The 57671-nt window shown below is 67.2% G+C and carries 54 protein-coding genes and 1 tRNA gene (1 of these 55 running past the window's edge); 28 read left to right on the forward strand and 27 right to left on the reverse strand.

The genetic code is table 11. The annotated features are described in order from the left end of the window. Positions 1–424: 424 nt before the first annotated feature. The 17 genes from M5J20_RS02125 (at position 425) to M5J20_RS02205 (ending at position 16385) form a co-directional block, all read left to right on the forward strand. Positions 425–1645 carry a hypothetical protein gene (locus M5J20_RS02125; protein WP_253575900.1) on the forward strand — a complete coding sequence of 407 codons (1221 nt, stop codon included), beginning with the start codon at positions 425–427 and terminating at the stop codon, positions 1643–1645. A 10-nt stretch (positions 1646–1655) separates the two neighbouring features. Then, positions 1656–2639 (forward strand): HAD-IIA family hydrolase, encoded by a 984-nt coding sequence (locus tag M5J20_RS02130; RefSeq protein ID WP_253575902.1) that lies wholly within the window; start codon positions 1656–1658, stop codon positions 2637–2639. A 5-nt stretch (positions 2640–2644) separates the two neighbouring features. Continuing rightward, a complete protein-coding gene (locus tag M5J20_RS02135) occupies positions 2645–2815 on the forward strand; it encodes a hypothetical protein (protein WP_253575904.1) in 171 nt (56 codons plus the stop codon). Continuing rightward, entirely contained in the window at positions 2815–3639 is an 825-nt protein-coding gene (locus M5J20_RS02140) for a TlyA family RNA methyltransferase (RefSeq protein ID WP_253575906.1), read from the forward strand. The genes M5J20_RS02135 and M5J20_RS02140 overlap by 1 nt, the downstream gene beginning before the upstream one ends. Positions 3640–3644: 5 nt before the next feature. Next, the gene (locus tag M5J20_RS02145) at positions 3645–4568 is read left to right on the forward strand and encodes an NAD kinase (protein ID WP_253575908.1); all 924 of its coding nucleotides are present in this window, start codon (positions 3645–3647) and stop codon (positions 4566–4568) included. 13 nt (positions 4569–4581) lie between these two features. Beyond that, complete coding sequence (gene recN / locus M5J20_RS02150) at positions 4582–6312, forward strand: DNA repair protein RecN (RefSeq protein WP_253575910.1); 1731 nt, start codon at positions 4582–4584, stop codon at positions 6310–6312. A 55-nt stretch (positions 6313–6367) separates the two neighbouring features. Beyond that, positions 6368–7597, forward strand: coding sequence for a putative cytokinetic ring protein SteA (gene steA, locus M5J20_RS02155; RefSeq protein ID WP_253575913.1), 1230 nt, complete (start codon positions 6368–6370; stop codon positions 7595–7597). A 9-nt stretch (positions 7598–7606) separates the two neighbouring features. After that, positions 7607–8494: a copper transporter gene (locus M5J20_RS02160; protein WP_253575915.1), complete on the forward strand. Its 888-nt coding sequence runs from the start codon at positions 7607–7609 to the stop codon at positions 8492–8494. A 10-nt stretch (positions 8495–8504) separates the two neighbouring features. Further along, positions 8505–9173 (forward strand): NUDIX domain-containing protein, encoded by a 669-nt coding sequence (locus tag M5J20_RS02165; protein WP_253575917.1) that lies wholly within the window; start codon positions 8505–8507, stop codon positions 9171–9173. A gap of 3 nt (positions 9174–9176) precedes the next feature. Continuing rightward, positions 9177–10082, forward strand: coding sequence for a site-specific tyrosine recombinase XerD (xerD, locus tag M5J20_RS02170; RefSeq protein ID WP_253575919.1), 906 nt, complete (start codon positions 9177–9179; stop codon positions 10080–10082). A gap of 102 nt (positions 10083–10184) precedes the next feature. Next, the gene (locus tag M5J20_RS02175) at positions 10185–11069 is read left to right on the forward strand and encodes a ParA family protein (protein WP_253575921.1); all 885 of its coding nucleotides are present in this window, start codon (positions 10185–10187) and stop codon (positions 11067–11069) included. Further along, the gene (locus M5J20_RS02180; RefSeq protein ID WP_253575923.1) at positions 11066–11869 is read left to right on the forward strand and encodes a segregation and condensation protein A; all 804 of its coding nucleotides are present in this window, start codon (positions 11066–11068) and stop codon (positions 11867–11869) included. The genes M5J20_RS02175 and M5J20_RS02180 overlap by 4 nt, the downstream gene beginning before the upstream one ends. 20 nt (positions 11870–11889) lie before the next feature. Continuing rightward, a complete protein-coding gene (scpB, locus tag M5J20_RS02185; RefSeq protein ID WP_253575926.1) occupies positions 11890–12426 on the forward strand; it encodes an SMC-Scp complex subunit ScpB in 537 nt (178 codons plus the stop codon). Positions 12427–12487: 61 nt separating this feature from the next. Continuing rightward, on the forward strand, positions 12488–13381 hold the full coding sequence (locus M5J20_RS02190; RefSeq protein WP_253575928.1) for a pseudouridine synthase: 894 nt from the start codon (positions 12488–12490) through the stop codon (positions 13379–13381). Next, a complete protein-coding gene (gene cmk / locus M5J20_RS02195; RefSeq protein WP_253575930.1) occupies positions 13381–14097 on the forward strand; it encodes a (d)CMP kinase in 717 nt (238 codons plus the stop codon). The genes M5J20_RS02190 and cmk overlap by 1 nt, the downstream gene beginning before the upstream one ends. Next, positions 14094–15713, forward strand: a complete 1620-nt coding sequence (gene der, locus M5J20_RS02200; RefSeq protein WP_253575932.1) for a ribosome biogenesis GTPase Der — start codon at positions 14094–14096, stop codon at positions 15711–15713. Before cmk ends, der begins: the two co-directional genes overlap by 4 nt. Positions 15714–15716: 3 nt before the next feature. Continuing rightward, entirely contained in the window at positions 15717–16385 is a 669-nt protein-coding gene (locus M5J20_RS02205; RefSeq protein WP_253575934.1) for a CE1 family esterase, read from the forward strand. A gap of 20 nt (positions 16386–16405) precedes the next feature. On the opposite strand, the gene M5J20_RS02210 is transcribed toward M5J20_RS02205, so the two are convergent. Together M5J20_RS02210 and M5J20_RS11455 are read right to left on the reverse strand one after the other, a co-directional pair. Continuing rightward, on the reverse strand, positions 16406–17173 hold the full coding sequence (locus tag M5J20_RS02210) for a class I SAM-dependent methyltransferase (RefSeq protein ID WP_253575936.1): 768 nt from the start codon (positions 17171–17173) through the stop codon (positions 16406–16408). Further along, positions 17170–18429: a DUF418 domain-containing protein gene (locus tag M5J20_RS11455; protein ID WP_253575938.1), complete on the reverse strand. Its 1260-nt coding sequence runs from the start codon at positions 18427–18429 to the stop codon at positions 17170–17172. The genes M5J20_RS02210 and M5J20_RS11455 overlap by 4 nt, the downstream gene beginning before the upstream one ends. A gap of 78 nt (positions 18430–18507) precedes the next feature. On the opposite strand from M5J20_RS11455, the gene M5J20_RS02220 reads away from it, so the two are divergent. Next, positions 18508–19428, forward strand: coding sequence for a CE1 family esterase (locus tag M5J20_RS02220; protein ID WP_253575940.1), 921 nt, complete (start codon positions 18508–18510; stop codon positions 19426–19428). Positions 19429–20001: 573 nt separating this feature from the next. Further along, positions 20002–21177, forward strand: coding sequence for a zinc-dependent alcohol dehydrogenase (locus M5J20_RS02225; protein ID WP_253575942.1), 1176 nt, complete (start codon positions 20002–20004; stop codon positions 21175–21177). Positions 21178–21245: 68 nt separating this feature from the next. Here the strand turns inward: M5J20_RS02225 and M5J20_RS02230 are convergent. The 3 genes from M5J20_RS02230 to M5J20_RS02240 form a co-directional block, all read right to left on the reverse strand. Beyond that, positions 21246–21322: transfer RNA gene (locus tag M5J20_RS02230), tRNA-Pro, on the reverse strand. A gap of 185 nt (positions 21323–21507) precedes the next feature. Further along, on the reverse strand, positions 21508–21906 hold the full coding sequence (locus M5J20_RS02235) for a YchJ family protein (RefSeq protein WP_256478021.1): 399 nt from the start codon (positions 21904–21906) through the stop codon (positions 21508–21510). Continuing rightward, positions 21907–23178 (reverse strand): bifunctional alpha/beta hydrolase/OsmC family protein, encoded by a 1272-nt coding sequence (locus tag M5J20_RS02240; RefSeq protein ID WP_253575946.1) that lies wholly within the window; start codon positions 23176–23178, stop codon positions 21907–21909. It abuts the gene before it with no gap. A 70-nt stretch (positions 23179–23248) separates the two neighbouring features. On the opposite strand from M5J20_RS02240, the gene secA2 reads away from it, so the two are divergent. The 5 genes from secA2 to M5J20_RS02265 all read left to right on the forward strand — a co-directional run bounded on the left by secA2 (position 23249) and on the right by M5J20_RS02265 (position 28191). Then, entirely contained in the window at positions 23249–25540 is a 2292-nt protein-coding gene (gene secA2 / locus M5J20_RS02245) for an accessory Sec system translocase SecA2 (protein WP_253575948.1), read from the forward strand. A gap of 89 nt (positions 25541–25629) precedes the next feature. Next, positions 25630–26061, forward strand: coding sequence for an oxoglutarate dehydrogenase inhibitor Odhl (gene odhI / locus M5J20_RS02250; RefSeq protein ID WP_253575949.1), 432 nt, complete (start codon positions 25630–25632; stop codon positions 26059–26061). Between the two features lie 111 nt (positions 26062–26172). Then, positions 26173–26907 (forward strand): transcriptional regulator FtsR, encoded by a 735-nt coding sequence (gene ftsR, locus M5J20_RS02255; protein ID WP_253575951.1) that lies wholly within the window; start codon positions 26173–26175, stop codon positions 26905–26907. A gap of 26 nt (positions 26908–26933) precedes the next feature. After that, a complete protein-coding gene (locus M5J20_RS02260) occupies positions 26934–27500 on the forward strand; it encodes a bifunctional nuclease family protein (protein WP_253575953.1) in 567 nt (188 codons plus the stop codon). Between the two features lie 115 nt (positions 27501–27615). After that, positions 27616–28191, forward strand: coding sequence for a MerR family transcriptional regulator (locus tag M5J20_RS02265; RefSeq protein WP_437177608.1), 576 nt, complete (start codon positions 27616–27618; stop codon positions 28189–28191). A gap of 10 nt (positions 28192–28201) precedes the next feature. On the opposite strand, the gene M5J20_RS02270 is transcribed toward M5J20_RS02265, so the two are convergent. Genes M5J20_RS02270 through gnd form a run of 6 tightly spaced genes read right to left on the reverse strand, consistent with a single transcriptional unit; the run spans position 28202 to position 35807 of the window. Further along, on the reverse strand, positions 28202–29623 hold the full coding sequence (locus M5J20_RS02270) for a vWA domain-containing protein (RefSeq protein ID WP_253575955.1): 1422 nt from the start codon (positions 29621–29623) through the stop codon (positions 28202–28204). A gap of 11 nt (positions 29624–29634) precedes the next feature. Then, the gene (locus tag M5J20_RS02275; protein ID WP_253575957.1) at positions 29635–30495 is read right to left on the reverse strand and encodes a 3-methyladenine DNA glycosylase; all 861 of its coding nucleotides are present in this window, start codon (positions 30493–30495) and stop codon (positions 29635–29637) included. After that, positions 30496–31548, reverse strand: coding sequence for a hemolysin family protein (locus M5J20_RS02280; RefSeq protein ID WP_253575958.1), 1053 nt, complete (start codon positions 31546–31548; stop codon positions 30496–30498). Further along, the gene (locus M5J20_RS02285) at positions 31545–32957 is read right to left on the reverse strand and encodes a hemolysin family protein (protein ID WP_253575959.1); all 1413 of its coding nucleotides are present in this window, start codon (positions 32955–32957) and stop codon (positions 31545–31547) included. The genes M5J20_RS02280 and M5J20_RS02285 overlap by 4 nt, the downstream gene beginning before the upstream one ends. 21 nt (positions 32958–32978) lie before the next feature. Next, positions 32979–34301: a DEAD/DEAH box helicase gene (locus tag M5J20_RS02290; protein WP_253575960.1), complete on the reverse strand. Its 1323-nt coding sequence runs from the start codon at positions 34299–34301 to the stop codon at positions 32979–32981. A gap of 33 nt (positions 34302–34334) precedes the next feature. Then, positions 34335–35807, reverse strand: coding sequence for an NADP-dependent phosphogluconate dehydrogenase (gnd, locus tag M5J20_RS02295; protein WP_253575961.1), 1473 nt, complete (start codon positions 35805–35807; stop codon positions 34335–34337). A 59-nt stretch (positions 35808–35866) separates the two neighbouring features. Between gnd and M5J20_RS02300 the strand changes: the two genes are divergently transcribed. Next, positions 35867–36301, forward strand: coding sequence for a PaaI family thioesterase (locus M5J20_RS02300; protein ID WP_253575962.1), 435 nt, complete (start codon positions 35867–35869; stop codon positions 36299–36301). Here the strand turns inward: M5J20_RS02300 and M5J20_RS02305 are convergent. Both M5J20_RS02305 and M5J20_RS02310 read right to left on the reverse strand, forming a co-directional pair. Further along, positions 36298–37371, reverse strand: coding sequence for a magnesium and cobalt transport protein CorA (locus M5J20_RS02305; protein ID WP_253575963.1), 1074 nt, complete (start codon positions 37369–37371; stop codon positions 36298–36300). The two genes, M5J20_RS02300 and M5J20_RS02305, sit on opposite strands and share 4 nt — an antisense overlap. Before the next feature lie 99 nt (positions 37372–37470). Beyond that, a complete protein-coding gene (locus tag M5J20_RS02310; protein ID WP_253575965.1) occupies positions 37471–38844 on the reverse strand; it encodes an NAD(P)/FAD-dependent oxidoreductase in 1374 nt (457 codons plus the stop codon). A 140-nt stretch (positions 38845–38984) separates the two neighbouring features. On the opposite strand from M5J20_RS02310, the gene M5J20_RS02315 reads away from it, so the two are divergent. Next, positions 38985–40292, forward strand: a complete 1308-nt coding sequence (locus tag M5J20_RS02315) for an SAM-dependent methyltransferase (protein WP_253575967.1) — start codon at positions 38985–38987, stop codon at positions 40290–40292. On the opposite strand, the gene M5J20_RS02320 is transcribed toward M5J20_RS02315, so the two are convergent. The 3 genes from M5J20_RS02320 to M5J20_RS02330 all read right to left on the reverse strand — a co-directional run bounded on the left by M5J20_RS02320 (position 40289) and on the right by M5J20_RS02330 (position 44424). Then, on the reverse strand, positions 40289–43213 hold the full coding sequence (locus tag M5J20_RS02320; RefSeq protein WP_253575969.1) for an FAD-binding and (Fe-S)-binding domain-containing protein: 2925 nt from the start codon (positions 43211–43213) through the stop codon (positions 40289–40291). The two genes, M5J20_RS02315 and M5J20_RS02320, sit on opposite strands and share 4 nt — an antisense overlap. A gap of 151 nt (positions 43214–43364) precedes the next feature. Further along, entirely contained in the window at positions 43365–44096 is a 732-nt protein-coding gene (locus tag M5J20_RS02325) for a YceI family protein (RefSeq protein WP_253575971.1), read from the reverse strand. 4 nt (positions 44097–44100) lie between these two features. After that, positions 44101–44424, reverse strand: coding sequence for a hypothetical protein (locus M5J20_RS02330; protein ID WP_253575973.1), 324 nt, complete (start codon positions 44422–44424; stop codon positions 44101–44103). Between the two features lie 148 nt (positions 44425–44572). Between M5J20_RS02330 and M5J20_RS02335 the strand changes: the two genes are divergently transcribed. Beyond that, complete coding sequence (locus M5J20_RS02335; protein WP_253575975.1) at positions 44573–44953, forward strand: RNA polymerase-binding protein RbpA; 381 nt, start codon at positions 44573–44575, stop codon at positions 44951–44953. 37 nt (positions 44954–44990) lie between these two features. Here M5J20_RS02335 and M5J20_RS02340 read toward each other — a convergent pair whose 3' ends face one another. From M5J20_RS02340 to M5J20_RS02365, 6 genes are read right to left on the reverse strand one after another with little or no spacing between them, the layout of a single operon-like run. Continuing rightward, positions 44991–46010, reverse strand: a complete 1020-nt coding sequence (locus M5J20_RS02340; RefSeq protein WP_253575977.1) for a polyprenol monophosphomannose synthase — start codon at positions 46008–46010, stop codon at positions 44991–44993. A 12-nt stretch (positions 46011–46022) separates the two neighbouring features. Continuing rightward, on the reverse strand, positions 46023–47606 hold the full coding sequence (gene lnt, locus M5J20_RS02345; RefSeq protein ID WP_253575978.1) for an apolipoprotein N-acyltransferase: 1584 nt from the start codon (positions 47604–47606) through the stop codon (positions 46023–46025). Further along, positions 47603–48133, reverse strand: coding sequence for an FxsA family protein (locus M5J20_RS02350; RefSeq protein WP_253575980.1), 531 nt, complete (start codon positions 48131–48133; stop codon positions 47603–47605). Before M5J20_RS02350 ends, lnt begins: the two co-directional genes overlap by 4 nt. A gap of 10 nt (positions 48134–48143) precedes the next feature. Continuing rightward, positions 48144–49346: a lipase family protein gene (locus M5J20_RS02355; protein ID WP_253575982.1), complete on the reverse strand. Its 1203-nt coding sequence runs from the start codon at positions 49344–49346 to the stop codon at positions 48144–48146. Positions 49347–49357: 11 nt separating this feature from the next. Next, positions 49358–50098 carry an SDR family oxidoreductase gene (locus tag M5J20_RS02360; RefSeq protein ID WP_253575984.1) on the reverse strand — a complete coding sequence of 247 codons (741 nt, stop codon included), beginning with the start codon at positions 50096–50098 and terminating at the stop codon, positions 49358–49360. Beyond that, positions 50095–51210 carry a M24 family metallopeptidase gene (locus M5J20_RS02365; RefSeq protein ID WP_253575986.1) on the reverse strand — a complete coding sequence of 372 codons (1116 nt, stop codon included), beginning with the start codon at positions 51208–51210 and terminating at the stop codon, positions 50095–50097. The genes M5J20_RS02360 and M5J20_RS02365 overlap by 4 nt, the downstream gene beginning before the upstream one ends. 23 nt (positions 51211–51233) lie before the next feature. Between M5J20_RS02365 and M5J20_RS02370 the strand changes: the two genes are divergently transcribed. Beyond that, positions 51234–51809, forward strand: a complete 576-nt coding sequence (locus tag M5J20_RS02370; protein WP_253575988.1) for a trypsin-like serine peptidase — start codon at positions 51234–51236, stop codon at positions 51807–51809. Here M5J20_RS02370 and M5J20_RS02375 read toward each other — a convergent pair. From M5J20_RS02375 to M5J20_RS02395, 5 genes are all read right to left on the reverse strand, one after another. Then, positions 51806–54589 carry a DEAD/DEAH box helicase gene (locus M5J20_RS02375; protein ID WP_253575990.1) on the reverse strand — a complete coding sequence of 928 codons (2784 nt, stop codon included), beginning with the start codon at positions 54587–54589 and terminating at the stop codon, positions 51806–51808. The genes M5J20_RS02370 and M5J20_RS02375 overlap by 4 nt on opposite strands. Positions 54590–54603: 14 nt before the next feature. Then, a complete protein-coding gene (gene tatC, locus M5J20_RS02380) occupies positions 54604–55629 on the reverse strand; it encodes a twin-arginine translocase subunit TatC (RefSeq protein ID WP_253575992.1) in 1026 nt (341 codons plus the stop codon). 93 nt (positions 55630–55722) lie between these two features. Further along, complete coding sequence (gene tatA, locus M5J20_RS02385; protein ID WP_253575994.1) at positions 55723–56046, reverse strand: Sec-independent protein translocase subunit TatA; 324 nt, start codon at positions 56044–56046, stop codon at positions 55723–55725. 49 nt (positions 56047–56095) lie between these two features. After that, entirely contained in the window at positions 56096–57049 is a 954-nt protein-coding gene (locus tag M5J20_RS02390; protein WP_253575996.1) for a helix-turn-helix transcriptional regulator, read from the reverse strand. Further along, a protein-coding gene (locus tag M5J20_RS02395; protein ID WP_253575998.1) for a helix-turn-helix transcriptional regulator crosses the window boundary here: on the reverse strand, positions 57046–57671 show its 3' portion. Its footprint extends 286 nt past the window's final position; the window shows 626 of its 912 coding nt (coding positions 287–912); the start codon falls outside the window, past its right edge; its stop codon occupies positions 57046–57048. Before M5J20_RS02395 ends, M5J20_RS02390 begins: the two co-directional genes overlap by 4 nt.

Below are 57671 nucleotides of genomic sequence, written 5' to 3' on the forward strand. Positions count from 1 at the left end.
CGTACCTGCTGCGGCTCTAGACCCTTGCCGTAAAGCTCGACGGCACGCTCACGAACCGCCAACGGGTAATTCATCTGGAACTCCTCACCGATGGCCGAGGGTTCACAGGAAAGCTTCAGTCCCTAAACCCCGCCCCTGCAGACATGCGGTAAACCACTGCAGCCACCAACCACCCAAAAGACCCGCCAGCGGCCAACAACAGCGGCCACCGCGCACACCTAGGAGACCGACCCGAGCGCCCCAGAAAGATTCTGCAGAATCTTTCACACCACCACCCAAAACCCCAGGTCGCTACAATACTCCGCAACCTGCCGGAGACGAGCCACCCACTAACCGCAACCATCTCGGTTCAGGAGGTCACAGCGGGTGTGGGCTTGGAACGCTGCGTCCTTATAATGTTGTGAACTCGTACGAAAGGTCAGTGATGTCAGAGCAGGACAACCGCCCAGAGGATCAGGCTGCAGAAGAGCGCCAGGAACAAAGGACGGAGCGACGCGATCGCCAGGGTGGGGCCCGCGGTGCAGATCGTCAGCGATCTGGCGACCGCCGGGATTACCGGGACCGCCGAGATGACCGTGACTCTGGCGATGACCGGCGCGGCGGGTACCGCGGGAATCGAGATCACCGTGATTCGGGTGGCTACCGTGACCGCCGAGATAGGGGTGAGCGCGGCGAACGCGGCGGCGAAGGTCGTCGGTACAACGATCGGGATGACCGCCGTCGTGACGGTTACCACGAGGACCGCCGTGACCGCAGCGACCAACGTGGCGGTTACCGTGGCGACCGTGACCGCAACGACCGCCGCCGCGAAGATCACCGAGACCACCGCGCCAACCGCGGCGGCCGCCGGGGCAACAACGACAACAACCGCGGCGGCCGTTCCGAGCGCCCGTACGGCGACCGTCGCGACGACAACCGTGTTCGCCACGATCGCTCAAACCCGCGCCGCGAAGGTTTCCGCGAGGACCGCATGGCCCAGCGTCTGTCTGAGCCGGATCTGCACGACGATATCGACATCACGCTGCTTGACCCGTCGGTGCTTCAGGATCTGCGAGTGCTGTCGAAGGACAACGCAGACCGCGTAGCAAAGCACCTCGTGATGGCTGCTGAGCTCCTGGAAGACGACCCGCAGCTGGCGCTGCGACACGCACGAGCGGCAAAGAACCGTGCCGGCCGTGTTGGTGTCGTGCGCGAGACGAACGGTGTCGTCGCCTACCACGCGGGCGAGTGGCGCGAGGCGCTCTCCGAGCTGCGCGCTGCCCGCCGCATGACCGGCGGCCCGGGTCTCCTTGCGGTGATGGCCGATGCTGAGCGAGGTCTCGGTCGCCCGGAGAAGGCGCTGGAAATCGGTCGCGGACCGGAAGCTCGCGAGCTGAACGAGGAAGACCGCATCGAGCTCGCTATCGTGCTGGCGGGTGCCCGCCACGATCTGGGACAGCACGAATCTGCGCTGGCAACCCTGGATCGCCTGAACCCCTCGCTGGACTCTGAGGGGTACAGCCAGGCCCGCCTCTCCTACGCCTACGCAGATGCGCTCCTCGCACTGGATCGCAAGGACGAGGCGCGCACCTGGTTCGAGCACGCTGCGGAGCTGGACGAAGAAGAGATGACGGACGCTCGTGAGCGTCTCGCCGAGCTCGACTAGTGTCGTCGCTATGGCTTTGGTGGACAATCATGATGCCGTGCTCTTCGACCTGGACGGAACCGTCTGGGCGGGCGGCACTGCCCTCCCGCACGCTGTCGACGCGATCGACGCGCTGCAGGTGCCGGCGATGTACATCACAAATAATGCGTCGAGAAGCGCGGAAAGCGTCGCCGAGATGCTGCGCGCAATCGGGCTCGATGCGCGGCCGGAGCACGTACTCACTTCAGCCCACGCGGCGGTGTGGCTGGCGGCGAAGCACCTGGAGCCGGGCGACAACGTGTTCGTGCTCGGCACCCAGTCGTTCCGGGAGCTCGTGACTGACGCCGGTTACCGCATCGTCGATTCCGCCGACGAGGACCCGAAAGTGGTGCTCCATGGGCTCAACCCGGACACCGGTTGGCGTGATCTGTCGGAGGCGGCGCTGGCGATCCAGCGCGGCGCGGCGTATCTCGCGTCCAACCTCGACACAAGCCTGCCGAGTGAGCGCGGTTTCCTCGTGGGCAACGGCTCGATGGTTGCCGCGGTGAGCTCAGCGACGGGCGTCGTGCCGCAGTCGGCAGGCAAGCCGCAGCCCGCGATGTTCCTGCAGGCTGCGCAGTCCGTTGAGGCGCAACGTCCGCTCGCGGTCGGGGACCGCCTCGACACCGACATCGCTGGCGCCGTCGCCGCCGGCGTTCCCGCGCTGCACGTGCTGACCGGTGTCTCTGGTCCGCTGGCGCTGCTGGAGGCGCCGAAGGAGCTGCGTCCGACCTACGTCGCTGAGGACATGCGCGGTCTCGCCGCCGATCCCGAAGAGCTGCGCCCCAACCGCCAGGGCGGCTTCGGCGCCCGCGTGGACGGCAGGGACATCATCCTCAGCCACGGCACGCCGGGCGCGACGAGCATCCAGGCACTGCGCACGGTGCTGGAAGTCGCTTGGCTCATGCCGGAGCCCCCGGAGCTGGTCCGCCCGAACTCGGACGCCGCCGAGGCCGCGACCGACGGCTGGTGGTAGGCCAGGTGAGCGCACCGAAACCGGGGCCCCGCTTTCCGACGATCGACACCGGCGCACTCGTCGCACAATTCGATGCCGTGCTCGCTGAGCCAGCTTCATCGCTCGCGGAGGAGACCGAGCAGCTGACGCGCGCGCACGGGCTGCTCGCCGATGCGTTGCAAGGGAAGGAGCGTTAATGGCCCCAGGACGCAGGCGTCTCGACGCAGAGTTGGTCAGGCGCAAGATCGCCCGTTCACGCGAGCAGGCCCAGGCATGGATTAAGGATGGGCGCGTGGAGGTCGGCGGTTTCGTGGCCACGAAGCCGGCCACCATCGTTGAGCCGGGTGTCTCCATCAAGGTCAGCGCCTCCGAAGAGGACGAGTGGGCGTCACGCGGCGCGCACAAACTGCTCGGCGCGTTGGAGGTGTTTGAGGGGCGGGGACTGAGCGTCGGCAAGCGTCGTGCTTTGGATGCGGGAGCCTCGACGGGTGGGTTCACGGACGTGCTGCTGTCGCGGGGTGCGAGCGAGGTTGTCGCGGTGGACGTGGGCTACGGCCAGCTGGTGTGGCGCCTGCAGAACGATGAGCGTGTGGTGGTGCTAGATCGGACGAACATCCGCAATCTGACGCCGGAGCTCATGGGCGGTACGGCGGATCTGATGGTGGGCGACCTCTCGTTCATTTCCCTGAAGCTGGTGCTGCCCGCGATTGTCGCGTGCATGTCGGAAGGCGCCGATCTGCTGCCGATGGTGAAGCCGCAGTTCGAGGTGGGCAAGGACCGCCTGGGCAGCGGCGGGGTGGTGCGCTCGCCGGAACTGCGTGCGGAGGTGACGGCGGAGGTAGCCGAGTACGCGCAGACGCTCGGTTTGAGCCTGAAGGGGGTGACAGCCTCGCCGCTGCCGGGCCCGAGCGGAAACGTAGAATACTTCTTATGGCTGGTGAAGGACGGCGGTGCGTCCGCGCTTCACCCGGATGAGGTGGCGGAGCTTGTCGCCGCCGCCGTGGAGGAAGGACCGCAGTAACGCCGATGGACGCAACACAGCCCAGGGAGATCCTGCTCGTCCCGCACTTCTACCGCCCGGAAAACATCGCCGCCGCGGCGAAGGCCGCGCGCCTGCTGCAGGATGCCGGCATCCGCGTGCGGCTGCTGGAGCAGAGCACGCCCGGGGTGAAGAGCCCCATCGAGGATGAGCCGGTGCTCGCAGGCCTCGACCGGGTCGGTGCCGGCCCTGAGGCAGCTGCCGGCTGCGAGCTGGTGCTTGTGCTCGGCGGCGACGGCACGTTTTTGCGCGCCGCAAGCTACGCGCGGGCGCAGGATCTGCCGGTGCTGGGCATCAACATGGGCCACGTCGGCTTCCTGGCAGAGGGCGAGGCGGAGAGCTTGGAAAAGTCCGTCGGCCACGTGATCGACAAGAGCTACACGGTGGATGAGCGGATGACGCTGGATGTCGTCGTCCGCGACGCGGACGGTGTGGAGCTCGGCCGCGGGTGGGCGCTCAACGAGTGCAGCGTGGAGAACACCGACCGCACCCAAGTGCTGGATACCACGCTGGAGGTTGATTTCCGCCCGGTGTCCTCCTTCGGTTGCGACGGTGTGCTGATCTCCACGCCGACCGGCTCGACCGCTTATGCGTTCTCCGCCGGCGGCCCGGTCATGTGGCCGAATCTGGAGGCCATCCTGGTGGTGCCGAACAACGCGCACGCGCTGTTTGCGAAGCCGCTGGTGGTGTCCCCGCACTCCACCGTCGCCGTTGAGTTGGAGCCGACGACGGGTGCCGCGATGGCGATGATGGACGGCTTCCGTTCCATCGACATGCCCCCTGGCTCCCGCGTGGAGGTGACCCGCGGCGCGCGCGGCGTGAAGTGGGTGCGCCTGGATAAGCGCCCGTTCACGGACCGCCTGGTGCGCAAGTTCCAGCTGCCGGTCTCCGGCTGGCGCGGTCCACGGTAGGGTTGGCCGCACCATGCTTACTGAGATTGCGATCCGCAACCTCGGCGTGATTCCTTCCGCCTCGGCGGAATTTTCGCCGGGGTTGACTGTGCTCACAGGCGAAACCGGCGCCGGTAAAACCATGGTGGTTACCGGCTTGCGCTTGCTCACGGGCGGGCGTGCCGACGCCTCCCGCGTGCGCAGCGGTTCCTCGGAGGCCGTGGTTGAAGGTGCTTTCGCCATTGACGCCTTGCCTGACGACGCTCGCTTGAAGGTCACCGCCCTGGCCGAAGAAGCCGGCGCAGCGCCCGACGAGAACGGGGAGTACGTGGTCGCACGCTCCGTGAAGGCCACCGGCCGTTCCCGCGCCCACCTTGCCGGCCGCACGGTGCCCGCAGCCACGCTGGGCGAGTTCGCCTCCCACCTTTTGACCATCCACGGCCAGAACGACCAGTTGCGCCTCATATCGCCGGATGAGCAGCTTGCGGCGCTCGATCGCTTCGACCCCGCCATCGCCGCCGTCCTGGAGGAGTACCGCGAGGTCTACGGCCAATGGCGCGCGGCCGCCCGCGAACTCAAGGAGCGCACGACCAAGTCTCAGGAGCTTGCCCAGGAGGCGGACCGGCTGCAGTTCGCCATCGACGAGATTGACGCCGTGGCGCCCGAGGCAGGCGAAGACGAGGAGCTGGTGGCAACCATCAACCGGCTCCAGGACGTGGACGCGCTGCGAGAGGCGGCCACGGCGGCGCTGGCCGCAATCGACGGCGCGGAGGCAGCCGGCGGCTACGCCTCGGGCGACGATCAGGCGGCGTCCGCCCTCGTCGGCCAGGCCTCCGGTGCGCTGGCCAACGCAAGTGACGCGGCGCTGAAGGAGCTTGCTGATCGCCTCGCGGAGGTCTCCTCGGTACTCGGCGATGTCGCGGTAGAGCTCGGCAGCTACCTCGCGGACCTCCCGAGCGACCCGGATGAGCTCGACCGCCTGCTGCAGCGCCAGCAGGAGCTCAAGGCGTTGACCCGCAAGTACGCACCCGACGCGGCCGGCGTGATCGCTTGGCGGCAGAAGGCGGCGAAGCGGCTGAGCAAGATCGATACGTCGGAGGGCGCCGTCGAAAAGCTCACTGCCCGCGTCGCTGAGCTGGAGCGCGAGGTGGCGGCTCGCGCCAAGCACCTCAGCGCTGCCCGGGAGGCGGCGGCCTCGCAGTTGGGCGCGGCGGTGACCGAGGAGCTGCACGGCCTCGCGATGCCGAAGACCCAGCTCACCGTGACAGTTGAGCATGCCCAGTACGGGCCGACGGGCGCTGACGCGGTAGAGATTCGACTTGCCTCGAACGCGGCGATGGAGCCGAAGCCGCTGGCCACGAGTGCGTCTGGCGGCGAGCTCTCGCGCGTCATGCTCGCACTCGAGGTGATTCTCTCGGGCTCCGCGGGCGGCGCGACGCTGGTGTTCGACGAGGTCGATGCCGGCGTCGGTGGCCGCGCCGCGGTGGAGATCGGGCGCCGCCTCGCGCGGCTTGCTACGAACAACCAGGTCATCGTGGTCACGCACCTGCCGCAGGTCGCCGCGTACGCGGATGCGCACCTGCACGTGTCCAAGCATGTGGGAGACGAGGCGGTCAGCTCCGGTGTCGCGCAGCTCGCGGACGAGGAGCGCGTGGAGGAGCTCGCGCGCATGATGGCGGGCCTCGACGATTCGGACACCGGCCGCGCGCACGCAGCGGAGCTGCTGCAGCGCGCCCAGGGCGAGGTTGCGGTGATCCGCGGCTAGTACGTCCCCGCGCGCCTCAACGGTTCGGGGCAGGTCAGGGTGCACAATAGCGGGCATGACTGTCTCCCCACACAACGCTGCAGCGGCGCAGCCTGAGGGCACCAACCAGGTGGTCGAGCAGGCGCCGCAGCCCGTCACCGGCACGTTGCGCGACTGCACCCCGCAGGGCAAGGGACTTTCCCGCATCACCGCGGGCGACATCGCGATCGTCGACGCCCCGGACATGACGCGCCGCCTCGCCGAGCTGCTCATCGCCGCAAAGCCCGCCGCCGTGGTCAACCTTTCCCGCTTCACCACCGGCTCCGTGCCGAACTACGGCCCGCATTTGCTTCTCGACGCCGGTATTCCGCTCTTTGAGGGCGCCGGCAGCGAAATGCGCTCCGCGATCCGCGACGGCAAGAAGATCCGCGTCAGCGGCGGCGGCGAGATCACGGTGGGCAAGAAGGTCGCGGGACACGCTGCGGCTGTGTCTCGCGCAGATGTGGAGACGACGTTCGCCGAGGCGCAGCGCAGCCTGGTGGAAAACATGGAGGCCTACTTCGGCAACACCATCGAGTTCATCCACTCCGAAGCGCCCCTGCTCATCGACGGTGTCGGCGCGCCCGAGGTGGGCGACGCGATGCAGGACCGCAAGGTGCTCATCGTCTCCCCGGCACCGGACACCCGCGAGCGCCTCGACGGGCTGAAGAACTTCATCCGCGAGTTCACGCCGGTGATCATCGGCGTGGGCAAGGCCACCGACACGCTGGCTGCCGCGGGATACGAGCCCGACTTCATCGTGGCCGATCCGACCGACGTCGCCGCCGAGCACCTGCGCGGCGACGCCAAGGTGATCCTGCCTGCGGAGACCGACGGCTACGCGCCCGGCCTCGAGCGCATCCAGGACCTCGGCGTCGGCGCGATGACCTTCCCGGCCGCCACTGAGTCCGCGACGGATCTCGCGGTGCTGCTCGCGGTGTTCCACGACGCGGAGATGATCATCACCGTCGGCACGCCGGTGGAGCTGGACCGCATCTTCGCTGAGGCTGAGGACGCGGAGCCGGCTGCGCTGCTCACGCGGCTGAAGGCCGGCCGCAAGCTCGTGGATTCGACCGTGATCGAGCACCTTTACACCACGAACACCGGCGGCGGAGGCGTGGCGTGGGCCTGGGCAATCCTGGGCCTGCTCGTCGCCGCGGCGACCATCGTGATCATTGTCGGTCTCGGCGGCCCGGGCGCGTTCACGGATAACCTGGTGAACACTTGGGACGCGATCGCTTCCGCCGTCCAGGGCTGGATTTCCTAAGGGGGCACGATGGCAAACGCAGGACAAGCTTCCGGTCTCGTTGCCGCGGGCCTCGGCTGGGGCATCGCACTCGGCGTGGCGCTGGGCACCTTGCTCATCGCTCCGGCACTGCAGGGCTCGCTTGCCGACGCCGGTGTTTCCGCCGCCACTTCCGACACCGACGCGGAGGCTGCGGAGAACACGGCGCAGGACGCGGATGCGCAGAAGAAGATCGATGCGTCGAACATCCTCTTGGCGGACCAGGCGCAGGGCATCGTCGAGGGCGTGCTCGACGGCGTGGCCGTGACGCTGATCCGCACCGCCGCCGCATCTGACGCGGACGCCGCCGGCGTGCGCTGGATGTCCAACGCGGCGGGTGCCTCCAACGCCGGCGGTATCGGCCTGACCGAGAAGTTCTTCGACCGCGACGCCGCCGACGAGCTCTCCAGCATCATCGCCACCACGCTGCCCGCGGGCGCGCAGCTGTCGGTGGAGAACCGCTCGCCGGGCACCCATGCAGGTGAGTCCCTTGCTGCAGTTTTGGCGGCCGATCCCGAGACCGGTGAGGCGGTCGCACCCGCCGGGGACCGAGCCTTCGTCCTGGAGGCGCTGGAGGCAGCCGGGTTCATCGAGGCACGCGGCCCCATCGCGCCCGCAAGTGTGCTCTTCATTGTCACCGGTGAGGAGGCCACGGACGGGTACGAGGCCCAGGCGCTCACCGACCTTGTGGCGGCGCTGGGGGCGAACGCGCGGGTGGTGCTGGCGTCGGGAAGCGAAGGCCCTGAGATCGAAGGCGTGCACACCGTGCCCTTCGTGGGCACCGAGGCGGGGCGTATCGCCGCGATTCTGAAGGCCAGCGAGCTCGTCGGGGCGCAGGAGAACGCCGAGGAAGCGGAGGAGGCTCCGGCGGAGCAGTAGGGTGGTGCCCATGCACCACGAGTTCACCGTTGTCGATTCCGAACTGCTCCACGATGCCCCGATCCTCGCGCTGCGGCGCGACCGGCTCACGATGCCGGGCGGGGGCGAGGCGAACCGCGAGATCGTCGAGCACTTCGGGGCCGTGGCAGTTGTCGCGCTGGATTCGGACGGCCGCGTGGCCATGGTGGAGCAGTACCGCCACTCGGTGCGCCGCCGTCTGCTGGAGCTGCCGGCCGGCATTCTGGACATCCACGAGGAAGATGAGCTGACCACGGCGAAGCGCGAACTCGTCGAGGAGGCTGGGCTTGAGGCCCAGGAGTGGGGTGTGCTGGTGGATCTGGTGACCTCGCCGGGCTTCGCCGAGGAGGCGGTCCGCGTCTTCATCGCGCGCGGGCTTACCGAGGTTGAGCGCCCCGAGGCGGAGCACGAGGAGGCCGACATGGGCTTCTCATGGGTGCCGCTCGATGAGGCGCGTGCGGAGGTGATGCGCGGAGGGATCGTGAACTCCATCGCCGTCGCCGGCATTCTCGCGGCCGGCGAGGTGGAGGCGGGGCGTGCGGCGCCGCGCCCGACCAGTGATTCTTTCGACCTGCGTCCGACTTCGATGCCTGAGCGCCGTGCGGCCGAGGGAATTGTCCCCGACATGAAGCGCCTACCGGCCGTAGGCGCAGGAGAGTAAGCGGTGGATGCTGCGGCACTCGCCGCGAAGTGGCACGACCACTTGGTGGTGGAGCGGGGGTTGAGCGACAACACCGTCTCCAACTACGACCGCGACCTGAACCGTTACGTCACCTGGCTCGAAGCCGCCGGGCTCGCGGACCTCAATCAGGTGACGACGCAGCACCTGGAGGCGTACGTTGCGGATCTGCGGCGCGGGGTGGGCGGCGCTGCGCCGCTTGCGGCGTCGTCGGCGGCGCGGGCACTGGTGGTGGCGCGCGGGCTGCACAAGTTCGGGGTCGCAGAGGGCGTGCTGCCGGCGGACGTGGCGGCTGAGGTGTCCCCGCCGTCGTCAGGCGAGAAGCTCCCCGACACGCTGAGCATCACCGAGGTCGCGGCGCTTCTCGACGCCTGTTCCGAGGACAGCCCGGTGGGTTTACGCGACAAGGCGCTGTTGGAGACGCTGTACGCCACCGGGGCCCGCGTGAGCGAGGTGCTGGCGCTGGTGGTCGACGACGTGGCGGGCAACGAGGGGATCCTCGCGGTGACCGGCAAGGGCAACAAGCAGCGGCTGGTGCCGCTCGGTTCGCACGCGCATAAGGCGATCGACGCGTACCTCGTGCGGTCGCGCCCCGTACTGTCCCGGGGCAAGTCTCACGCCTTGTTTCTGAACGCGCGCGGAGGTGCGCTGTCGCGCCAGAGCGCGTGGACCGTGATTAAGCAAGCTGCCGAGCGCGCGGGGTTGGAGAAGGACATCTCCCCGCACACGCTGCGCCATTCGTTTGCAACGCACCTGCTGGAAGGCGGTGCGGACGTGCGCACCGTGCAGGAATTGCTGGGCCACGCCTCGGTGACCACGACGCAGATTTACACCCACGTGACCGCAGACAGCTTGCGCGAGGTGTGGGCAAGTGCCCATCCCCGCGCATGATGGCGCTTGGAACCCTGACGCGGAAAATTGCACCGTTGTAAGATGAGAGCGTCAAGTGTGTCGGCATGATTGTCGCGCACGAAGCAACAGGAAGGATGGGCGATGGCGGACAAACCGGCGAGCAACGCGTTGTTCGACGCTGAGGAGCAGAAAACGTTCCTCACCGGGCGGCCCCACCGCGAGTTCGCGGCCGCGAAGCCGCTCGACCGCCACGGCCCGGCCACCATCATCTCGATGGTGAACCAGAAGGGCGGCGTGGGTAAGACCACCTCGACCATCAACCTCGGGGCCTCGCTGGTGGAGCAGGGCCGCAGGGTGCTCCTGGTGGACCTGGACCCGCAGGGTGCGCTGTCCGCCGGCCTCGGCATTCCGCACGATGAGGACCAGGTCACGGTCTACGACCTGCTCTTCGACAACACCGCCAGCATCCACGCCGCAATCAAGCACTCCAACGTTCCCGGCCTGGACTTGGTGCCGGCGAACATCGATCTCTCGGCCGCCGAGATTCAGCTGGTCAACGAGGTGGGCCGCGAGCACACGCTGGCCCGGGCGCTGCGCCCGGTGCGCGGGGAGTACGACTACATCTTCATCGACTGCGGCCCGTCCCTCGGCCTGCTCACCGTCAACGCGCTCGCCGCATCCCATGGCGTGATCATCCCGATGGAGGGCGAGTACTACTCGCTGCGCGGCCTGGCGCTGCTCACCGACACCGTGGAGAAGGTGCGCGACCGCATTAACTTCGACCTGGACATCGTGGGCATTCTGGTGACCATGTTCGACCGCCGCACCACCCACGCCCGTGAGGTCATGGAGCGCGTGGTAGAGGTGTTCGGGGACCGCGTGTTCGACACGGTCATTACCCGCACCGTGCGTTTCCCGGAGACCTCGGTGGCAGGTGAGCCGATCACCACGTGGGCCCCGCATTCCCAGGGCGCCGAGCAGTACCGCAGCCTCGCGCTCGAGGTGATGGAACGAACCGAGCGGTGAGGTACGAGCAGCCGGAAATCACCGGCTTCACCCTCGTCCTGAACAACTTCGAGGGGCCCTTCGACCTGCTGCTGAACCTCATCAACTCGAAGAAGCTCGACGTCACCGAGGTCGCACTCGCGGAGGTCACGGACGAATTCATCGCCTACACCCGCGCACTCGGGGAGACCGCCGCGCTGGACGAGGTCACCGAGTTCCTGCTCATCGCCGCCACACTCCTGGACCTCAAGGCAGCCCGTCTCCTGCCGCGCGGGGAGGGCGGGGAGATCGAGGACCTCGAGCTGCTCGAATCCCGCGATCTGCTCTTCGCCCGCCTGCTGCAGTATCGCGCCTACCAGCGGGTTGCGGACGAGTTTTCCCGCTGGCAGCTCGGGGCGCGCCGCCGCTACCCGCGCGCCGTGTCGATGGAACCGCAGTTCGTGGAGCTCTTGCCGCCCGTGGCACTCGGCCACACGCCGGCGAGTTTCGCCGAGCTGGCCGCGAGCGTCTTCCGCCCCAAGCCGCCGGAGGAGGTGCGCACCGACCACGTCCACGACGTGCACGTATCGGTCCCCGAACAGGCTGGCCGCATCCTCGACCAGCTCACCCGCGCCGGCGAGGGCAACTGGCTGAGCTTCGCGGCGCTCACCCGCGACTGCGCCCGTTCCATGGAGGTGGTGGGACGCTTCCTCGCGCTCTTGGAGCTGTACAAGGCGCAGGCGGTGGACACGCAGCAGCCGGAGGCGTTGGGCCAGCTCGACGTGGCGTGGACCGGCGCACGCGTCGACCCGGCCGTGGTGGCTGCCGGCAACTGGGAGTAAGGGGCTTAGGCTTGACGACGATGGACAGACTGCGCTCACAAATCGAATCGATCCTGCTCGTCGTGGACACGCCGGTATCTCCCGAGGCGATCGCTGGTGCCCTCGGGGCGGAGAGAACGGACGTCGACAAGCACCTGCGCGGATGGGCGCGGGAGCTGGACGCGGCGGGCAGCGGCATCGACCTGCGGGAGACCGCCGAGGGGTGGCGGCTGTACACGCGGCCCGAGAACGCCGAGGCCGTGGAAGCGTTCGTGCTCGACGGGGCGCAGGCGAAGCTGAGCCGTGCGGCGATGGAGACGCTGGCTGTGGTGGCGTACCGCCAGCCGGTCACGCGCGCCCAGGTCGCGGGTGTGCGCGGCGTGAACGTGGACGGAGTGATGCGCACGCTGACGCTGCGCGGACTCATCGCCGAGGTGGACCCGGATGAATCGACGGGTGCGCACCGATATGTGACCACGGAGCTGTTTCTGGAGCTGCTCGGCATCGATTCGCTGGCGCGGCTACCGGACTTGGCGCCGCTACTGCCGGACGTCGACTCCATTGAGGATGCCTGGTAATACGTTTCGTGCTGGTAGCATGGGGCGGACAACTTCAGACCCGAGGCAAAGGATGATTTGCATGACTCCACCCGCTCGCCGCGACGGCATACCGGAAAGAGAGAAGGACGAGACGTTCTACATCTCCTACGCGAAGCCGGCGAAGAAGCAGCACGTTGAACCCCACCCGCTTGCGGATAATTGGTGGGATGACGACGACGTGAAAGAACGCAAGCAGAACACCGATGGCGTGCGCCTGCAAAAGGTGCTTGCCCAGGCTGGCGTGGCATCGCGCCGCCACGCCGAGGTGATGATCGACCAGGGCCGTGTGTCCGTGAACGGGGAGAAGGTGACCATGCAGGGCACCCGGGTGAACCCGGACGTGGACGTGATCCGCGTGGACGGCACCCGCATCAACGTGAACGAGAAGCTCGAGTACTTCGCGTTCAACAAGCCGCGCGGCGTGCACAGCACGATGAACGACGAGATGGACCGCACCTCCGTCGGCTCCTATCTGGCGGAGCGCACCGCGAGCGGCCAGCGCCTCTTCCACGTCGGCCGCCTCGACGCGGACACCGAGGGCCTGCTCTTGCTCACCAACGACGGCGAGCTGGCGAACCGCCTCATGCACCCGAAGTACGGGGTGTCCAAGACCTACCTGGCCACCGTTCTCGGCGAGGCGAAGCCGGAGCTGGTGAAGCAGCTGAAGAAGGGCATCGAGCTTGACGACGGCATCGCGAAGGCCGATTACGCGCAGATCGTCGACGTGCACAACGGCCAGTCGCTGATCCGCGTGGAGCTGCACGAGGGCCGCAAGCACATCGTGCGCCGGATGCTCAAGGCCGCCGGCTACCCGGTGCAGCGCCTGGTGCGCACCAAGGTGCACACGGTGCAGCTCGGCGACATGAAGCCGGGCTCCATGCGCGCCCTGAATTCCGCCGAGCTCGCGTCGCTGTACAAGGCGGTGGAGATGTAATGGGTGCTACACCGGACCTTGCAACCATGACGAATACGGCCGACGGTGGCCTGATCCTGGCCGTCGACGGCCCATCCGGCACCGGCAAGTCCACGACCTGCCGCGCGCTGGCGAAGCGCCTGGACGCAAAGTACATCGACACGGGAGCGATGTACCGCGTGGCCACCTTGGCAGTGCTGCGCGCGGACGTCGACCCGGCCGATACGGAAGCCGTGATCGAGGCGACCGCGGCGCTGCCGCTCACCGTCTCGGATGATCCGGACTCCACCGAGGTGCTGCTCGCGGGAGAGGATGTCTCGGGCGAGATCCGCGGTGCCGAGGTAACCCGCAACGTCTCTGCCGTGTCCGCGATCCCGGAGGTACGCGAGAACCTGGTTGCGCTGCAGCGCAACCTGGCGCGCGAGGCCCACCGTGCAATCGTGGAGGGCCGCGACATCGGCACCGTTGTCTTGGCCGACGCGCCTGCCAAGGCCTACATGACCGCCTCCGCGGACGTGCGCGCGAAACGCCGCTACGACCAGGACATTGCCGCGGGCCGCGAGGCGGATTACGCGACCGTGCTCGCCGACGTGCAGCGCCGCGACCAGCTCGATTCCTCCCGCGCAACCAGCCCGCTGAAGCCGGCGGACGACGCCACCATCATCGACACCTCCGACATGTCCCGCGAGGACGTGCTGGAGGCCCTCATCCAGGTCATCGAAAGGAGCGCACGATGAGCACCGAGCGTAACGACGATCAGTTCAACCCCGACGAACTGCCGGAGACCGAGTTCTTCCAGCCCGGCATCGACGCCTCCGGTCTGGACGAAGTCGAAATTCAGTACGTCGGCGCCGACGATGTGGAGTACTACGAGCTCGACGGCGACGACGAGTTTGAGTTCGACGATTCCGAGTTCGGCGAGGCCGATTACGGCGAGAGCGACCTCGACGACGAGGGCGAGTTCGACGAAGACGCGGACTGGGAGGAACTCGAACGCGTCTACGGCATCACCCGCCCGAACGTGGTCGAGGAGGCACTGCCGACCGTCTCCATCGTGGGCCGCCCGAACGTGGGCAAGTCGACGCTGGTGAACCGTTTCATCGGCCGCCGCGAGGCAGTGGTGGAGGACCACCCCGGTGTTACGCGCGACCGCGTGAGCTACCTCTCCGACTGGGGCGGGCGCCGCTTCTGGGTGCAGGACACCGGCGGCTGGGACCCGGACGCGAAGGGCATCCACGCCGCTATTGCGCGCCAGTCCGAGGCAGCCATGGAGACCTCCGACGTGATTGTCATGGTGGTGGATTCCCACACCGGCATCACGGAGACCGATGCCGTGATGGCCCGCAACCTGCAGCGCTCCGACGTGCCGGTGATCCTCGTGGCCAACAAATTCGAGTCCGATTCGCAGTGGGGCGACGTGGCGTCCTTCTACGGCCTCGGCTTGGGCGACCCATGGCCGGTGTCTGCGCTGCACGGCCGCGGCGGCGCCGACGTGCTCGATGAGATCCTGCGCCTCTTCCCGGAGGTCCCGCGCGCGGCGAACTCCGTGACTGAAGGCCCGCGCCGTGTGGCGCTGGTGGGTCGACCGAACGTCGGCAAGTCCAGCCTTTTGAACAAGCTCTCCAAGTCCGACCGCTCTGTGGTGGACAACGTCGCCGGCACCACCGTCGACCCGGTGGATGAGCTGATCCAGCTCGACGACCAGCTGTGGAAGTTCATCGACACCGCGGGGCTGCGCAAGAAAGTCAAGAACGCGCAGGGCCACGAGTACTACGCGTCCCTGCGCACCCGCGGCACCATTGATGCCGCCGAGGTCTGCGTCTGCGTCATCGACGCGTCCCAGGAGATCTCGGAGCAGGACCAGCGCGTGATCTCCATGGTGCTCGAGGCCGGCAAGGCGATGGTGATCCTCTTCAACAAGTGGGACTTGATGGATGAGGACCGCCGCTACTACTTCGACCGCGAATTCGAGCAGACCATCGGCCACCTGGGCTGGGTGACCAAGATCAACGTCTCGGCCGAAACCGGCCGCGGTCTGCACCGCCTCGAGCCCGCCATGCAGCAGGCGCTGGAGAGCTGGGACAAGCGAGTCTCCACCGGCCAGCTCAACAACTGGCTGCGTGACGCGGTGGCCGCGAACCCGCCGCCGATGAAGAACAACCGCCTGCCGAAGATCCTCTTCGCCACGATGGTGTCCACCCGCCCGCCGACAATCGTGCTGTTCACCACCGGCTTCCTGGACGCCGGCTACCGCCGCTACCTGGAGCGCAAGTTCCGCGAGCAGTTCGGCTTCGACGGCTCGCCGATCCGCATCGCGGTGCGTGTGCGCGAGCGTAACCCGAGGAGGAAGTAGCCGATGGATCCCGCCTGCAAGGTCCACGTCCCCGACAACGCCGACGGTTCGCTGCCGATCCTCATCGCCCTGCACGGCAAGGGTGACAACGGTGTCGATTTTCTTGAGGGCACCGGCCTGAGTGCCGCTCGCGCCATCGTTGCCGCCCCGACCGGTCGCGCGCTGGCCTGGGCACCCGCGCCGTACGCGAGCACGACGCTCGATGAGGACGCCTCGCGTATCGACGCCATCATCGACGACCTCGTCGCCGAGTACGGCGCAGACCCGGAGCGCGTGTACCTCGCCGGGTTTTCCAACGGCGGTGGCCTGGCCGTCGCGCTGTCCGTAGTGCGCGACCGCTTCGCCGGCATCGCCACCTGCTCTGCAGCGGTCCGCGAGACGCCGAACGAGATCGCCGCGGCGACACCGGTGGATTACCTGAACATCCACGGCACCTACGACGATGTGGTGCCCTACAACGGCGACCTGCGAAGCCCCTACTCAGGTGCGGAGGACGACGTGATTCAGGCCGCGCCCGCCGTCGTCGAGGCATTTACGCGACGCAACGCAGGCGCCGCCCGCACCGAGCACCGCCGCGTGGAGGGGATGGGCCACGAATGGCCGACCGGCCAGTGGGCCTCCCACCGCGGCATCGACGTCACCCGCGAGGTCCTGGACTTCTTCAGGCTCTAACCGCGCTAGGCGCGCAGGTCTCAGGCGCGGCGGTACAGGAAGGCGTCGGTGCGGTAGGGCAGCGGCAGGAGCTGCGCCTCCGCAAACCCGAGCCGCTCGAACAGGTACCAGGCAAGGTTCGCCTCAACCTTCGCCCGCGTCGCCTCATTGGCGCGCAGCCAGTACGAGCGCGTGCGCGCGAGCGCGAAAAGGTCGTCGGTGGTCACGGGCTGGATCCACTTCGTGCGCAGCTCGCGCTCCAGCACCCATTGCGTGCCGACGCTCGGATAAAACCCCTCCCTGTGCACATCGCCCGAGTGGCTGATGCGGGACAGGCGCAGCACCCAGGGGTGGGATACATCGAGGGTGTTCCAACTCAACAGGAGCGACCCGCCGGGCGCGGCCACCCGAGCGGCCTCTCTGCTGGCGGTTTCCACGTCGACCCAGTGCCAGGTTTGGGCGCAGGTGATGGCGTCGATTGAGGCGTCGGCAAGCGGGAGTGCTTCGGCGGCCCCGCGCAGGACACCGACCTGGGGCAAACGCGAGGCCAGCACCCGGCACATGTCGGCAGAAGGGTCGAGGGCGACGAGCTGGCGGTCGGGCGCGAAGAGCGTTTCGGTGAGCTTGCCCGTGCCCGCGCCGATGTCCAAGACCCGGGCGGCGCCGGCGATCATGGCGGCGACTTGGGCCGGGTAGGTGGGGCGGACGTCGTCGTAAAGCGAGGCTCCCTGCTGGAACGCGCCGGCGGTGTGGGCGCGGGACGCGTCGTCGCGGAAACCTGGGCCCTGCTTCCTGCTGGGGTGGATCATGCGCGAGTCAGCTCGCGGGGTTGGAAGCGCTCGGGCACCCCGGCTTTGCCGTACGCGAGGCGGCGGTGGACTGTCTCGAAGGGGCCGGGGATGCCGCGGCGCTCCATCGCCCAGGCTGCGAGCAGGGTGAAGAGCCACACGGCGGTGGCGAAGAGCATTTGGGCGGGAATACCCCAGTCGTGGCCGATGCCGAGCATGAACAGCGGCGTGATGGTGAAGAAGAACACCGTCTGCGCGAGGTAGCCGCTCAAGGAGCGCTTACCCAGTGCGTTGAACGCAGCGAGCCAGCCGGGAATCGGGGTGCCCGGCGCGGCGGCGAGACGACGCTGAACCGGGCGCATCGCGAGGATCACCGCGGCGAGGATGCCGGGGCCAGCGAGGCGGCCGAAGGCTTGGTTGTAGAGGAAGAGGCCGACCTCCAGCTCGCGCGGCAGCACGCCGATCGCGGCCAGGCCCCACGGCAGGCCGATCAGCAGGATGACGGCGACGGCAACCCATACCCACACCCAGAGTTTGCGGGCGTGCATATCCACGTTGCCCATGAGGTCGCTGCGGCCCCACACAAAGCCGATCAGCACCATCGGGAGTATCGACGGCACGAGGAACGGTTGGCTCTGCAGCGTCTTCAGCGAGTGTTCGAGCTGGCCCGCGTAGGTGTCCGGGGTGGCGGGGAGCATCAGAGAGTAATCGAAACCGATTGCGTCTGGCCCCATGGTGAGCAGCACAGTGCCGCCGAGGGCTGTCCAGCCGGACCAGCAAAAGAGCACGATTCCGGCGATCCAGAGGATCACCTTGTCGCTGAACCCGATCAGCAACGCGGTGAGTATGCCGCAGACGCCGTATGGCGTGAGGATGTCTCCAGGGAAGAACAGCAGGTGGATCAGGCCGAACAGGAGCAGGAATCCGTAGCGGCGCACCAGCGCTCGGCGCGCGGCCTTCGTCGTGTAGCCGCGGCGGATGAGGCTCGCGGCGACCATGCCGATGCCCACGCCCAGCAGCGTCGAGAACATCGGCAGGCCGCGCACGTGCACGAACATGGCCTGAAACACGATGAGGATCTTGGTGAACAGGTCGGGATTCTCAGACGCGCCGCCGAAGAACTGCGCCATCGGCGCGTCGGCGTGGACCAGCCAGTTCGTCGGCAAGTTCGCGAGCGCAATGCCCAGCAACGCCATGCCGCGCGCCACGTCGGGCGCGATATAACGCACCTTCGCGACGGTGCGGGTCGGGGTGCGCTGAGCTGATGAATCCTTCACGCCTCCATTGTCGCGCATCGCCAACCCCCGCGTGGACTACTCTGGTTCACCGTGCGCGAGGGAATAAGAGCAAGAAGCTTGACGACGCTTGCTTTCCTGACCTTGGCGCTCACCGCCTGCACCCAGACCCCGAGCGAGCCGGCGGCACAGCCGGAGCCGCTGGAAACCACCACGGTGACGATGACCGTTGAGCCGGAAGCGAGCCCCGAGAAGCTCAGCCCTGCGACAGTGGAGGAGCGGACGCTGGACGTGGACGGCACGCAGCGCGGCTACATCCTCTCGCTGCCGGAGGGAGCGCATCAGCGCCACAAGCTGCCGCTGATCATGGTGTTCCACGGCTACAAAGAGGATGCCGCGGCGCTGCGGAAAAACTCGGGCATGGACCGCGCCGACGCGATCGTGGCCTACTTGAAGGGCGTGGATAAGGCGTGGGCGCCGGCACCGTACGCGAAGACGACAGGGGCTGAAGACCTCGCGTTTGTCGACGCGGTGCGGGAGCAGTTGGCGGGGGAGTTCTCCGTGGACCGAGCCCGAGTGTTTGCGAGCGGCATGTCCAACGGCGGCGGGTTCGCGGCGTTCGTCGGCTGCCAGCGGCCGCAGGATTTCACGGCGGTGGCGACGGTGTCGGGCGCGTTCTACCAGCACGTCTCGGAGGGCTGCTCGACGATTCCCATGAAGCACATCGACTTCCACGGCACTGCCGACACCGTGATCGAGTACGCGGGCGGCGAGCGCCATGCCACGGTGTACGACTCGACCGAGGAGATGGTGTCCGAGGCCGCTGAGCGCAACCGTTGCGCCGCTGAGCCGGAGGTGACGCAACTGACTTCACGCATTCTGGAGCAGCGCTGGCTTGATTGCGACGCCGGCATGGAGCACTACCGGATCGAGGGCGGCCCCCACGTGTGGCCTGGCGGCGAGCTGGACAAGTCCGGCACCGTGCCCAGCGGCTTCGCGACGCGCCGCCAGCTGGAGTTCTTCGGGGTCGGGGAGCGGTAGGGGTGCAAACGGTACACACCACATCTCGACTGCCCGCGCTTGAATGCGGGGGCCAGTGAGTCGAGGTCGCGGGTGTCAATTGACCTGCCCTTGGGCAGTTTGAATGGCGCAGGAGTCGCGGCGGTCACCCAAGACGATCACCCAACACTGCATTCTTACTGCGGTAGCTGCTGATCGAGCTGACGCAGAGGAAAGATCCGACGGACAGAACACACAGCGCCGACCCGACGGAGGCGATCGACAGTGCAGATCCCATCGACCCGATGGACATGAACGACCCAACAGAGCCGATACTCATGAATGAGTCAGTGGACCAGGCGCTAAGAACTGAGTTCCTGGATCGGTAGGAGAGAATGTTGCCATTTGCGGTGCGTTTACTTGAACTTCTGCTGCTCATACCTCCAACGTAAAACGCCACCGTGCTCGCTAGTAGCTGATCTCAGTGTGGCGTTGGTCCCCACGCACCGAAGGGCGACCGTTACGGCAGCCCCCGCCAATTGTGTTCATGCCAACAACCCTGCACGTCAATCGGGATTACACTCGGGCGCACCCCTAACGCATGAAAGGATTCTAATGAAAGCACTGACCTGGCAAGGCAAGCGCAATGTGGTCGTCGAGGAGGTTCCCGACCCGAAAATCATCGAGCCCACCGACGCCATCATCCGCGTCACCTCCACCGCCATCTGCGGCTCCGACCTGCACCTTTACGAGGTCCTCACGCCCTTCATGGACAAGGGCGACGTGATCGGCCACGAGCCGATGGGCATCGTCGAGGAGGTCGGCTCCGCCGTTACCAACCTCAAGCCCGGAGACCGCGTCGTCATCCCGTTCACCGTCTCCTGCGGGCACTGCTTCATGTGCGAGCGCGGCCTCCAGTCGCAGTGCGAGACCACCCAGGTTCGCGAGTACGACAGCGGAGCAACCCTGCTCGGTTACTCGCGCCTCTACGGCTCCCTGCCGGGAGGCCAGGCCGAGTACCTGCGCGTGCCCCACGCCGACTACGGCCCGATCAAGGTTCCCAACGTCGGCGAGGACGAGCGTTTCCTCTTCCTTTCCGACGTTCTCCCGACCGCTTGGCAGGGCGTCCAGTACGCCAACGTCCCTGAGGGCGGCACCCTTGCGGTGCTCGGCCTTGGCCCGATCGGCCAGATGGCTACCCGCATCGGAGCCCACCTGGGCTACCGCGTCATCGGCGTCGACCCTGTCGCTGAGCGACGCGCCATGGCTTCCCGCCACGGCATCGAGGTTCTCGAGGGCGGCGAAGGAGTCGTCGAGGAGCTTCGTGAGCTTACCGACGGTCGCGGGCCCGACTCTGTCGTCGATGCCGTCGGCATGGAAGCCCACGGCTCGCCCGTCGCCGGCACCGCGCAGGCTGCCGTCGGCCTGCTGCCTCCTGCGGTCGGCCGCGAATTCATGGAAAACGCTGGTGTGGACCGTCTCAGCGCCCTCTACACCGCCATCGAAGCCGTGCGACGCGGCGGAACCATTTCCCTCAGCGGTGTCTACGGCGGAGAGAAGGACCCGATGCCGATGATGACGCTGTTCGACAAGCAGATCCAGATGCGAATGGGCCAGTGCAACGTGCGCCACTGGACCGACGATCTTCTCCCGCTGGTCGACGACCCGTCGGATCCGCTCGGCGTTCTCGACCTGAAGACCCACACCGCGCCGCTCGACGATGCACCCGCCATGTACGAGAAGTTCCAGAAGAAGGAAGACGGCTGCATCAAGGTCGTTCTCAAGCCGTAGCCCAGGCCCCGGCGCTCATTCTGGCCCCCAACTGCAAAACCCCGCTCCGAGGAGCGGGGTTTTCGCTTTGGTCGGACTGACAGGATTTGAACCTGCGACCCCCACACCCCCAGTGTGGTGCGCTACCAAACTGCGCCACAGCCCGATCGTTGCCGGGTGAACCGGCAACTTCGACAGACTACATCACGGGGGAGTGGACCCGGAAACCTGCTGGTGGAGACCGGCGAAACCTCGGCTCGTAAAGATTTCCGGATTTCCACGAGAACGCCTCTTCGGGCGCAGGTGGCGAGATTGCAGGCGGAATTCGTTCGAGGGCACCAATTTGGGCAGCTACTGAACATCCCCGTCCACATAGAACCACCGCCCATCCCGCCGGACGAAGCGGGAACGCTCTCGCTGGACACCGCCGGGGTAGAAGGCGGCAAATTCCACGACGCCCTCGGCGTCGAATACCCCGCCGCGCGCCTTGTCCAGCACCACGAGCCGGGTGAACGGCTCGCCGGTAGGGGCAACCGCCAACTCACGGGGCCGCGTCTCCTCAGCCCAGGTGGCCAGCAGGTACTCTGCATCGCCCACTGCGAACGCCGAGTACCGCGAGCGCATCAAAGCATCAGCGGTCGGCGCGAACGGGCCCCCGCCGGCGCGCACCCCAGCGTGATACTTCCCGCAGCACTGCGCATACGGCAGCCCCAGTCCGCAGGGGCAAGCCCCAGAAACAGCCGCCACCAATTACTTCCCGGCGCTGGCCTTGCGCTCGCGCTTGCTTGCCAGCGTTCCGGCCGCGACGTGCGCTTTGCCGGCGGCCTTGTTGGCCGCGCGGCGCTCGGCAATAGTGGCCACCTTGACCACGGTCTCCATCTCATTCGCGGCAACGTAACCGTCGACGGTGGAGGCGGCACCGGCGGCGCGCAGCGTCTGAGCCTGCTCTGCGGTCAGGTCGCCGTACAGGGTGATCTCGCGGACGAATTCGTTGCCTGCGCCGTGGGTGATCTCAATGCGGACGTCGTCAAGCGGCATGCCCTTGGCGGCCTCGCGGATGGCCTGGGAGGAACTCGCGGCCAGCGCGGACATGTACAGGCCGGTGGAGGTGACACCCTGGCCCTTGCCGCCGGCGTTCTTGGCGCGGTCGGTGTTGATGGCGGTGTTAGAAGTGCGCACCACGTCGCCGTACTTGGTGCCGCGGGCGGTGTAGCTGATTGCGTTGGAGTCGCCCGTCTCTTCCGGAACGAACTCCGGCACGATGTACTGCTGCGCCCAGGAGCCGATGATGTCGGCGGCGCGCTGCGCGGTGCCGGAGCGGGTGAGCAGGTGGTCCGCCTTATCCAGCGCCATGAGGGACTTCGGGTAGCGGGTCAGCTGGAAAATGGTCTGCGCGTTATCGATGCCCACGGTGACGTCGATCGGGGAGTGGACCAAGAGCAGCGGCTTGCGCATGGTGGGCAGGTAGGTCTCCGGGTTGGTCACGGCGAGGTCCTCGAGGAATTCGCGTGAGATGACCAGCTCACGGCCGCCGAGGATGACGGGCACGGAGCCGTTGGCGTCGGCCTCGCCGATCTTGTCCGCGTAGTGCAGCACGGAGTGCGCGGGGTCGAAGGGTGCGCCGACGGTGGCGACGCACTTCACCATGTCTTTCAGCTCCGGGCGGGTCGCGGCCTTGAGGGTAGCCGCGCCGCCGAGGGAGTGGCCCATGATCAACTGCGGCGCGGTGAAGTGCTCCTCCATCCATTGGGCGACGGCCACGATGTCGTCCACGTTCTGGCTGAACGTCGTGTCCTTGAACTCGCCCTCGGACTGGCCGAGTCCGGGGAAGTCGAAGCGCAGGGTGGCAATGCCGTGCTCGGTCAGCCGCTTCGAGATGCGCGAGGCACCAGGCGTGTGGCGGGAGCCGGCGAAGCAGTGCGCGAAGATGGCATAGGCCTGCGCTGGGGATTCGGGGCGGTCGATCGTGGCTGCCAGCATCTTCCCGGTGGAAGACGGAACCTTGACGTTCAGGGACTGCATGCCCACAACAATAAAGCACCATCCGGCCCGCCCGCCGGTTCAGTCCCTCGGGGGCCGTACAATGCCACCCATGGGCGCATTCGACTGGTTTTGGAAGGCCATGGGCTCGACCACCGAGCGCAACAACAAGAAGTCAAAGTCCGTGGTGGCCGCGGCGCATGAACTCATCCCGGAGCTTTCTTCGCTTGACGACGCTTCCTTGGCGGCAGCCGTGCGAGGAACCGTCGCGGACGGTGCAATCGGGGATAAGCCGCGCTTCCTCGCGGGGTTGTCTGTGGCGTCGGAACGCAGGCTCGGCCTGACACCGTTCAACGTGCAGAACCAGGCTGTGCTCCGGTTGCTTGAGGGCGACGTGATCCAGATGGCCACCGGCGAGGGCAAGACCTTGGTGGGCGCGATGGCCGCGGCTGGCTACGCGCTGACCGGCAAGCGTGTGCACGTGATCACGGTGAACAACTACCTCGCGGACCGCGATGCCGAGTGGATGCGGCCGCTGGTGGAGTTTTTCGGTCTCACCGTGGCCAGCGTGACGGAAGCCTCGACGCGCGAGGAGCGCATCGCCGCCTACCGCAGCGACGTGGTGTATGCGCCGGTGACCGAGATCGGCTTCGACCACCTCCGCGACAACCAGATCACCAACCGTTCCCAGACGGTGCAAGTGCCCGCGGACGTCGCGCTTGTCGACGAAGCGGACAGCGTCCTCGTCGATGAAGCGCTGGTGCCGCTGGTGCTTGCGGGCTCCGAGGGTTCCCAGCAGGCCACCGGGCAGATCACCGCGGCGGTGTCGCACCTGGAGGAAGAGGAGCACTACACCATCGACGGCGAGGGCAGGAACGTCTTCCTCACCGACAAGGGCGCGGAGAAGATCGAGCGCATCCTGGGGATCGATTCGCTCTATTCCGACGAGCACATCGGCACGACCCTGGTACGCGTGAACCTGGCGCTGCACGCGAAGGCACTGCTGGTGCGCGACGTGCACTACATCGTTGCCGATGGCAAAGTCGCGCTCGTCGACGCCTCCCGCGGCCGCGTCGCCGAGCTGCAGCGCTGGCCCGACGGCCTCCAGGCAGCTGTCGAGTCCAAGGAGGGCTTGGACGTGTCCGAAGGCGGGCGCATCCTCGATTCCATCACCCTGCAAGCACTCATGCGCCGCTACCCGACGGTGTGCGGCATGACCGGCACCGCCGTCGAGGCGACCGACCAGCTGCGCACCTTCTACGGGCTCCACGTGTCCGTCATCGACCGCGCTCAAGAGCTGCAGCGTTTCGACGAAGCGGACCGCATATACGCCACCATGGCGGAGAAGAACGAGGCAATTGTCGAGGAGATCGCGCATATTCACGCTACTGGCCAGCCGGTGCTCGTCGGCACGCATGATGTCGCCGAGTCCGAGGCCCTCGCCGAAGCCCTGGAGGAGCGCGGCATCGAGGTCAACGTGCTCAACGCGAAGAACGACGCGGAGGAGGCGCGCATCATCGCCGAGGCCGGCGACACCGGGCGCGTGACCGTCTCCACCCAGATGGCGGGCCGCGGCACCGACATCCGCCTCGGCGGCGCGGACGAGGCCGACCACGACGAGGTGGCGGAGCTCGGCGGCCTGGCCGTGATCGGCACGGCGCGCCACCGCACTGCGCGCCTGGACAACCAGCTGCGCGGCCGTGCGGGCCGCCAGGGCGACCCGGGCTTGAGCCTTTTCTTCGTCTCGCTGGAGGACGACATTGTGAAAGTCGGCGGCGCCGACGAGCAGATCACTGCGCAGCCGGCCGCGGACGGGCGCATCGAGTCCAACCGCATCCAGCAGTTCATCGAGCACTGCCAGCGCGTCACCGAGGGCCAGCTCCTGGAGATCCACTCCCAGACGTGGAAATACAACAAGCTGCTCGCGGATCACCGAGACATCCTGGATGAACGTCGTGCGGCATTGCTGGACACGGACACCGCGTGGCGCGAGCTCGCCGAGCGCAACCCGCAGCGCGCGGCGGAACTCGATCACCTCCCGCAGGACGTCAAGGAACAAGCTGCGCGCGACATCATGCTCTTCCACCTCGACGACGAATGGTCCGAGCACCTCGCGCTCATGGACGACGTGCGCGAGTCGATCCACCTGCGGGCCATCGCGCGAGAGACGCCGATTGACGAGTTCCACCGCATCGCCGTGCGCGAATTCAAGGACCTCGCCAACCGTGCCGTCGACAAGGCTTCCGAGACCTTCGCGGAGGTGGCGATCACGGAAGACGGGGCGCAGCTTGCCGACGCCGGGTGGAAACGCCCCAGCTCAACGTGGACCTACATGGTCTCCGACAACCCGCTGGCGGGCTCCGGCAACTCGGTAATCTCCGGCATCGGCAACATTTTCCGCTAGCGTCGTAGGAGAGTCATGGCCCGCCTCGCGGCGGAGCAATCGCTAAGATGGCAGCTGATTAACCTTTCGACATTGCTTGGAGGAACCCAATGAGCGAGAACACGGGTACGCCGCAGAACCAGGTCGAGACGACTTCGGTCTTCCGCGCTGACCTGCTGAAGGAAATGGAATCGTCGGCAGCTGCATCGCCGGATGCCACCGCGGGCGCGGAGAACCTGCCCGAAGGTGCTGCACTGCTCGTGGTTAAGCGCGGCCCGAACGCCGGCGCCCGCTTCCTGCTCGACCAGGATTCCACCACCGCCGGCCGCCACCCGGAGGCGGACATTTTCCTCGACGACGTGACTGTGTCCCGTCGCCACGCCGAGTTCCGCCGCAAGGAGGACAGCTTCGAGGTCGTCGATGTCGGCTCCCTCAACGGCACCTACGTGAACCGCGAGCCGCGCAACTCCGAGGTGCTCTCGGACGGCGACGAGATTCAGATTGGCAAGTTCCGCCTCGTTTTCATCGCTTCCGCGAAATAGGCGCTAGCTACCACAGGTGACCCGGTTTCGGCCGAACGACTCGTGTGTCGGCCCGAGCCGGGTATATTGTTTTCCAAACCTTCAACCTCGAGGAAAGATTGAGCAACGTTCGTGAGCGCTATTCGTAAGACTGCCCCGCAGGCGTCGGCACGTCAGTCCGTGAAAACTATGTCCATTGGCGTCGTCCTCGACCGCCTGCGCGCTGAGTTCCCGGACGTTACCGTTTCGAAGATCCGCTTCCTCGAGTCTGAGGGCCTGATTACCCCGCAGCGCACTGCGTCCGGCTACCGCCGCTTCACCGACGACGACGTGGAGCGCCTGCGCTATATCCTGGTTACCCAGCGCGACAACTACCTGCCGCTGAAGGTGATCCGCGAACAGCTCGAGGCCATGGACTCCGGCCAGGTCGCGGCGATTCTCACCTCCGCCGATGCGGAGCCGATCGTCTCCCCGGACGCGTTCCGCGCCCCGAAGGCGACCCAGCTCACCGATGTCGAGGTTGCGGCGCAGGCCGGCACCGACGAAAAGACGGTGGAGGAGCTGATCAAGGCTGGCCTGATCACCCCGAACGGCGCAGGCCTGTTCACCGAGGACGATGTCCGCATCACCAACACCGCCGTGGCGCTGAAGGGCTTCGGCTTCGACGCCCGCCACCTGAAGACGCTGCGCACCGCCGCGACCCGCCAGGCAGACCTCATCGCACAGGTCACCGAGCCGATCGCGAAATCCGGCAAGGAAGGCGCGCGCCAGCAAGCCGAAGAACTGGGCCAGCAGATGTCCGCGCTCGTGGTGTCCCTGCACACCTCGCTGGTGAAGAGCGAACTGCGCAACCAGCTCTCCCGTTAACCGTGGTACCCGTCAACCTCCTCGGGGTGTTTCCGTTCGGCCCCGAGCAGTTCCTGTGCGCCCTGCTTGAGTGGGAAGAGAAGCACCGGTACGTGCCCCTGTGGCTGCCGCCGATTGAGGGCGCGAACCTCGCCGCGCGTCTCGACGACTGGTCGCCCAAGCGCCCCGACGCCTACGAGGCGATGGCGGACATCATCGCGCAGACCACGCCCGGCATCGCCGGCATTGAACTGTCGAGCTTCCACGACGGCGTGTTCATCGCGACCCTGACCCTTGAAGGCGGGGCAGAGGTGGACATGCGCCCCTCCGACGCGTTGCTCCTCGCGCTCGTCGCCGACGTGCAGCTCGAAGTCGACGAGTCCGTGCTTCAACAAGCCTCGATGTTCATCAGCGCTCGGGACCTGCGCGAGCAGTTCGGCATCGACGCGCCCGAAGATGAGTCGCTTTTCGACGACACTTTGAGCGGCGCCGAAAGGATCGAGTCAGTCACAGGGGAGCGGGAACCGGAACTCGATCCCGAGGCCTTCGAGAGTTTTATGCGTGAGCTGGGCTTCGACGACACGTTCGAGGCTGACCCAGATAACGAGCAGTAACCCTCAACCTCTGGTTGAGACTCTCGGCGTGTTGCAGATGTGACGCTTGACCAAAGGTCTAGGCTGACCTTTAATATGCACTAGGCCTTCAGGCAAACATCATGGGAGTAATTACGTGAGCGGTAACACCACCAACACCCCGGCGCAGGACGAGTTCGCGCCGGTGCAGGAGTCGCTGTTCGACATCGGACCGTCGGACGAGGTTGGCTACCGCGTGCCCATCGCATGCCAGGTCGCCGGCATCACCTACCGCCAGCTCGACTACTGGGCGCGCACCAACCTGGTGCGTCCGTCGATCCGCGGTGCGAAGGGCTCCGGCTCCCAGCGTCTCTACTCCTTCAAGGACATCCTCGTCCTGAAGATTGTCAAGGGTCTGCTCGATACCGGCATCTCGCTGCAGAACATCCGCCTCGCGGTGGACAAGCTGCGTGACCGCGGCGTGAACGACATTGCCGAGATCACCCTCGTCTCCGACGGCGTGACGGTGTACGAATGCCGCTCGAACGAGGAGATCATCGACCTCCTCAACGGCGGCCAAGGCGTGTTCGGTATTGCCGTGCCGCAGATCATGAAGGAACTCACCGGCACTATCTCCGCGTTCCCGTCCGAGCGCGTCATCGAGGACGCAGAGCCGGACAACGTTGTGGGCATCGACGAGCTGGCCGCCCGCCGTCGCCGCAAGTCCTCTTAAGAACGCGCTCCTACTCCCGCGTCCCCACCGCCGTCTTGATCGCAGCAGCGATCTCGTCGGCGGTTTTCGCGTCCTGCCGCGACGTTGCCGCTGCCTCGAGCGCCTTGTCCTGCGGGCCTTCACCCACGTGGACGACGGCGAGCCGCACACCGGCCTCCCTCGCCTTGCGCAGCATCTCCGTGAACGCGGCATCATCGCCGGCGTCGGCGGTGCCGGTAGTGATGAGCACGATGCGCGCTGGGACTTGGACGGTGTCAACCGCTGCTGCGACAGCTTCGCGGGTCTGCGGGACGCCGCCGGTGAGGAAGCGCTGGACAGAAACCTGCACTGGTGCCGCGTCCGGAGTCGGGCCGACGTTGCGGCGGTATCCCTGTGTCACGCCCTCGGAGAGCGGGGAGGAGTAATTCCACAGCGCCACGGTGTGGCCAGCGTTAGCGACCTCACCGGCGGCCTCCGCGACGCCCTGCTTTGCCGCCTGAACGTAGGGTGCCATCGCCTCGGAGGTATCCAGCAGGAAGAGGGTGTCCAGCACCTCGCCGTCGGCTGCGACGGCGGCCTCATCGCTCCCTGTGGGGGAGTCCACGTCGCCGGTAAGCGCCTCGCCCCCGGTCGGGAGTGCGGCGGCCCAGACCAGCTCGGCGATGACCGGCTGCTGCGGCGCGGTGTCCGCGTCGAACTGCTCTGCGGCGGCGCGGGCGAAGTCCTGGCCGGCGCGGGACTGGTTCTCGTCGATGGTGTCGCCGCTGTTCAGCGGGATGGCGGCGTAGCGTACGGCACCGTTAAGCGGGGTGAACGTCCAGCCCTCCGGCGCTTCAGCCTCGGACGTGGCAATGAACTGCGCTTCGCTCTCGACGGCCGTTGCGGAGGGAACGCGGAAGTCGGTCAGCGCCTCCACGGCATCGTTGTCGCTGGCGGTGAGCAGCGATGCCGCGACGGCGGAGGAGGCCGGCGTGTCGATGGGGAAGCGCACCTGGTCAACCGGCGGCGCAGCTTCGGAGCCAGCGCCCTGGGTCGCGAGGCCAACGACATCGGCGGCCACGTCCTCCGGTTCAGCGACTGCGGCAGTGCGCCCTGCGTTCGCGAGCTCCTGGTGGGTGACGGGCGTGTTCGGGGCGATGTACACGGCGGCATCGGCGAGCGTATCCACGTACACCGGCTGCACGCAATAATCGCGCACCACTGGTTTCGAGGCAGCGTAAGCGTCGATAAGCGTGCGTCCGATCGTCTCGTTCGCGGCGGCGATAGGCAGCGCGAGGTCCCCGGAGACGCACGTCTGCTCGCTGGTCGGGCCGGACGCCTGGGAGTCCGGGTCTTTACCGCGGCCCGCAATGGACCAGATCAGCGCCGCCGTGAGCACCAATGCCACGACGAGCGCCATGACGGCCCCCGTGGAGAGTTGGTAATTATTCTTCCCGTTCGAGTGCCGTCCCATACCAAGGCAGTCTAGTGCCCGAGAAGCTCCGCGAGTAGGGCTATCAGCTGGCCGCGGATCGGCGCAGCGTCGGCTGCGAGCGCGCGCTGCCGGGCGACATACTCGGCTTTGCCCTCGGGCGTTTCCACGGCGACGACACCGAACCCGAGCGAGGTGCAGTCGTACGGCGACGCCTCCATGTCCAGGGTGCGGGCCCGCGTGGCCAGCTCGAACGTGTCGAGGAGCAGCTCGCCCGGCACCACCGGACCCATCTTCGCCGCCCACTTGTACAGATCCATGGCCACGTGCACGCATCCCGGTTGATCGTGCTCTGCCTGCGTCTCCCGGTCCAGCACCGTCAGGTTCAGCGGCACGGCGGCAGGAGTGAAGAAGCGGTAGGCGTCGAAGTGGCTGCACCTGAGCTGGTGCTTCTCGACGACAGCATCCGTGCCCTCCCGCCCCAGCCGCAGCGGCAGATCGTGGCGGGGTGCGTCGGCCCGGTAGACCATGGCCCACTCGTGCATGCCGAAGCAGTCGAAGTGCGGCTGGCGGCTCGCCGTCGCCTCCAGCAGGCCGGCGATGCGTTCCATATCGCGGCCGCGCTTCGCTAGGAACGCCTCCGTGTCGAGGGCAACCGCGCCGTCCGCGCCCACCGTGTAGAAGGGGAGATCCTTGTGGCGGGTGGCGCTGGCGTCGGCAAGCGCGGCCCCGAGCCCCGGGTGCCAGCGGGTGAGGTGGCTGGCGCGCACCGGGTAATAGTCGAAGAGAAGGTCCCACACGGGGTGGGAAGTGCCGCGGGTGCGGCGCTCGAGGTGCGGGACGGTCCAGCGCTCGGCGCGGGCGACGTGCGCCGCCTCGGCAGCCGCGGCCTCGGCGGGTGAGTAGGTGCGCATCTACTCGTCCTCGTGGGTCCAGTCGCTCACCGTGCCCACGTACTCCTCGATGATGTCCTCGAGCGCGGCCACGCCCACGAGCTCGCCGGCGACGCGCACCTGCGCCATGTGCGCGGAGCGGCGGTGCATCGCGGTCAGCGCGTCATCCAGCGACTGGCCACCGTCGACAATGCTCAGCGGCCGGATGCGGTTCACGGGCACCTTGGGGTCGGGGTCCTCGGACTCCATCAAGTCCAGGATGTCCTTGACGTGGACGTAGCCAACCAACACTCCCGGCGCGCGCTCCACGGGGTAGCGCGAGTACCCGGTCTCACGCACCGCGTCCTCGATGGCCGCAAGCGGGATGCCGCGCGGGTGGTAGGGGATGGTCTTCACGTCCTCGAGCGGAATCATCACTTCAGTGAGGTTGCGCGACTCGGAGCGCAGCGCCTTCGCCAGGCGGGCGGTTTCCTCGGCGTCCAGGAGGCCTTCCTCGCTGGACTCGCGGATCATGGTGGCCAGCTGCGCCTGGTCCACCGTGGACTCCAATTCGTCGCGCTGCTCGATGCCGAAGGCCTTCAGCGTTTTGCGAGCCACCCAGTTGAGGAACTCGATGAACGGGCGGGTGAGCTTCATCCACACCGCGAAGGCGGGGGTGAGCAGCATCGCCGTCGACTCGGGGCCCGCGATCGCAATGTTCTTGGGCACCATCTCGCCGAACAGGATGTGCAGGAAGGAGATGATGATCAGGGCGATGACAAAGCTGATCGGGTGAAGCAGCTCCGGCGGCAGGCCGGCTGCCATGAACGGCATCTCGATGTAGTGCGCAATCGCCGGTTCGGCGACCTTGCCCAGGATGAGCGAGGCCACGGTGATGCCGAACTGCGCACCGGCGAGGTAGATCGACAGGTGCTCGATGGCGTAGATCACCGCGCGGGCGTCAGTTTTGCCCTGCGCGAGGAGGGATTCCAAGCGGTCGCGGCGGGAGGATACGAGGGCGAACTCGGTGGCCACGAAGAACGCGTTGACAGCGAGGAGCACTGCGATGAGCAGGACGGCGGTCAGGATGTTCATCGTGCACCTTCTTCGGCCGCCGCCGCGGCGCGCTGCTCCGCTGCTTGCTCGGGTGTGATCGGGGAGAGGATCGCCTTGTCCACGCGGCGGTCATCCATCACTGTCACACGCGCGAGCCAGAACCCGTCGCCGCGTGCCGATTCGAACTCCTCCTGGAAGCTCACGGCACCCTCCGGCAGCACCACCTTGTCGCCGACCTTCGGGATGCGGCCGAGCGTGGCCATGATGAGGCCGCCGAGGGTCTCGTAAGGCCCGTCGGGGGCGGTGTAGCCGGTCTTATCCGCCATGTCGTCGAGGCGCACCAGGCCGGAAATCTCCCACGATGTGCCGAAGCGCTGGAAGTCGCGCTCCGACTCGCGGTCGTCGTACTCGTCGTACACCTCGCCGAGGATCTCCTCGACGACATCCTCGATGGTCACGAGACCCTGCGTGCCGCCGTACTCGTCGGCGATGAGCACGACCTGGGAGCCGGCGGAACGCACGCGGTTGAGCACCGCGTCGCCGTCCAGCGTGCCGGGCACGAAGGGGACCGGCTTGGCTAGGGAAGCTACCGTCGTTACGCTGCGCTCCTCCTTGGGTACAGAGAACGCGTCCTTGATGTGGACGACGCCGATGGTGTCGTCGAGATCGCCGCGGCGCACGGGGAAGCGGGAGTGGCCGCTCTCGCGGGCGAGCGCGATGAGGTCCGCCACAGTCTCCTCCGCATCGAGGGAATCGATAGTCGAGCGCGGCGTCATCACCTCCTCCGCCGTGGTCTCGCCGAAGCGCAGGGAGCGGTCGATCACCGCCGCGGTTGAGGCGTCGAGCCCGCCAGCTTCTGCGGAGTTGCGCACCATGGCGCCGAGCTCCTGACCCGAGCGCGCGGACGCGAGATCGTCGGCCGGCTCGATGCCCATCTTGCGCACGATCCAGTTCGCTGTGGCGTTAAGCGATTTGATGAACCACTTGAACACCTGGTTGAAGGCGTTCACCGGCGGGACGACGAAGCGCGCAGTGCCGAGCGGCTCCGTGATCGCGATGTTCTTCGGTACGAGCTCGCCGAACACCATCGAGAGGAACGTGGCCACGATGAGCGCGAGTACCAGCGCCACCGTCTGCGAGGCAGACTCGCCGAGGCCGACGAGCTCTAGCAGCGGCGTGAAATACTGGCCCAGCACCGGCTCGGCGAGAAAACCCGCGGCCAGGGTGGTCACTGTGATGCCCAGCTGGGCACCTGAGAGGACGAAGGAGAGGTTCGCGTGATCGCGCGCGACGGCGTGCGCAGTGGCATCGCCCTTCTCGCGCACGTGGGCCTCAACCGTGGAGCGCTCCAGGCCCGTCATGGCGAACTCGATGGCCACGAACAGGCCCGTCGAGGCTGTGAGCAGGATGAAGCCGATGAGGGACAGGATGGATATGACTATGTCCATGTGCGGTGGTGAGCGCCGCGGTTAGCGCTCCGGTTTCCTCTTTCTCTGCTGGCCGCCGCGGCGCGGCCGGCCCGATGCTTGCCCGCCGCCGGCACCGCGGTTGCGCCCGCTTCTGCGTGCCGACGTTCGCTTCGCCGGCCCGCCCGCCGCAGGCTGTTGTCCCGGGGGCGGCAGCGGAGTGCCCTCGGGTTGACGTGCGGCAGTAATCCTAACCAATTCAGGCGACATCGGTGCGACGCGAACCACCTCAGCGTCCACGCCGGCCTTGCGCAGGAGCTGATCAACTTCCTTGCGCTGCTCATCCATCACGAGCGTCACGACACGACCCGAGGTGCCGGCGCGGGCGGTGCGCCCGGCGCGGTGCAGGTAGGCCTTGTGCTCTGCGGGCGGGTCCACGTGCACTACGAGGGAGACATCGTCGATGTCGATGCCGCGCGCCGCGATATCCGTCGCCACCAGCACAGGGGTAGAGCCGTCCGTGAAGCCTTCGAGCGCGCGGGTGCGGGCGCCCTGCCCCTTGTCGCCGTGCAGGCCCTGGGCGTTGACACCCACGCGCCGCAGCTTCTTCACCTGGCGGTCCACGCCGTGCTTCGTGCGCATGAACATGATGGTCTTGCCCTCGCGCGCGGCGATTTGCAGCACGATCTTGTTACGGGCATCGCGGTTGCCCACCAGCAGCTGGTAGTGCTCCATCGTGTCCACCGCGGCCTCCACAGGCGCGGTGGAGTGCGTCACCGGGTCGTGCATGTAGCGGGCAATGAGCTTTTCGACGTCGCCGTCCAGCGTCGCGGAGAACAGCAGGCGTTGGCCGTTCTCGGGAGTGCGGTCGAGAAGCTTGCGCACCTGGGGGAGAAAGCCCATGTCCGCCATCTGGTCCGCTTCGTCGAGGGCGGTAATCTCGACGTCGGAAAGCGAAAGCTTGCCCTGGGAGATCAGGTCCTCGGCGCGGCCCGGGGTGGCTACCAGCACGTCGACCGGGGCTGCGAGTGCGCGGATGTGGTGGTTGATGTTCACGCCGCCGACGACGTCGATGACGCGCAGGCCGAGTGCGGCGGCGGGTTCGTCGAGACGCTCCCGGATCTGGGCCGCGAGCTCGCGCGTCGGGGCAAGGATGAGGCCGCGCGGGCGGCCAGGCTTGGACGGCGCGCCGGCGAGGCGCGTCAGCATTGGCAGGCCGAACGTGAAGGTTTTGCCCGAGCCGGTGGGGCCGCGGCCGAGCACGTCGCGGCCGGCGAGCGCGTCGGGGATCGCGGCCTCCTGAATCGGAAACGCCTCCGTGATGCCCTGCTTGCGCAGCACGGAGACGATGTCGCGGGGAAGGCCGAGATCGGCAAATGAAGTCATTAGGACGATCTTACGGCCTCGTGTGCGTTTGACCTAGTAGGAGAGCTCCTCGCGGTCGCCGGACCACGCGGTGTGGAACGTGCCCTCCATGTCCACGCGGCGGTAGGTGTGGGCGCCGAAGAAGTCGCGCTGGCCCTGGATGAGCGCGGCCGGGAGGCGCTCGGCGCGCAGCGAGTCGTAGTAGGAGAGCGAGGAGGCGAAGACAGGTACCGGCAGGCCCAGCTGGGTGGCGGTGATGACCACGCGGCGCCACGCGTCAATCAGGCCGTTTGCGAGCTCGCCCTTGAAATACGGGTCCAGCAGCAGGGACGGAAGTTCAGGGTCGCGCTCGTACGCCTCGGTGATGCGGTTGAGGAACTTCGCGCGGATGATGCAGCCGCCGCGCCAAATGCGCGCCAGGTCGCCAGGCTTGATGCCCCAACCGTACTCCTGGGAGCCGGCGTTGATCTCGTCGAAGCCCTGCGCGTAGGCCACCAGCTTGGAGGCGTAGAGCGCGCGGCGCACGTCCTCGACGAACTGCTCGCGGTCGATGCCCAGCTCCGCAAGCGTGGTCAGATCGCCCGACGGCAGTCCGATGCGCTGCGCAGCCTCGCGCTGCGCCAGGGCGGAGGAGAGGGCGCGGGCGAAGACAGCCTCGCCGATGCCGGTCGTCGGCACGCCCAAGTCCAGTGCCTCCTTGACCGTCCAGCGGCCGGTGCCCTTCTGGCCAGCCGCATCCACGATGACATCGATGAATGGCTTGCCGGTGCGGGCATCTACCTGGCGCAGGACCTCGGCGGTGATCTCGATGAGGTAGGAATCTAGGTCGCCCTCGTTCCACTCGCTGAAGATCGCGGAGATGGCGGCCGGCTCAAGCCCTGCCCCGTAGCGCAGCAGGTGGTACGCCTCACCGATCACCTGCATGTCGGCGTACTCGATGCCGTTGTGCACCATCTTGACGAAGTGGCCGGCGCCGTCCGGTCCGATGTGCGTCACACAGGGCTCGCCATCCACCTTCGCGGAGATGGATTCCAGCAGGGGCCCGAGGGTTTCCCACGTGGCCGCGGGGCCGCCCGGCATAATCGAGGGGCCGTGCAGCGCGCCTTCCTCGCCGCCGGAAATGCCGGCGCCGACGAAGTGGCGCCCGGTCTGGGCGACCTCGTGCTCGCGGCGGATGGTGTCGGTGAACAAGGCGTTGCCACCGTCAATGATGATGTCGCCCTCATCCATCGCCTCCACGAGCTGGGAGATCACGGCATCGGTGGCCGCACCGGCCTGCACCATGATGACCGCTTTGCGGGGACGCTCCAGGGAGGCGACGAATTCCTCGATCGTCTCCGCGGGCACGAAGTTGCCCTCGTGGCCGTGCTCCTGGATGACGGCCCGGGTCTTCTCCGGGGAGCGGTTGTAGATGGCGACGGTGTGGCCCTTGGAGGCGAAGTTGCGGGCCAAGTTCGATCCCATGACGGCCATGCCGACGACGCCGATTTGGGCAGTTCCTTGCGTTGCGCTCTGCGGAGAAGTCATAGCGTTATCGTACGTCGACTCCACCCGCGCGGGCACAGGGTTGTCTTATAGTGGCACGCATGACGCAGCGCTCCCTGAATGAACCGGTCACGGATCCGCTTAACGACGAAGAGCTGGCGGCCCTCAACGCCGCGAACACCGGCTTCGGCCAGCACATCGGCATGGTCATCACCTACTGTTCCGCCGAGCGCCTGGAGTGTTACCTCGATGTCAAGCCCGAGCACCTGCAGGTGGCCGGCATTGTCAACGGCGGTGTCTACGCCGCGATCGGCGAGACCCTGGGTTCCGCGGCGGCGATTGTCACCTCCGGCCGGCCGGCGGTGGGCATGAGCAACAACACGGATTTCTTGCGCAGCGTCTCCTCCGGGCGCATCGAAGCGGTCGCGCGGCCCGTGCACATCGGCCGCAGCACGCACCTGTGGCGGGTGGAGATGACCCACGAGGGCAAGCTCGTGGCCATCACCACCCTCAAGCTCATGATGATGGAGCTCTAGAGCCAGTGGTTGCGGCGGAACCACCAGAGCATTGCGCCCATCACCAGAAGCATGACTAGGAGCGTGGCGGGGTAGCCCCACTTCGAGCCGAGCTCCGGCATGTACTCGAAGTTCATGCCGTAGATACCGGCGATCAGGGTGGGGGCCGCGGCCATACCCACCACGGCGGAGATGGTGCGCATATCCACGTTCTGCTGCATGGTCACCTTCGCCACCGAGGCGTCAAGCAGCGAGGTGAGACGCTCGTCGAAGCCGGAGAGGTGGTCGCTGGCAATTGTGGCGTTATCTTGCACGTCGCGGAAGTAGGAGCGCAGGGCCTTGCGGACGATGTCCTTGTTGTTGGTGAGGCTGGTGCGCAACGCCGGCGCCAGCGGATCGATGGCGTGGCGCATCTCCAAGACTTCTCGCTTGTAGTTGTAAATCTTGTCGATGTTGATCTGCCGGCGCGGCGTGAACACCTCGTTCTCCAGCTCGTCCACGTCGTGGCTGAGGTAATCCGCCACGCGGAGGTAATTGTCGGTGAGGTGGTCGGCGATCACCCAGGCAACGGCGGTCGTGCCCAGCACGGCCAGGTCCTCTTCCTCCTCCAGTTTGCCGGTGAGGTCCGGCAGGGGAGCGTTGTGGCGGATGGTGATGGCGAACTTCGGGCCAGTGACTACCTGCACCTCGCCCGTGGAAATGATCTCGCGGGCGTCGGCAACTTCTTCGTCGTCGCGGTAGTGCACGGAGCGCACGACCATGAAGAGTTGTTCGTCGTAGCGGTCAATCTTCGGGCGCTGGTGCGCGTCCACGATGTCGTCGACGATGAGGTCGTCGAGCTCAAACACCTCGGCGAGGCGCTCCATCTGATCCTCGCTCGGGGCCTTCAGCGACAGCCAGACGAAGGCGTTGTCCAAGTCCTCGACCATCTCCGCGGCCTGCCGGACCCGGAAGTTGCCGGGGAGGCGTTTGCCGTCGACGAAGACGCGGCAGAAGTCCACCGAGCGCTCGATAGGCACCGGCACGGGCTTGTGGGCTGGTTGCTCCTGTTTCGGGATGCGCGGACGCGGCAGAGGAAGACGTGGCGGCACGGGCGACAGCCCCCTTTCGCTTGAAACTCCGGGCACCCGCAGTGGGGTGCCCGGAGCTCTCGGGGAGAAAAGAACGTGAGTGATACTACGCCTGCGGCGTTAGCTTTCGCGGGTTTCCTCCGCGGTTTCCAGCTTCTCCAGAGCGGTGCGCTGAATGCGCTGTTCAAGCTGGCCGTTGGTGGTCACCAGGTTGTAGCGGCGCGGGTTGAGCGCGTTCAGTGCCCAGGTGTAGCTGGACACGGTGCGGTTGCGCATGCCCTGCAGGAACTGGACGTGCACAACCAGCCACATGAGCCAGCCGATGAAGCCGGTGAACTCCACCTTGCCCATCTTCACCACAGCGTTGAAGCGGGAGATGATGGCCATGGAGCCCTTGTCGAAGTAGGAGAACGCGTCGCGGTCCTCCGGAGCGACATCGTGCTCGACCTGCTCCTTGATCAGCTTGGCAACGTGCTCGCCGGACTGGATGGCCACCTGGGCCACACCCGGGAGCTTGTCCAGGCTCATCATGTCGCCGATGATGAAGACGTTGCGCTTGTCGCCCACGGAGCAGTCCGGGTTGACCGGCACCTTGCCGCTGCGCTCAACCTCAACGCCTGCCTGCTCAGCAACGATGCGGCCCAGCGGGGAAGCCTCCACGCCAGCGGACCAGATCTTGGTCTCGGCGGCGATGGTGGTCTCCTCGTCGGTCTTGGTGTTCTTGAAGGTCACGGAATCCGCGTCCACGTTGGTCACCAGGGAGTTCAGCACGACGGTCACACCCTCGCGCTCGAGCTGGCGCTGCGCGACCTTGCCGAGGCGCTTGCCGAAGGGCGGGAGCACCTGCGGGAGACCGTCGATCAGCACGATGCGAGTCGACTCCGGGCTGAAGCTGTACTGGCCCTTGTCGAAGGAGCGGTGCGCCAGCTCCGCAATCTGGCCGGCGAGCTCCACGCCGGTCGGGCCGGCACCCACGATGGCGAAGGTGAGGAGCTTCTCGCGCTCTTTCGGATCGTCGGTCAGCTCCGCGCGCTCGAAGGCGTCCATGATGCGGGCGCGGATCTCGAATGCGTCGTCAAGCGTCTTCAGACCCGGCGCGAACTCGGCGAAGTGGTCGTTGCCGAAGTACGACTGGCCCGCACCTGCGGCGATGATCAGCGAGTCGTAGGTGTACTCGAAGGTCTCGCCCGCGTCCTTCGCGGTGACAACCTGTGCGTTGGTGTCAATGTCCTGGACATCGCCGCGCACGACAAGCAGGTTCTCCTGGCCGCGGGTGAGCTGGCGCATGGACACCGCGATCTCGCCGGAAGAGAGCAGGCCGGTGGCCACCTGGTACAGCAGCGGGGCGAAGAGGTGGTGGTTCGTGCGGTCGATGAGCGTAATGTCCACATCCGCGTCCGCGAGCTCGCGCGCAGCGTAGAGGCCGCCGAAACCGGCACCGATGATGACGACGTGGTGACGGCTCCCAGCAGGACGGTACGGCCTATCTGCCATGATCAAGATCTCCTTGTAAACGGGTTGCGAAAATACCTTCGTTATCGTACGCCCCCCGCGTCGAACCTTCACAGCGAGGACCACCGTCGCTGCGTCGTGGCTCTCCCGCCGCCCGCGACGGGGGCGCTAGCATGAGGCGGGTGACATCACGTGGGCCCTCGGTTGAGCATCTCGCAGCTATTGACGCACGCACCTGGCCGGGTGTCGCCGCCGTCCCCGCGTTGACCGCCGGCAGCGCTCGGGCGCGGGTTGCGGAGTCGCGGTTCGCGCGCGCCGCGGCGGCTGGGGGCTTGCGTATCGACGGCAGCGATCCCGACCTCGTTGTCGACCACGCCGAAGTGTTCACCCGCGTTGCCGCCGGCGGCTGGATCGGACTCGCCGAGGGGTACCTGGCAGGGGAGTGGCGCACGGAGTCGTCGGAAAGCCTCGTCGGCGTGCTCCAGGCGCTGATCGGCGCGAAGTACGCCCCGCGCACCACCAAGCTGCCGCCCGGGGGCAGCGGCGCCCGGGGCGAGGTGCCGCCGGCGCTCGTCGCGCATTTCTCCGGCGACGGGGTCAGCGCTTTCCAGGGGCACTTCGCCACCGGAGTGCCAACGAAAGAGCGCCGCATGGTGAAGAGCTTCGTGCCGGGTGCGGGGAAGGGCAACGTGCCGGCGCGCCACTACGTGGACACCACTGAGTACGGTGCGCCGCTGGACACGACCCGCCTCGACCTGGCCGACGCGCAAGCTCGCAGCGCCGACATGCTGCTCGACGCCGCGGGCGTAGGGGCGGCGACCCACGTGCTGGTAGCGCCCGCCGCGGGCGGGGCGATCACCGCGGCGGCGGCGCAGCGGGGAGCCACCGTAGATTGCGTTGCGGCGGATGCTGACGCGGCGCGGGCACTCCGTGAGCACCTGGTCTTCGCCGGCGTGCACGAGCACGTTCGCGTTGACGTGCGCGATCCGCTCGCCAGCGCCGGCGGCACTGGCTACCACGCCGCCGTCTGCGCAGAGTATTTCGAGACGCTGGCCCCGCGCGATCAGGCCGCGTACCTGCGCTCCCTCGATCGCGCCTTGGCACCGGGTGGGCGAGTGGCAATGCAAACCGTCGTGGCCACCGGGGAGATGTCCGGGGCTGGGCGGGCCGCGCTCGCCTCGCTGCGCGCCTACGTCTGGCCGGGCTTGAGCGTGACGACGCTCGAGGGCATCGCCAAACTCATCGACACCCACACCGGCCTTCGGGTGGTGGCCCACACGAGCGCGCCGGATCACCTCGCCGAATCGCTGAAGCTGCAACGGGTGACGTTCGACGCGCACTTGCGCGACGCGGCCGCCGACGGCTTCGACCCGGTCTTCCGCCGCCTCTGGACGTGGCAGCTGGCGTTGCGAGAGGCGCTGACCCGGCTCGGCATGCTCGACCTCGCACAGGTGGAGGCGACCACGCGGAGCCGGGGAGGGCGGCGCTAGACCAGCGTGATCTTCGGTCGCGACGCGCGCTCCAAAAGCGCCGCGATTGACTCAAAGGGCTTGCCCGCAACCATCTCCAGGCCCATCTCGCAGGTGCGGTTGGCGGAGACGAAGCAGTCGAAGTTGCCGGCTTCGAGGCCTTCGCGCTCCTCGCGGGTGGCGGATTCCACCAGCTCCGGGTGGAGCATGACGCGGTCGCCGGCGGTGCCGCAGCAGGCTGCGCCCTCCGGGATAGCGGCCTCGCCGCAAGCGTCGGCAAGCGTGAAAAGTGCCTCGGTGGTGCCGAGGTGCTCGCCGGAGCACGGCGGGTGCACCGCAATGCGGCCGAGATCGGCGGTGACCTCGAGGTGCTCGAGCACGTCCTTCTCCAGCCACTCGACGACGTCGAGCACTCGGATCTTCTCGAAGCGCTCCAGCTCCTCGCCGATGAGGGTTTCCGGCATCGAGTCGATGATGGTGTGGCTGCAGGATGCGGCGTCGACGATCACGGGAAGCTCGCCGCCGTCGGACCACTCCCAGAGCTGTTCCAGCAGGGAAATCGCCTTGACGCGGTACGCCTCGGTGAAGCCCTTGGAGGAAAAGGGCATGCCGCAGCACTCGCCGTCCACGTTCTCAGGGATCCACACCGGCGCGCCGCTGCGCCGGCCGAGCTCGACCACAGCATGCGGCGTATCCAAAGAGCCTGCCGGCACGCTGTCCGGGCGGCCGAAGATGCGGTTGACGCAGGCGGGGAAGTAGACGGCGCGGGCGCCCTCGCGCTGGGTGTCCGGCATCTCCGGGGCGCGCTGAGGCATCGGACCCGGCACGGACGGGAGGCGCTCGGGGGAGACCAGGGTGCGGCCGATCTTGGTTACGGCGTTAGCCAGACCCGGGCCCATGAAATTCACGCCGGCGACCGCGGTGCGGCCGAGCGTTTCCACGGTGTCGTAGTGCTCAGCGATGCGCTTCGCGGTGGCGCGTTCGGCGCGGGTGGCCTGGGCGGCGCGCAGCTGCTTCATCGCCTTGCCGGTGTCGATGCCCACGGGGCAGGGGATCGCGCAGGTGCCGTCGGCGGCGCACATGTCGATGGCGTCGTACTGGTACTGCTCGCGCAGCTTGTCCAGCACCTCGGAGCCCTCCGGCTGGCGGGCCATCTCGCGGCGCAGCACGATGCGCTGGCGCGGGGTGACGGTCACGTGGCGCGACGGGCACACCGGCTCGCAGAAGCCGCACTCCACGCAGGCGTTGATCTCCGCCTCAACCTTGGGGAAGGACTTGAAGCGCTGAAGGTGGATGTCGGTGGAGCGGGTGAGCTTCACGTCTGGGGCGAGGATGCCGTCCGGATCAAGGGTGTTCTTGACCTCCCAGAACAGCCCGAAGATCTCCTCGCCCCATTCGCGCGGAACGAAGGGGGCCATGTTGATGCCGGTGCCGTGCTCCGCCTTCATGGAGCCGTCGTACTTGTCCACGACGAGCTCGGTCAGCGCGTCGAGGAACTCGGCATAGCGGCTCAGCTCGTCCTCGTTAGCAAGGTTCGGGGTGAGGAAGAAGTGCAGGTTGCCGTACGGCGCATGGCCCATGACGGCGTCCGGGTAGCCGAACTCCTTCAGCAGGTCCATGAGCTCGGATGCTGCCTCGCCGATGTCGGCGGGCGGGAAGCAGACATCTTCGGTGATCAGTGCGGTGCCCTGGCGGCGGTTCTCACCGATCAGGCCGAAGAGGCCGCTGCGCAGCTCCCACATGCCGACCTGCACCTTGGCGTCCGTCTCGAAGTTGAGGGGGGAGAGCAGCTCCGCGTCTTGGAGCACCTCCTCAGCCTTCTCGATGGCCTCCTTGAGCTCGTCCTCATCTACGCCGCCGACTTCGAGCAGCAGGGCAGCGGTCTGGGAGTCGATGTCGGCCCATTCTTCCGGGGCCTGCTTGAAGTTTCCGACGGAACGCTTCATTACGTCGGAAACCAGCAGCTCACAGGCCTCGGCGCCGGCCTCGACGAGCTTGGCCACGTAGTTCGCGGCATCGCGAATGTCGGGGAGGACGACCCAGGTCACGGCCTTTTTCTTCGGCAGCTCGATGGTGCGCATCTCTACCTCGGTAAACACGCCGAGGATGCCCTCTGAACCGACCAGCAACCGCATGAGGATGCGCACCGGCTCGTCTTCGTCCAGGAAAGCGTCGATGCGCAGGCCGTTGGTGTTGCGGATGGAGAACTTCTTGCGCAGGCGCTCAACCAGCGCCTCGTCGCCGCGGATGCGGTCGCGCAGTGCGATGAGCTGTTCGTGCAGGTCAGGACGCTGTTGCTTGAAGGCGTCGTCGCCCTTGCGGGTGTCTACAATGGTGCCGTCGGTAAGCACGAACACGGCCTGGTCGATGGTGTGGTAGGAATCGCGTTCGAGCTTGCAGCGCATGCCGCCCGCGTTGGTGGAGACCACGCCGCCGACGGAGGCGGAGGCAGTGGAACCCGGGTCCGGACCGAGCATGTAGCCGTGGCGGCGCAGCACCGCCTGGGCGTCGCCGAGCACGACACCGGGGCGGCAGCGCAGTCGCGCACCGTCTTCGAGGACCTCCATGCCCGCGAAGTTGGTCTTCACGTCGACGAGGATGTCGTCGGTCATGGCCTGGCCGTTGAGCGAGGTGCCGGCGGAGCGGAACGTCAGCGTGCGGCCGGCGTTCTTAGCGAAGCGCATGAGCGCGGCGAGGTCCTCGGCGTTGCGCGGCTGGACGACAATCGACGGGATGTCGCGGTACGGGGATGCGTCGGACGCGAAGCGGACGAGATCAGACACGCGCCACTGGACGTTGTCGTCGCCGACGATGTCCGCCAACGCATCGCGCAGCTCGCGATCCGAGCCGTTGGCGAACTTGGCGCTCACGGCGTCGGGCTTCGTCTCCGCGTAGGCGGGTTTCGGAATGCGGTGGGGGTTGGGAGCAAGGAGTTTCGCCATACTGCACATCGTACGGCGGGGGTTTCACGGGGGCGCGAGTCAGGCCACCGTTACTTGACATAATGTACATTATCGGACAAAAGGGCCACTAGGAGCTCGCCGACGCAGGTCCCAGTGCCTGTCCTTATATACGTACTGTGACGTTATATGACTAGTTCTTGGCCAGGTTGATGCGGATGTTGATTTCGCCTTCCTCGGCGATCGTCGCCGCGACGAACTCCGGCGTCTCCACGCCGTAATCCAGGCGGTTGATCGGCACATCCCCGGCCACAATCAGATGTGCTCCCGAGCGGGCCACATCGAACTCGTGGGAAATCCGGTTGGTCTCGCCGTGGATCGTCAGATCGCCGGTGAGCGTCACCTTGCCAACCGACGCGCCCTCCGGCAGACCGGAGAGATCGGCAGGCTCGGTGATCACGAAGGTCGATTCCGGGAACTTGTCCGTGTGGAAGATCTTGCGGCGCACGTTGTTGTCGCGCACGTCGCTGTCCGTCGTCAGATTCGTCATGTCGACAACGATCTCGCCCGCAGTGAGCGTCCCGGCCTCAATCGTCACCGCGCCCGTGACGCCTTGCGTGGACCCGGATGTCGTGCGGCGCTCACCCGGCAGCACCTCGTTGAACGTGAAGCCTGCCGACGTGCTGTTCGGCCCCGGGCGCTTGTGCACGCTCCACTCGCCGTCGAGCTCAGTCGTCGGCTCGCGCAGCGCGGACTCATCGATGCCTTCCGTCTTCACACCCGAGCCGAACATGTTCAGCGCCAGCGGCACCATCGCCAGCAATACCGCGAGCACAATAAAGATGGAAACGGCGACAATCAGAGCGGTGCGGCCCTTGGGTCGCGCACCCCGTGCTGACGGTTGTGCAGATTCCGCAGTAGACATGCTCTTACCTCAACTTCTCTATCTCGGTCGCGAGCGCCGTCAATTCGTCACACAGGTGACGAATTTCCTCGGCATCCGCTCCCTCCATGGCCGCGGTGCGAACGTCCTCCGCAGCGCAGCGCAATTCGTACAACTCATCGCGCAGCTCAGCGACCCTTTCCGGGCGCAGGATAACGGAGCCTTCCGCGATGCCCGCTCCCGAGAGGTTGTGCCGCTGCTCATACGCGCGCTGCTTGCACGATTGGCCGCAATATTTGCGCTTGCGGCCCCTACCCTGCTGAGCCTCAAGCTCCTGGCCGCACCAGAGGCAGACCGGTGCGGGTCGCATGTGTGAATATGATTCGCCCGCCACCCGTACGACTCTAATACATGGACCGCCTGCGACCCGACTCGCGGGAACAATGCAGCGGTGCGCGCCGTTATACTGTATCGACGACTCTTGGTACGAAGAGGCTTGACGAAGGGATAGTGACAGCATGGCTGATCGTGTTTTGCGCGGAAGTCGCATGGGCGCAGTGAGCTACGAGACGGACCGCGACCACGACTTGGCGCCGCGCCAGATGGCGAAGTACCAGACCCCGAACGGGGAGGTGTTCGAGGTCCCCTTCGCGGACGACGCGGAGATCCCCGAAGAGTGGATGTGCAAGAACGGCCAGGTCGGCACCCTCATGGAAGGTGAGGGCGTCGAGGCAAAGCCGGCGAAGCCGCCGCGGACCCACTGGGACATGCTGCGTGAGCGCCGCACGATCGAAGAGCTCGACGAGCTGCTCGAGGAGCGCCTCGATCAACTGCGCAAGCGCCGCCGCACTGCGGCGCGCATGGCCAAGGAGCAGCAAGCCGAGGCCGAGAACAACTAAGAGCTTCGGCTTCTTGCCTAGGCCGGCAGGCGTGTGTTTAGCGCTTGTCGGCCTTTTCTGCGCCGTCGGAAAGCAGTCCAGCGCGACGCAGCTCGTACTGGGCGAGGCCGACCATGGACTCGGCGGTGTTTGCGGCGTCGGCGGCGAGCGCCTTGACCTTGCCTGGGATCTCAGACAGGCTGGTGCGCTTCAGTTCGTACGCGGCGAGATCCTTCATGGCGACGGCGGTGTTGCCCACAGTCTCGGCGGCTGAGTTTACAGTGTCGCCGAGGTTCGGCAGGTTGGTGCGGCTGATCTCGTACTTCGCCAGCGCGGTGACTTCCTTAGCCAGCTCAGCGGCGTTGTTCGCGGCGTCGGTGACACCCCACTTGGTCACTTCGCCGAGCGAGGTCAAAGCAAAGCTCGGGTCCAGCTTGGAATCGCCGAGCTTGCGGTCCTCGAAAGTCACCGGCACCTCGCGGACATCGAAGCCGGCGTCGATAGCGCGGTGCGCGAGCTCCGCTTGGAAGATGTAGCCCTTGTTGGACAGCGCGGCGAGGTCGAGCTCCTCGAGCACCTCGCGGCGGATCGCACGGTAGCCGGCGGTCATGTCCTTCACATCCCCGCCGAGCATGAGCGAAATGTAGCGGTTGCCCAGTTTGGACAGCGCGTACCGGCTCTTCGGCCAGTGTTTGACCTCGCCGCCCTCGACGTAGCGGGAGCCGATGACGAGGTCGGCGCCGGCGGAGATTTCGTCGAGAAGCAGAGAAAGCTCCTCGGGCGCGTGGGAGCCGTCGGCATCCATCTGCACGAGCACCTCGTACTCGCGCTCCAGACCCCACTTGAAGCCAGCGCGGTAGGCGGCGAGGAGGCCGTCCTTGCCGGTGCGGTGCAGTACGTTGACGCGCTCGTGCTCAGCCGCGAGCTCGTCGGCCTTCTCCCCCGTGCCGTCCGGCGAATTGTCGTCGACAACAAGCACGTCGACGTCCGGGTTCGCGTTGAGGACTCGGTCGACGATCAGCGGCAGGTTCTCTACCTCGTTGTACGTCGGGATGATCACCAGCGTGGTGGTCGACACAGTGGGTGCTCCTTATACGTGCGTTTCATGGCGGGCACGGACAGCCCGCGACCCTGTAGCAGCATACCCCCGCCGGGCGGTCGCGGCTGCACCGATCATCACTGCGAGACCAGCCAGAACCAGCACCCACTCCAGCGCCCCGCCGAAGCGGACGGCGGGCGTGACGCGCTCGCGAAGCGGGAGCTCCTCGACGAGGTGGTCGGCGGTGAAGATCTGCGTCTGCTGCGACACGGTGCCGTCGGGGTGCACGATCGCGGAGACGCCCGAGGTGGCCGCGACGATGACGGCGCGGTCAGTCTCGATGGCGCGCATCCGGCTCATAGCCAACTGCTGGTAGGTCATGTCGGTGAAGCCGAACGTGGCGTTGTTGGTGGGCGTCGCCAGGATCTGCGCGCCGTTGCGCACGGCCATGCGGTACGCCGGGTCCTCCGCGACCTCGTAGCAGGTTGCGACGCCAAGCGTCACGTCCCCCATCCGCACGACACCCGGGCCGTCGCCGGGCTTGAAGTCGCCGGCGAGGTCCACCAGGTCTGAGAAGTTGCGGAAGAAATCGCGCATCGGCATGTACTCGCCGAAGGGCTGGAGGTAGCGCTTGTGGTGGTAATCGCCGGGGCCGGTGACGGGATCGAACACCACCTGCGTGTTCCGGTCGCCCACCTCGTCGCGGGTGAGCGTGCCCACCATCGTCGGGGCGTTAACGGCCTGGACCGCAGAGTCGATGAGGGCTGCCGCCTCGGCGTCCATAAACGGGTTCACGTCGGAGGCGTTCTCCGGCCACACGACGAGGTCCAGGGGCTGGCCTTCTTGTGCGGCTTCCTGGCCTAGCGCGATGGTTTCATTGACGTGGTTCGCCAGCACCGCGCGGCGCTGCGCGTTGAAATCCAGCCCCATGCGCGGCACGTTGCCCTGCACGGCAGCGGCGCGGACGGTGTCCACGGTCGCGGCATCGCGGTTCACGCCGAACCCGGCCAACCAGCCGACAACCAGCGGGACGAGGAAGCAGGCGATCGCGATGCGCTGCCGCCAATCGCGGGTGAGCCACGGCATGACCAAACCCACGCCTGCGAACACGGCGGCCAGTGTCACCAGCGCTGGCCCACCCCAGGGGGCGAGATTGGCCAGCGGCCCGTTGATCTGGCCCCACGCCAAACGCACCCAGGCGAACCCGCCGAAGGGGAACGAAGACCGCGCGAACTCCACCGCGAGGTAGACGAAGGGGAAGGCGAGGAAGCCGTAGCGCCAGCGCGCAATCAGCACACCGAAGATACCGGTGAGGATGCCGTACAGCGCCAAGAAGATGGAGAGCGCTACGTACGGCATTGCGCCGACGAACTCCCCGATCCACGGCAGCAGGAACAGGTAGGTCACTAGGGCGTGGACGAAGCCCAACAGGGCGCCGAACCCCGCCCCGGGCTGCTCCTGCGCCTCCCCCGCCATGCCGGTGGCGGCGGTGAAGCGGCGCGACCACGGCATGAGGGCCAAGTAGAACAGCCCGATGCCGAGCGGCGCCGCGAGGGAGATGCCAATCGGCTCATACGAGAAGTAGACCAGCCAGCCGCCGATGGCGGCGAGGCCGAAGCGCAGGAACGCGATCACGGCTGGCGGCCCTCCGGGGTATCCCCCGGGCCGTCCATGCGGTACCAGCGCTCTAGCTCGTCAGCGTCGATGACCTCGTGGTCCTCGTGTGCGTCGGCACGCATCTGGCCCTCAGGGGTGAACGTGCCGTAGCTGGTGCGCATGGTGGACATCGGCGAAGCCTCGTACGCGCGCATGCCGAACTCCTCCATGCTGCGCTGCGCCTGGGCACTGATGCTGCGGCGCATCAGGGCGCGCGTCGGCGGGAAGATCATGAGCAGACCCGCGAACGAGGTGACAAAACCGGGCACCATGCACAACACCCACGCCACCATGAGCAGCGCCGAGTCGCCAGCGAGTTTCCCGATCGTTGAGCGGCCCTCAGCGGCGGAGAGCAGGGCGCCGCGCAGCGATACGCTGGCCAGAAACCCGCCGAGCACCATGAGGCCGAGCACGGCGAGCAGCGCCCACCCGACACCGATCAACTTGGCCACGCCGATGAAGGCGAGCACCTCGAGGGCGAAATACGCGAACAAGAGCAGCGGCATGCGGCTTAGACTACCTGCCGAGCTGCCGCAGCAACCATTCCGCGTCGCGCCCCAGGTGCTGGAAGTACGGACCGAAGTGGTTCGTACCGGTGCGGCCCAGCACCCGCGGCAGGCGCCTCGTCTCCAGCTCACGCCCCCACGAGAGCGCGAGCTTTTCGACGGTTGCGTGCGGCACGAGATCGTCGTAACGCGAGGCCCACAGGCGAGTCGGAATGCGCAAGGGGCGGCGGGTACCGAGGGTGTTGGCGGCGAGGAACTCGGAGGTTTTCGGCAGGTCGTCGATGAGCTGCGCCATGCTGATTCCGGACGTGGTCCAGCGACGCGTTTTCGCCCACGGGCGCACGACGACGGCGCCGGCGGCACAGACGCGGGCGTCGAAAAGCACGGCTTCGAGGCCCTCGGGGCTCAAGTGCGGGGTGATTTCGGCCGCGATGGCCGGGTCGGAGGCCATCATGCCGGCGACGGCGTAGAGGATCACGATGGATGCCATGGCACCGTCGACGTGATCGAGCATCGCGGTGAGATCCGCGGGTGGGGCACCCACCATGGCCGCGAGCGGCTGCAGCTCCGGCGCGTACTCCGGTTGCTCCAGCCACGCCCCGACCGCGCCGCCGCCCTGGGAAAAGCCCCATAACCCGAGATTCTCAGCGCCTACGCCGAGTGCCTCAGCTGCCCGCACCGCATCCGCCAGCGCGCGGGCGGCTGACACGTGGTCGCAGTACAGCTGGACGTTGTCCTCCGGGTCGCGCGGGTAGTCCGTGAGCACCACGTTCGCGCCGTGGGCGACAAGCAGGTTGATGGCGGGCTGCTCGTACGCGGCAATCGCATCCAGGGGGTTGCGCCGCACCCGGGCGCCGACGGTGCAGGAGTAGGAGGGGTCGCAGTGCGGGGCCACACCCTGGGTCGACGGTGCGAACGCGATCGTCGGCTGCGGGCCCTTGCCGCGCCACGGCGTGCGCGAACGGAACACGGCACCGGTGGCGCTCAGGATGCGGCTCTTCCTGTCCGAGGTGGCGTAATCGATGCGCCACGCCTCCGCGGGGTTGCACCGCCCCGAAAGGCCCACAGGGCGGATTTCGGCGGCGGCGAGCAACGCGCCCGGCCGCACCCCGGTCAACCAGGTGGCGGCGCCGAAATCGGGGTCGGTGCGGGGGCGCAGATGCACCAGATCCGCCGCCAAACCGAGGCTCGTCCGAGCCGCTTCCGTCCACATTTCGCCTGCTCCTAGCGGGGCATGTGCCGCCAGATCGGGCGCGGCACGAGCCGCATCACGAACGCGAGCGCCGCGAGGCTGCGCGGAATCCACACCGTGGTGCTCTTGCCGCGCGCGGCGGCATCAACGACCGCGTCCGCGACCACGTCAGGAGTCACCGACAGCGGCGCTGGCTTCATCCCTGTGGTCATGGACCCGATGACGAACCCCGGGCGCGCCGTGATCAGGTGCAGGTCGGTGCCGTGGAGGCGATCGGCAAGCCCCTGACAGAACGCGTCCAGACCCGCCTTCGTCGAACCGTAAACGTAGTTCGCCCGCCGGGCGCGCCACCCGGCAATCGAGCTGAACGCGTAGATCTCGCCGCGCCGCATCACGTCGGCCAGCACGGTGAGCATGCTCATCTGGGCGAGGTAATCCACCGTGCCAATGCGCACCGCTTCCTGCTCCTCGCGCTCCGCGAGCTCTTGGTCGCCCAAGATGCCGAAGGCCACGATCGCCGTCGTCACCTCGCCTTCCTCCATGGCTCGCTCAACCAGCGGGCGGTGGGACTCGAGGTCGGCAGCGTCGAAATCGAGCGTCGTCACGCGCTGCGCTCCTGCCGCGAGCAAACGCTTTTCGACGCTCGCTCCCCGGCCGTCTCGTTCCGGTTCGCGCATCGCGCAGACGACGCGGCGGCCGGCGCAGATGCGCTCGGCGATCTCCCCGCCGATGTCGCTGGTCGCGCCGAGGAGCAGGATGGCGCCCTCGCTCATCGCAGGTCCTTTGGCTGGGTGTTGAGCGCGATCGCCCCCTCGGCGGTGAGCACCACAATGTCCTCGATGCGCATGCCGAAGCGTCCCGGGATGTAGATGCCGGGCTCGATAGAAAACGCCATGCCCTCGCGCAGCACGACATCTCTGCCGCCGATGATGAAGGGTGCCTCGTGCACGGCGAGTCCGATGCCGTGGCCGAGACGGTGGGTGAAGTACTCCCCGTAGCCGGCCTCCGCGAGGATGTCCCGGGCAACCGCGTCGAGCTCGCCCGCCGTGATGCCCGGGCGCGCCGCGGCGACGGCTGCTGCCTGGGCGCGCTTCAGCACGGCGTAAGCCTCGAGCGCCTCCGGATCGGCCTGGCTCGGGTCGCCGCCTGCGACGTAGGTGCGGGTGCAGTCGGAGTTGTAGCCGGATTCGAGGGGGCCGCCGATGTCGACGACCACGATGTCGCCTGCCTCGAGCACGCGGTCGGAATAGTCGTGGTGCGGGTTGGCGCCGTTCGGGCCGGAACCCACGATGATGAATTCCGCGCGCGCATGCTCGGCCAGGATGAGATCCGCGATCTCCGCGGCGATCTCGGCCTCGGTGCGGCCGGGGGTGAGCAGCGCCGGCACCTGGGCGTGGACGCGGTCGATCGCAGCACCCGCCTTGGTGAGCTCCGCGATCTCCACCGCGTCCTTCGACGTGAAGCACGCGCCGATCTCAGGCGCAACGAGGCGGGTCTTGCTGAGGTAGCCCTGCAGCGCGAAGATGTGGTCCGCGGTCAGGCCCGGCGCGATGTCGACCGGTGTGTACGCAGTGTCCGCCCCGAGGAACTCCGCGACGAGCGCGTAGGGGCTTTCCCCGTCGCGCCACCCGGCGAGCTCGACGCCTGCGAGCTCGGCCTCAGCGCGCAGCGTGTCGATGTCCGTCAGCGGTGCGACGGCGAGCACAGCCCCGTCTGGTCGGAAGACCAGCGCGGTGAGCCGCTCGTGGGAGCCCATCGCGGAACCGGTCAGGTACGTGAACTCGGGGCCGGTGCCGACGATGAGTCCAGCGCTGTATGTACCGGCCAGAGCTTCGGAAACCGCCTGGCGGCGGGTGGCGTAGGCCTCAGAACTGAAAAACGGCATGGGACCATCGTAGACTCGCCCTCGTGTCCGTCTCCCCCGCCCACGTCGCCCGCATCAGCGGCCCTGGCGGCTACTGCAGCGGCACCCTCATCGGCCCTGATGCGGTGTTGACCTGCGGCCACTTCTTCACGCCGGCGTCGCCGTACACCGCTACGACCTGCGCCGTAGCTGGGACGCGGCGGCGCATCGCGCACCTCAAGCGCTTCCCCGGCACCGACATCGCCCTCGCTCGTTTGACCAAGCCCGTCGACGGCGTCGACGAGTATCCCGATTTCGGACCGACGCCGCTTCCCCTCGTGCGCACGGTCACCCTCGGGTTCGGCGGCGGTGCAACAACCCCGCAAACGCGGGTTGGCCGCCTCGTTACCGGCCTGCCGCTCGCAATCTCGCGGGGCCTCACCACCGTCGTGCGCCCCGCCGCGCTCATCATCAACACCCCGCGCGCCATCAAGGGCGACTCGGGAGGGCCAGTGCTTTTCGACGGCCGCATCTTCGGCGTGCAATCCCTCATCCTCGACCCGTTCGGGCGGAACCTCGGAGTGGCGACGGTCTCTGTGGTCACTCCCGCGATCGTCGAAAAGCTCGGAGCCCTGCGCTAGGAGCCGATGGCGACCACGCCGCGGCGGATCGCGTCGATGGCGCGGTTGGCGTTGTGGCGGATGTCGTCGGAGTAGCCGGTCTTGGCGATCTGCTCCAGTAAGTCGATGACTTGGCGGCACCAGCGCACGAAGTCGCCGGCGGTGAGTTCGGCGCCCGATTCCGCGGCGGCGGCTAGGGCGTAGCCGAGTGGCGCGCCCGCTGTCCACTGGTGGATTGACAGGCTGAAGCCGGCATCCGGGATGCGGGTGACGGGCAGCTGGTGCCGCTTCTCGTCGCTGACCAGCTCGCCGTAGATGCGCTGCGTCTCATTCATCGCGTCCGCCATGCGCTCGGTCGCAGCCTTGGGGGATCCGCCGGTGGCCTTGCGGTTTTCGAAGATCACCATGGAGGCCACGCCCGCGAGCTCAGCCGGGTCCAGCTCGTCCCAGATACCCCGCTTGAGGCACTGAGCGACCAGCAGGTCGGAAACGTTGTGGATGCGTGCGAGGCGCTCGCCTTCCTCAGTCACCTGCGGCTCGCCGTCGACGATCTCGACGTAGTCCATCTCGGTGAGCAGGCCGATGATGCGCTCGAAGTGGCGGCCGAGGGTTTCCGTCGAGGCGTCCACGCGGCCGCTGAGCTTGGCCAGCTTGCGTTCCTCGCGCACGAGCTCCTCGCCGACGCGCGCCAGCATCTCTCTATCCGCCGCCGGCCAGTGGTGCACCGGGTGGTTGCGGATGGCTTCGCGAAGCGCCAGCACCTGCTTGCTCGGGCGGGTGCGGGCCTGCTCGCGCATCTTCTTCGGCGAGGTGAAGTTGCCGCGGCGCAGCAGGTCGACCACCTTGCGAGTGTGCTTGCGCGGCTGCTCCTGCATGTGGCGCGGCACCTTGATCCGGCCCACCACCATGGGCGGGTTGCGGAACATCCCGGCATCGATGCGCCCCGACCAGCCCCGCTCCGTAGTCACCCACGGGCGCGGGTCGTCTTTACGGCCCGCCGGCTGGATCACGGCGGCGAGCTCCGGCATCTTCTTGCCCGGGATGGCGATCACCTCGCCCACCTGCAGGCGGCCGAGAATTGTGCGGGCCTCGATCTGCCGGTCCTCCACCGAGTGGCGGCGCGCCTCCTTCTCGGCGTCGGAAAGGTCGCGGCGCAGCTCGAGGTACTCCACAAGGTCCTCCGCGGGGTCGTCCGACGGCGGCGCGAAAGAGGCGATGTCGCGCTCCAGCTGCGCGCGCAGCTTATCCACCTTTGTCTGGAGGCGTTCGATGTCGCGCACCTCGCCCACCACGGAGCGGTCCGTCTGGAACTGGGCGAAGGACTGCTCGATGAGGCGGATGGAAGCGTCGTAGCCGTTCATGCCCAGCATGTTGATGGCCATGTTGTAGCCCGGGGTGAACGGGGAGACCAGCGGATAGGTGCGGGTGGAGGCGAGGCCCGCGACTTCGCGCGGATCCATCGCGGGCGCCCACTGCACCACCGCGTTGCCGATGTGGTCGATGCCGCGGCGGCCCGCACGGCCGGTGAGCTGGGTGTACTGCCCCGGGGTGAGGTCGACGTGCGCCTCGCCGTTGAACTTGATCAGCTTCTCCAGCACCACGGTGCGGGCCGGCATGTTGATACCCAGCGCGAGCGTCTCGGTGGCGAAGACCACCTTGACCAGACCGCGCACGAAGAGCTGCTCCACGATGTGCTTGAACGCAGGCAACATACCGGCGTGGTGGGCCGCGAAACCTCGGGACCACGCAGTGCGCAGTTGGCGGTAGTTGAGCACCTGGAGGTCTTCCTCCGGGATGTCCTCGACTCCGGCGTCGATGATCGCCGTGATCTCCTCCTGCTCCTCCGGAGTGGTCAGCTCCTTGCGGGAGCGCAGGCATTGGAACAGCGCACCGTCGCACCCGGCGCGGGAGAAGATGAAGATGATGGCCGGCAGCATGTCGCGGGACTGCAGTGCGGAGACCACCTCGGGGCGGCCCACGGGGCGGATCTTGTCCTGGCCGCGTTCACGTCCGCTGCGGCGGCCGGCGGAGCGGGCGCGGAACCCGCGGCCCTCCTCGAAGTCGCGGCGGCCCTCGTCGGCGCTGCCCGCCTCAATGCGGGCGATGGCGTGCTCCAGCTCGCGGTTCACGCGGCCGTCGGTATCCGGCTCGAAGAGCGGGAAGATCTTGCGCCCCACCATCATGTACTGGCTGAGCGGCACCGGCCGGTGGTCAGACACCACGACGGCGGTGTCGCCGCGCACCGTGCCCAGCCACTCGCCGAACTCCTCCGAGTTCGACACCGTCGCCGACAGTCCGATCAGGTTCACCGAATCATCCAGGTTGAGGATGATCTCCTCCCACACCGCACCGCGGTCCAGGTCGGCGAGGTAGTGGATCTCATCCATCACCACGTGGCTCAAGCGGTCGAGCTGAGGTGACTCCGCGTAGATCATGTTTCGCAAGACCTCGGTCGTCATCACCACGACCTCGGCGCTGCCGTTGATGCTGACGTCGCCAGTCAAAAGCCCCACGGCATCCTCGCCGTGCTCCCTCACCAAGTCGTGGTACTTCTGATTGCTCAGCGCCTTGATCGGCGTGGTGTAAAAACACTTCGTACCCCGCGAGAGCGCGAGCGACACCGCGAACTCCCCCACCACGGTCTTGCCGGAGCCCGTCGGGGCGCAAACTAGCACCCCGCGGTCCGCTTCGACGGCGCGGCAGGCCTCCACTTGGAAGGCATCGAGGGCAAAGCTTTTCGACGCCGCGTACTCAGCCAAAAAGGATTCGGGGTCAATCGTGGCGGCGCCTGGAGCAGTCATGTGCCCCAGGGTACCTAGAGAACGTCGTCGAACATGCCCGCGCCGTAGGCCGGCGGGGTATCCGTGCGCGGGGCAGGTTGATTGCCGGCCGGCGGGCTCACTGGCCGCGCAGGTGCGATGGGTTCCGGACGAGCGATCGCGGAAGCGCGCGGGGTGCCGCCGGTGCTACCGGCGGCGCCGACCGGCCCAGACGCGTGAATCGGCGACGCTGCGCCGACGGGCTGGGCGCGGCCGACGGGGCTGGATGCCTCCTCGTCGCCCACATCCATCCACTCCGGGCGCTCGCGGTGCTTGCGCTTATCGTTGAAGCGGCAGAACTGGAACGCCAGCTCCACGAGCAGGCACATTGACGTACCGAGCACGACCATGGAGAGCGGGTCCTGGCCCGGCGTCATGAACGCGGCGAAGATGAACAGCCCGACGATGATGCCGCGGCGCTTGTCCTTGACGTGCTCGTAGCGCAGGAGGCCGGCGATGTTGAGCATGATCACGATGAGGGGCAGCTCGAAGCTCACACCGAAGATCAGCACGAGGCCGATGAGGAAGCTGTAGTAGCTGTGGCCTGTCAAGCCGCCCACCTGCACCTCGCCGCCGATGGTCAACAGCACGTACAGGCCCTTGTCCAGTACGAAGTACGCGAGCAGCGCACCGGCGACGAAAAGAAGTACCGCCAGGGTGACGAAGGTGAATGTGTAGCGTTTCTCATTCTTGTGCAGGCCCGGGGTGATGAACGCCCAGATCTGGTACAGCCACACCGGCGACGCCAACACCAGACCGGCGAGCGCGCCGATCTTGAAGCGCAGCATGAACATCTCGAACGGACCGGTTGCCAGCAGGCGGCAGGTGCCGTCGTTGGTGAAATCCGCCCGGAACTCTGCCGGGATGTTGCAGTAGGGGCGACGGATGATCTCGCCCAGCGGCATGATGCCCGGCGGGGTGTTCTGGTACCAAATGAACCCGATGATTGCGCCGATGACAATGGCGACCAGCGAGATGATGACGCGTCGGCGCAACTCCTGGAGATGCTCGACAAGCGTCATCTCCCCTTGCGGGTTGTGCTTGCGGCGCTGCTTTGCCGGCTTGCGCGGCCGAGGTGGCTGGTGCGACGCAGGCTGGGGTGTCCTAGCCACTGCTTATCGGCGCGGCTGGTTCTCGGGGCGATCCCAGAAATCGTCCGGCCGGGCAGCGCTGCGGGTCTCCTGGTTCAGCGGGTAGGCCGGGTTCGCCGCGTCGTTCGGCTGCTGGTACTGCTGGGAGGGCTGTGCCGGCAGCTGCTGCTGGACAGGCTGGTTAGCCTGGTCCTCCATGTCCTCGCGGCGCATCTCCTTGACCTCGGACTTGAAGATGCGCGCGGAGCGGCCCATGGAACGGGCGAGGTCCGGCAGCTTGTTCGCGCCGAACAGCAGCAGCACGATGGCCAGGATGATCAGAATTTCAGAGGGGCCGAGGCTCGGCATGACTGTCCTTTCCAACGGAATGCAGGCCGGTGAGGTCCGCTTCCCGGGATCATAGCAACGTGTCGATCGCGAGCGAAGCGCGACGCTGCACTTCGTCGGCCAGCTCCTTCGGCTCCACCAGCACCACCCGGTCCGCCTGCCCGAGGCAGAAGCGCACCAGCCAATCGCCGCTGCCGTAGCGCAAGGTCGCACGCACCCACTCCACCTGGGGGTCGGAGAGGCTTTCCACGTCGTCCGCGTCGAGCTCCAGGTCCCAGTAATCCGCGAGCCACGCGGCATCGCGCCGGATCTTCAACGCCGCTACTTCCGCCGCGCTGAAGTGGAAGGGGTCTGCGGGATCGAACGCACTGCTTGCCGACGCCTGCGGTGTTATGCGATCGTCGAGAAGCTCAGCCCCCCGGATGCGGTCGAAGCGGAAGTGCTTCACTTCGCCGTTGTCGAGCGCGCGGAGGTAGGTCTGGCCGTTTGAGTGGAACGTGTCGATGGGTGAGACAGTGCGGGTCGACGTGGTGTCGGAGGTGACGGAGTAGTACGTCAACTCGAGTTGGCGGCCTTCCCCCAGCGCCTGGGCGATGATGGCGGGTGTGCCGTCCGACACCTCGTAGCGCGGATCGCCGACGGTGCCCCCGAGCGTGACCGCACGAATCTTGTCCGCGGCGGACGCCGCCGCGTTCGAGTCCACAAGGCCCGGCATGGTCTCCAGCGATTCGAGCAGAAGGAGCAGTGCGTTCGCCTCCGTAGGAGTCAAGCGCAACGGCTTGTCCAGGCCCTGCGAATCGATGATGGTGACCTTGGTCCAGTCGTGCTCGAGGTCGATCATCTCGCCTGCGTGCTTGCCCACCCCGGAAAGATGCAGCACGTCGAGGTCTTCGCGCACCTGCACCGGATCTGACCCGAGATCCCGCGCCATCTCCATCACCGTGGAGTTGGGGTGCTTGCCCACATACGCGAGCAGGTTCAGGATGCGGACGACGCGCTGCCGGCGCTCGGCCTTCTCGCTCACTGCGCGGCTCCTTTCAGCAGTTCCACCACGTCACGGCGCACATCTGCCGGCTCGATGGCGGTGACGTTGCCGGCCAAGCTGGCCACGGTACGCACCAGCCAATCCCGCTCCACGCCGCGCAGCTGGATCACGTCGCCCTCGCGCACGCCGCGGCTTGCGAGCTCATCACCCGCACCGCCTCTCACAGTCACGGCCGCATCCGCCACGGGGCCTTGCAAGAGCGTCTCGACGAGCGTTTGCAGATCCCCCTCCGCCGCATGGAACCCGTCCGCCTCCACAGGCTTCACGTGAGAGATCTTGCGCACCCGGAATACGCGCTCCGCGTCTTTGTCCACGTCCCATCCCACGAGGTAGGCGCGGTTGTTCAGCGGCACGATGCCCCACGGGTCCACCCGGCGGCGCTGCGCTGCGGCACCCTGGGACGGGGTGAAGTCGAACTCCAGGCGGGTGGGTTTACGCACGCCGTAGAGCAGCCACCGCAGCGTTTCGGGGTTGAGGCGCGTGATGTCGTTGGACACGGACGAGATCGCCGGACTGTCGAAGGTGCGTGTCGCGCCCGACGCCGCGAGCTTGGTCCAGCCGGAGCGGGCGAAGGCGCCGAGGTTCGCCCCCTGCGCGAGGT

This window comes from Corynebacterium stercoris (genome assembly GCF_024160105.1).
Taxonomy (GTDB): Bacteria; Actinomycetota; Actinomycetes; order Mycobacteriales; family Mycobacteriaceae; genus Corynebacterium; species Corynebacterium stercoris.

Bases quoted from the DNA above. Each gene is read 5' to 3' on its own strand.
- M5J20_RS02125 (WP_253575900.1), top strand. From the start codon at position 425: ATGTCAGAGCAGGACAACCGCCCAGAGGATCAGGCTGCAGAAGAGCGC.
- M5J20_RS02130 (WP_253575902.1), top strand. From the start codon at position 1,656: ATGGCTTTGGTGGACAATCATGATGCCGTGCTCTTCGACCTGGACGGA.
- M5J20_RS02140 (WP_253575906.1), top strand. From the start codon at position 2,815: ATGGCCCCAGGACGCAGGCGTCTCGACGCAGAGTTGGTCAGGCGCAAG.
- M5J20_RS02145 (WP_253575908.1), top strand. From the start codon at position 3,645: ATGGACGCAACACAGCCCAGGGAGATCCTGCTCGTCCCGCACTTCTAC.
- recN (WP_253575910.1), top strand. From the start codon at position 4,582: ATGCTTACTGAGATTGCGATCCGCAACCTCGGCGTGATTCCTTCCGCC.
- steA (WP_253575913.1), top strand. From the start codon at position 6,368: ATGACTGTCTCCCCACACAACGCTGCAGCGGCGCAGCCTGAGGGCACC.
- M5J20_RS02160 (WP_253575915.1), top strand. From the start codon at position 7,607: ATGGCAAACGCAGGACAAGCTTCCGGTCTCGTTGCCGCGGGCCTCGGC.
- M5J20_RS02165 (WP_253575917.1), top strand. From the start codon at position 8,505: ATGCACCACGAGTTCACCGTTGTCGATTCCGAACTGCTCCACGATGCC.
- M5J20_RS02175 (WP_253575921.1), top strand. From the start codon at position 10,185: ATGGCGGACAAACCGGCGAGCAACGCGTTGTTCGACGCTGAGGAGCAG.
- scpB (WP_253575926.1), top strand. From the start codon at position 11,890: ATGGACAGACTGCGCTCACAAATCGAATCGATCCTGCTCGTCGTGGAC.
- M5J20_RS02190 (WP_253575928.1), top strand. From the start codon at position 12,488: ATGACTCCACCCGCTCGCCGCGACGGCATACCGGAAAGAGAGAAGGAC.
- cmk (WP_253575930.1), top strand. From the start codon at position 13,381: ATGGGTGCTACACCGGACCTTGCAACCATGACGAATACGGCCGACGGT.
- der (WP_253575932.1), top strand. From the start codon at position 14,094: ATGAGCACCGAGCGTAACGACGATCAGTTCAACCCCGACGAACTGCCG.
- M5J20_RS02205 (WP_253575934.1), top strand. From the start codon at position 15,717: ATGGATCCCGCCTGCAAGGTCCACGTCCCCGACAACGCCGACGGTTCG.
- M5J20_RS02210 (WP_253575936.1), bottom strand. From the start codon at position 17,173: ATGATCCACCCCAGCAGGAAGCAGGGCCCAGGTTTCCGCGACGACGCG.
- M5J20_RS02225 (WP_253575942.1), top strand. From the start codon at position 20,002: ATGAAAGCACTGACCTGGCAAGGCAAGCGCAATGTGGTCGTCGAGGAG.
- M5J20_RS02240 (WP_253575946.1), bottom strand. From the start codon at position 23,178: ATGCAGTCCCTGAACGTCAAGGTTCCGTCTTCCACCGGGAAGATGCTG.
- secA2 (WP_253575948.1), top strand. From the start codon at position 23,249: ATGGGCGCATTCGACTGGTTTTGGAAGGCCATGGGCTCGACCACCGAG.
- odhI (WP_253575949.1), top strand. From the start codon at position 25,630: ATGAGCGAGAACACGGGTACGCCGCAGAACCAGGTCGAGACGACTTCG.
- M5J20_RS02270 (WP_253575955.1), bottom strand. From the start codon at position 29,623: ATGGGACGGCACTCGAACGGGAAGAATAATTACCAACTCTCCACGGGG.
- M5J20_RS02275 (WP_253575957.1), bottom strand. From the start codon at position 30,495: ATGCGCACCTACTCACCCGCCGAGGCCGCGGCTGCCGAGGCGGCGCAC.
- M5J20_RS02280 (WP_253575958.1), bottom strand. From the start codon at position 31,548: ATGAACATCCTGACCGCCGTCCTGCTCATCGCAGTGCTCCTCGCTGTC.
- M5J20_RS02285 (WP_253575959.1), bottom strand. From the start codon at position 32,957: ATGGACATAGTCATATCCATCCTGTCCCTCATCGGCTTCATCCTGCTC.
- M5J20_RS02290 (WP_253575960.1), bottom strand. From the start codon at position 34,301: ATGACTTCATTTGCCGATCTCGGCCTTCCCCGCGACATCGTCTCCGTG.
- gnd (WP_253575961.1), bottom strand. From the start codon at position 35,807: ATGACTTCTCCGCAGAGCGCAACGCAAGGAACTGCCCAAATCGGCGTC.
- M5J20_RS02300 (WP_253575962.1), top strand. From the start codon at position 35,867: ATGACGCAGCGCTCCCTGAATGAACCGGTCACGGATCCGCTTAACGAC.
- M5J20_RS02310 (WP_253575965.1), bottom strand. From the start codon at position 38,844: ATGGCAGATAGGCCGTACCGTCCTGCTGGGAGCCGTCACCACGTCGTC.
- M5J20_RS02320 (WP_253575969.1), bottom strand. From the start codon at position 43,213: ATGGCGAAACTCCTTGCTCCCAACCCCCACCGCATTCCGAAACCCGCC.
- M5J20_RS02325 (WP_253575971.1), bottom strand. From the start codon at position 44,096: ATGTCTACTGCGGAATCTGCACAACCGTCAGCACGGGGTGCGCGACCC.
- M5J20_RS02330 (WP_253575973.1), bottom strand. From the start codon at position 44,424: ATGCGACCCGCACCGGTCTGCCTCTGGTGCGGCCAGGAGCTTGAGGCT.
- M5J20_RS02335 (WP_253575975.1), top strand. From the start codon at position 44,573: ATGGCTGATCGTGTTTTGCGCGGAAGTCGCATGGGCGCAGTGAGCTAC.
- M5J20_RS02350 (WP_253575980.1), bottom strand. From the start codon at position 48,133: ATGCCGCTGCTCTTGTTCGCGTATTTCGCCCTCGAGGTGCTCGCCTTC.
- M5J20_RS02355 (WP_253575982.1), bottom strand. From the start codon at position 49,346: ATGTGGACGGAAGCGGCTCGGACGAGCCTCGGTTTGGCGGCGGATCTG.
- M5J20_RS02360 (WP_253575984.1), bottom strand. From the start codon at position 50,098: ATGAGCGAGGGCGCCATCCTGCTCCTCGGCGCGACCAGCGACATCGGC.
- M5J20_RS02365 (WP_253575986.1), bottom strand. From the start codon at position 51,210: ATGCCGTTTTTCAGTTCTGAGGCCTACGCCACCCGCCGCCAGGCGGTT.
- M5J20_RS02375 (WP_253575990.1), bottom strand. From the start codon at position 54,589: ATGACTGCTCCAGGCGCCGCCACGATTGACCCCGAATCCTTTTTGGCT.
- tatC (WP_253575992.1), bottom strand. From the start codon at position 55,629: ATGACGCTTGTCGAGCATCTCCAGGAGTTGCGCCGACGCGTCATCATC.
- tatA (WP_253575994.1), bottom strand. From the start codon at position 56,046: ATGCCGAGCCTCGGCCCCTCTGAAATTCTGATCATCCTGGCCATCGTG.